Below are 53,704 nucleotides of genomic sequence, written 5' to 3'. Positions count from 1 at the left end.
CAGGTTCGATTGTCACGAACCGGTGCGACGCAGATGTTCATCGGCCTTTACGCACCGTCCGGCATGGCCTTGCATGAGGAGGCGTTCGACTCGCGTCCAGGCGAATCGATGACCCGGGCGCTGGCCTGGGGTGTCGGACGCGCCAGGAGGGTGGCAAGCGACCCGGCATTGCAGTCCGGTGGGCGCGCCAGCAAGCCCGCAGTCGTAGCAGTCTGCGGGGGGCGTTGAGTGGTCCACGCGCATGGGGAGCGTCACCGTCTTTGGGCAGACGGTGACGTCCCGTCACGCAGGTCAGTACAACAGCACATTCACCGTGGCGATCACGGTGACCAGAAACAGCACGCCCGCCGCTATTTGTAGCAGCGTCCCGACCACGCGACCGATCCAGGCCCTGAGGGTGCCTTCAATGGCCGGAGCAGGCGGCACGTGCGCTTCACCGCTTGGCAGGGTACTCAGACGCTCGGTGCCTCCGGTAAGCCTGCTGCCGATCTTGCTCATCAGCAACGCCAGGATGAACGCGACCACGCAACCGATCAGGCCATGGCTTTGGATGGTCTGGTAGAGGCTTAGCAGCAGAAACCAGCATTGACGCAGAAACTCAGCCATGGCGGCCACGTTTGTCGGCATACGGTGGGTTTCGGTTTGCCTTGGGTCAGGGCGCCTTTCTGCCGATGACCCTGCAACAACAAACGCGATGTTTAACCCAGAATAGCTATTACTTTGGTATGTGCCAGTTTTCAGACAGTGGCCAATCGGGGACTGTAATTGACTGATGTCGTTACAGATATCCAATTAACCAGTCCAGCGGTAATTCCCAGGGCAAGAAAGCGGATGCACCAAGCAACCTCGAAGGGTAGAGTGCCTTGCACCAGTTTTTTCAAGCGAGCAGCTCCGATGTCCTGCGCCTTTACCTTCATTCAGTCTCCCGTTGGGACCCTCACGCTGGTTGCCCGAGGCGATTGCCTGGCTGCGGTGTTGTGGGAGCAGGAGCGGGAAAACCGTGTGCGTCTGGGCGCACTGCACCGGGACGATGGACATCCGACGCTACGGGAGACAGCTCGGCAGTTAGGCGAGTACTTTGCCGGCAGCCGCCAGGGTTTCGAGCTGCCGCTTGATTTTGTCGGCACGGACTTCCAGCGCCAGGTCTGGGCCGCGCTGCTGACCATCCCCTTCGGGCAGACCCGCAGCTACAGCGATATTGCCCGGCAGATCGGCAACCCAAGCGCCGTGCGGGCAGTGGGAGCGGCCAACGGACGCAACCCGATTTCGATCATCGCTCCGTGCCACCGGGTGATCGGCGCATCTGGCGGTCTGACCGGCTTCGCCGGTGGGCTGCAGGCCAAACAGTACCTGTTGGCCCTTGAAGGACGAGAGAGCCTCGCGTTGGATCTTTGAGCCCGTTCAACTCATCCAGAGCACGATCAGGCAACCAATCACCGCCGCCGCCGTCCCGACCACCAGGCTGTACTGCCGATGAGCACGCCGCGCGTAGGGTTGTGTTTCTCGCAGGAACTCGCCAGGTGTAGGAGCGTCCGGTCGGTGGCGTAGTCCTTCGGCCATCTCGGCCACTCGGCCATGAATCAACAGACCGACCAGGTAATGAGTGCAGGCATAGCAGGCCAGCGCCGTGGCTAAGTACTTCATGGCGCCAGCGCGCCCAAGGTTATGGCTTGGGCAGTCATCGACGTGGTGTCCAGCAGCACCAGCCCCTGGGCGTGTTCATCCAATGCTGCCAAGAGATTCCCTTGGGGGTCCCAGGCGGCGGAATGGCCGGCGCCGACGAAGGTATCGGCCGGCCCTACACAGTTGGCGAGCAACACCGGCATGCCCAGACGCCGGGCAACGTCCGGGTAATGCCGAAAGCCTTCGTCTATGCCCTTGGTTGTCTTGGCCACGCTGACCATATAGATGTCTGCCCCTGCCGAACGAGCCTGCTCGGCATGCTCGATGAACATCGATTCGTAGCAGATGGCCGGTGCGATGCGCTGGTTGCCCACGGTGAACACCAACGGATGCTCGCCAGCGATGAAGAATGGCAGCTCATCATCGTGCAGGCGCTGTTTGGCATAGAAGTGGGGCGGGGCGCCAGGGCGCAGGATGGGCATGCCAATGCAAATCCCGGTGGGGGCCAGCAACGGTAGACCGACGGCTACCGCGATGCCATGGCGGTCACAAAGCGCTTGCAGCGGATCGAGCAGGGAAGTGTCCGATGGTTGCGCCAATTGTTGGGCCAGGGTGGGTTCATAGCCGCTCAAGGACAGCTCGGGGAATACCACCAACTCCGCCCCGCGTGCGACTGCCTGTTCGACGCAGTAGCGGTGACGCTCCAGATTGCCCGGCAGGTCGCCCTTGCCGGAGGCCAGTTGTACAGCACACAGTTTCATGGCGATTCCATCCATGGAGAAAGCGGGAAGGCTGAGAATACTATCGGCCAGCCCGCCCAGGCCACCCCGCGCTGAAGTGATTCAGGAGGCCGGGTGCGGGGCGAAGCGCTGACGGAACCAGTCGGTGAGCATGGCTTTTTCCGCATACAGGCGATCGCTGCTACTGGCCTGGCGGCCGGGGCGGCTGAGGTACATCTTGTCGCTGACGCGCTCCTGGGCGTGTTTTTCCGGTTGCCCGGGCTGGACGAGGGTGTAGCTCAGGTCGATGCTGGGCCAGGTGATCTCGCGCATGAAGCGCACATCGTAGGCCCGGCTGTGCCACGGCTCGAAGCGCCCGGCCAGGTCGATGTCGCGCACATCGATGCGCAGTTGCTGCCCAGGTTGCAGATAGCGCTGGCCGAGCCTGTGCAGATGCTCGGTGAGGGTCTTGATGACGTACGCATCAGCGCCCCGTTCGTAGCCATGGCTATCGAGGCTGGCATCGCGGAACTGCTCGGGATGATCGAAATGCACGTCCACCTGCGCGGTTGGTGTGCCTTGTGCCATGCTGTTGGAGGCCAGCAGCATCAAGACATAGGAGAGGGTGGTACGCATGATGCACCTCTACGGGCACGGACGGATCGCCTCTCTATTTTACGCCTGCCGCTGGGACAACAGCAGAGGGTGGAAGCAATGAGCCGTTTTCGGCGGGTGAGTGCCAATAACCGTGGCCGCGATCTGGCCGTGGGCGACATCCATGGTCATTTCGAGCGGTTGCAGCGATGCCTGGACGAGGTGGGATTCGATCCTGAGGTGGATCGGCTGTTCAGCGTGGGCGATCTGGTGGACCGGGGGCCGGCCAGCGAGCAGGCGCTGGACTGGTTGGCGCAACCCTGGTTCCACGCGGTACAGGGCAACCATGAGGCGCTCGCCATCGCCCACCTGCGCGGTGGCAGAGTCGATCTGGAGATGTACCGCTCTGCAGGCGGGGGCTGGTTTCTCGACCTTCCTCGTGCCGAACAACAACGCTACGTCGAAGGCTTCGCGCAGATGCCATTGGCGATCGAGGTGCAGACGTCGCTTGGGCTGATCGGCCTCTTGCATGCCGATAGTCCATTTCCCGAATGGTCGACGCTCAAGGCTTTTCTAGAGGCTATGGACGATCCTGAAGTCCGAGAAGTCTGCCAATGGTCGCGTCGACGCCTGCGTGAGGGCGACACCGAGCCGGTCGGTGGCTTGCGCGCCTTGCTGGTCGGCCATACCCCAGTGCTGCGGGTCAAGCAGTTGGGCAACGTCTGGCACCTGGACACCGGCGGCTGGGCCAGCGGCTTTTTCAGTGTGGTGGACCTCAGGACGCTGAGCGTGATCAACCCCAGGCCAGGCGCATGAGCACCGCGCTGGCCAGCAGAATCAACAGCACACCGGAAGCACGCTCCAGCCACGGCAAGACTTGGGCGAAGCGCCGCAGCACCCGGCGATTGCCGATGGCCACCGCCACCAGCAGGTCCCAGCCCAGCACGATTGTGAACATCCACACACCATAGACGAGCTTCCAGCCCGCGCTGCTAGCTGCGAGCATGCTTGCCAGGCTTGCATAGAACAGAGCGTTCTTCGGGTTGAGGATGCCCGAGGTGAAGCCCATTCCCAGGTTCTGTACCCAGCCGTGACCAATACCTACCTCGGCCGATTGCAGGTCGCTGCGCCCGGCATGGCGCAGGAACAGCCCGCCGATATACAGCAAGTAGGCACAGCCGGCCAGTTGCAACGCGATGAACAGCGCGCTGCCCTCCTGCAGAATGGAGACGCCGGTAAAGGCTATGGCGATGAATACGCCGTTGGCCAGGGCGATCCCCAGGCAAGCACCGCTCGCGGTGCGCCAGCCGGCGGTGGCCGAGGCGCGAGCGACGAGGAAGAAATCGGGACCAGGGGAGAGCAGGGCCAGGAAGTGGGCTGCGGCGACGACGAGAAATTGCTCCATGGGTAGGCTTCTGTGGCAAGGAAAGCCGCAGTCTGTCGTCCCAAGCCTTGGGCGGTATTGAAGATAATTGCACGGCGTGTGCTCCAGCGCGCGGAGCGGGTGGGTAGGTTTACCCGCGTGCCCCGACGCCATGTCGATATTGTCCGGGGGTCATGCCCGCGTGCGCCTTGAACACCCGCTGGAAGTGGCTCTGGTCGGCAAAGCCCAGGCGATAAGCCACCTGCGCAAGGTCCTGGCCTTGGCCGAGCAACCCCCGCGCCCGGTTGACCCGCTCATTGAGCAGGTAGGCGTGTGGTGTGAGCCCCGTCGCGGCGCGGAACGCCCGGATCAACTGGTATCGCCCCAACCCGACGTGCCCGGCCAGATGCTCCAGGCTGATTTCGGCCAGCTCGCACGTCTGCAGCATGGCAATCAGCTCGCGCAGGGCTGGGGCGCTCAAGGCAGGGGGCGGGGCAGCATCCAGCGTCGCATGCGCTGCAAAGTCGTGGTCACCGATGAAGGCCACCAACGCGGCTTCCTTCTGCGAGGGTGCCGCGTCGGAAAACAACAATGCATTGAGCTGGCAGAACTGCCGATACACTTCAGCCGAACGCGTGATTCGCGCAGGCGCTCCAGGCTCGGCAGCGCTAACGCCTGACTCCAGTCGCAGGCGTCCCAGCCACTGCGCATCCACATGCACCATCTGATAGCTCCAGGCCTGGCCTGACTCGGGGTTGCAGGCATGCACCCGCTGCGCCGGGACCAGTACCAAGGTGCCGGGCGTCAGGCGCGCCTGGCCGTCGCCCGCGCCGGTGAACCAGCTGAGGCCGGCATCTACCGCACCGATGGAGAACGTCGGATGGCTATGGGCCTTGTAGCAGGCGCGGCTATGGCAGGCGCGCCGGCTTTCCACGAAGGGCAGGGCCGGGTCGCGCCAGATTTCGCTGTTCGAGAGGGTCATGCAGGGCCTGCTTCGCCGAGTGCCGGAGCACGCAGTCTAAACTGCTGGCCACTGTTCCGGCCATTCACTGCGCCACTGTACTTGACGCAATGCACACCCGGCGCGAGGCTGCCGAGGTCCCGAAGGAGAAGAAAAATGGACCTGTCGAGCTTGCTGCTGTTCATCCCCGCCTGTTTCGCCCTGAACATGGCGCCTGGCCCCAACAACCTGTTGTCGCTGCACAACGCCAGCCGCTATGGCCTGCGCACCGCCTGCATGGCCGGCATCGGCCGGTTGCTCGCCTTCAGCGGCATGATCGCCCTGGCTGCCATGGGCTTGGCGGTGGTGTTGCACACCAGCGAATACCTGTTCCTGATCATCAAGGTGCTGGGCGCAGCGTACCTGTTCTACATCGCCTGGCAGCTGTGGCGGGCGCCGGTGGGTGAGGCGGTCGTGGCGAGTGACCATCCACGGGGTACCTGGCGCCTGGCCCGTCAGGAGTTCTGGGTGGCAGCGGGCAACCCGAAAGCCATCCTGATCTTCACCGCATTCCTGCCGCAGTTCGTCTCGGTGGGCAGTGCCATGCCGGTCGCCGAGCAATTCCTCTGGCTGGGCGTTATGTTCCTGCTGCTGGAATGGGCGGCCATCGCGATCTATGCGGGCCTTGGGGCGTACATGCAGCGCTGGTTCGAGCGCCCAGGGCCGCGCCGGGTGTTCAACCGGGTCAGTGCGTCGTTGTTGGGGTGTGCGGGGTTGGGGCTTTTGGCGGCGCGGCGCTGAGGTCAGTCGCGATAGAACGTCTGCACCAGGTGATACCCAAACTTGGTCTTGATCGGCCCATGTACCACGCGCAGGGCCTTCTTGAAGATCACTTGGTCGATGGCGCCTACCAACTGGCCTGGGCGGACTTCGCCCAGGTCGCCCCCGCGTTTGCCCGAGGGGCAGGTGGAGAATTTCTTGGCCAGCACGTCGAAGGCTTCGCCCTTGGCGATCCGTTGCTTGAGCTGTTCGGCTTCGGCAGCGGTCTTGACCAGGATGTGGCGGGCTTGGGCTTTCATGGGACACCTGTGCTTCGGGCAAAAAAGGGCGCCATTATGCCTGATCGCGCAGCTCTGCGCGGTCTCGGAATTGCGCCAGGGCTTCGGGGTTGGCCAGGGCGTCGGTGTTCTTCACCGGCAGGCCATGGACCACGTTGCGGATCGCCAGCTCCACCAGCTTGCCGCTGATGGTGCGCGGGATGTCGGTGACCTGAACGATCACGGCTGGAACATGACGGGGCGTGGTGTATTGACGGATCACCTGGCGAATGTGCTGGCGTAGGGCATCGTCCAGTTGCAGCCCCTCGCGCAGGCGCACGAACAGGACTACGCGCACGTCGTTGTGCCAGTCCTGGCCGATGGCGACGCTTTCGACCACTTCCTCGACCTTTTCCACCTGGCGGTAGATTTCCGCCGTGCCGATGCGCACACCGCCGGGATTGAGCACCGCGTCCGAACGGCCATGGATGATCATGCCGCCCTCAGCGTTCTGCTCGGCGTAATCGCCCTGGGCCCAGACGCCGGGGTACTGACTGAAGTAGGCATCGTGGTAGCGGCTGCCGTCGTTGTCACCCCAGAAGCCCACTGGCATGGACGGGAAGTTGCGGGTGCAGACCAGCTCGCCTTTCTCGCCGATCACGGGCTGGCCGTGCTCGTTCCACACCTCCACAGCCATGCCCAGGCCTTTGCACTGGATCTCGCCACGGCGTACCGGCAGCACGGGGTTGCCGAGCACGAAGCACGAGACGATGTCGGTGCCGCCAGACATCGAAGCCAGGCACAGGTCGGGTTTGATCTTGCGGTAAACGTAGTCGTAGCTGTGGGGCGAGAGCGGTGAGCCGGTGGACATGATCAGGCGCAGGCTGTTCAGACGATGGCTTTTGGCAGGCTCGAGGCCTTCCTGCTCCAGGGCGGCCAGGTATTTGGCGCTGGTGCCGAAAGCGTGGATGCGTTCGGCGTCGATCAGGTCGAGCAGACGCTGTGGGCCTGGGTGGAAGGGCGAGCCATCGTACAGCACCAGGGTGGCCCCGACCGCCAGGCCGCTGGCTAGCCAGTTCCACATCATCCACCCGCAAGTGGTGTAGTAGAACAAGACGTCGTCGGCCTTGAGGTCGTTGTGCAGGCCGTGCTCCTTCAGGTGTTGCAGCAGTACGCCGCCGGCGCGGTGGACGATGCACTTGGGCACGCCGGTGGTGCCGCTGGAGTAGAGGATGTACAGCGGGTGGTCGAACGGCAGGGCGGTAAAGCGCGGTTCACCACCGGGTTGGTAGAAGTCGCCCCACAGGCTGACGCGCGGGGCAGTGAATTCTTCGCAGTGGGTGTGTGAGCGGGTGTAGGGCACTACCAACAAGTGTTCGAGCTGGGGCAGTTGGGCGGTGACCTGGTTGATCTTTTCGACTTGGTCGATGGTCTTGCCGGCGTACTGGTAGCCGGCGCAGGCGATCAGAAGCTTTGGGGCGATCTGACCGAAGCGGTCGATGATGCCGTGAAGGCCGAACTCCGGTGACGAACTGGACCAGATCGCGCCGAGGCTGGTGCAGGCGAGCATGGCGACCAAGGTTTCCCAGGTGTTGGGCATCACCGAAGCGATTCGGTCGCCGGCCTGGATGCCCAGGGCCTGCAGGGCTTTCTGCATGCCGGCCACATGGGCCGCCAATTGTGCGTGGCTCAGCACCTGGCGCTGGCCGTCCTCGCGTACGGCGACCACGGCGGGGCGGTCATCGCGCCGCATCAGCAGGTGTTCGGCGTAGTTCAAGGTGGCACCGGGGAACCAGTGCGCATCCGGCATCTGTGGACCTTCGCTGAGGGCCTGGGCGGGCGGGGTGTGCCACTGGACGTGGAAATAGTCGGAAAGGGTCTGCCAGAAAGCCGGGCGTTGCTCGATGCTCCAGCGGTGCAGCGCGGCGTAGTCATTGAGCTGGAGGTTGTAGCGCAGGTTTACTTGGCGGCGGAAGACGTCCATCCGGCTGGCCTGGTTCTGCGCCGTGGAGGGGCGCCAGAGCACATCGTTCATGCCGAAACCTCCCACTTTCGATGGAATCCAGAGCCTGTAGGAGCGGGCGAATCCGCTCCTGCAGGGGCTGCGCCTAAAGTGCCGATGCGCAGCCAAATGGCTTTGGCTTTTACTCCACTTTAGCCTTTTGTACGTCCGGCGATGCCGACCAGATGCGATAACGCACTTCGATGTCCTTGGGCACGTACAGCACGACCGGCAGCTTGCTGTTGTAACGCAGCATGAAGCCTTCACCGACCACCGGCACGAAGGCCTCGGTCTTCTTGCCGTCCGGGCAGGCCATCAGTGTGCTGGCGGGGCCACCGACTTTTTCCAGCCGGTAGTAGCTGTAGCCCCAGCCTTCGAGGTTGTGTTCCTCGAGGCTGCCGGCCAGGCGCTGGCGGTTGCAATCGACGGTGAGGGTCTTGCCGGCGAGGATTTCCAGTTGGTAGGCCGACTCGTCGGTTTGGGCCGGCAGGTGGATGACCTGCCGGGTGAAGCCTTTTTCCGCCTCAGGGTAGGGCGCGACGTCTTTGAGCCCGGCGGCCATCACAGGCGCGGCGGCGGCCAAGGTCAGGGAAAGAATCGCGGTCAGTGGGAATGGGCGCATAGGGCCTCCTTGCAATTGAAAACGAATGCAAGACCGCGCCAGATCCCGGCTGCCCCTCACTGGGCCAGCCAACCGCCATCGACGTTCCAGGCGGCGCCACGGACCTGGCTACCGGCCTCGCTGCACAGGAACAATACCAGCTCTCCCAAGTGCTGGGGCGTTACAAAGGCCACGGAAGGCTGCTTTTCGGCCAAAAGATCGTGCTGCGCTTGCTGAGGGTCGACACCGGCTGCGGCGCGGTCGTCGATCTGTTTCTGCACAAGCGGGGTCAGTACCCAGCCGGGGCAGATGGCGTTGCACGTGACGTTGCTGGTGGCCGTTTCCAGGCCTACGACTTTGGTCAGGCCAACCACTGCGTGCTTGGCAGCCACGTAGGCGGCCTTGCCGGTGGACCCCACCAGGCCGTGCACCGAGGCGATGTTGACGATCCGCCCCCAGCCACGTGCCCGCATGCCCGGCAAGGCAAGCCGGATGCCGTGGAAGACAGCCGAAAGGTTCAGCGCGATGATCTTGTCCCAGGTCTGCACAGGGAACTGCTCCACCGGCGCCACGTGCTGGATGCCGGCGTTGTTGACCAGGATGTCCACGCCGCCGAACTCGCGCTCGGCCAGGGCGAACAGCGCCTCGATCTGGGCCACGTCAGACAGGTCCGCGGGGTGGTGGATCACCTTGACCCCGTGGCGGGCGATTTCGGCGAGTGCCGGGGCCGGGTCGCCGAAGCCATTGAGCAGGATATTCGCCCCAGCGCCGGCCAGCACCTGGGCGATACCCAGGCCAATGCCGCTGGTGGAGCCGGTGACCAGTGCTGTCTTGCCTTTGAGCGTCATGCAGATCTCCTTAGACGATGCCGGTGGCGTAGAAGGTGGCGATGACCACGAAAACTGCCAGGGTCTTGATCAGGGTAATACCGAAAATGTCCTTGTAGGCCTCGCGGTGGGTCAGCCCGGTGACCGCCAGCAAGGTGATCACCGCGCCGTTGTGCGGCAAGGTATCCATGCCGCCGCTGGCCATGGCGGCCACACGGTGCAGGACCTCCAGCGGGATGTTCGCGGCGTGGGCTGCGGCGATGAAACTTTCGCTCATGGCCGCCAGGGCGATGCTCATGCCTCCGGAGGCGGAGCCGGTGATGCCGGCGAGCAAGGTGACGGTCACAGCCTCATTGACCAGGGGATTTGGGATGGCGCGCAGGGCATCGGCCAATACCAGAAAGCCCGGTAGCGAGGCGATCACCGCGCCGAAGCCATACTCCGAGGCGGTATTCATGGCCGCCAACAGCGCACCGCTGACGGCGCTCTTGGTGCCCTCGGCCAAGCGTTGGCGGATGGCGCCGAAGGCGCATACCAGCACCATCAGGATGCCCACCAGCAAGGCCGCCTGCACTGCCCAGATCGCGGTGAGCTTGGCCACATCGCTTTGCACCGGCGCACTCATGCCTGGCAGCTGCAACGTATGCGTGGCGCCATACCAGTGAGGAATCCAGTGGGTGAACACCAGGTTCATCACGCCCACCATCACCAAAGGCGACAACGCCAGCCAAGGGTTGGGCAGGGCCAGGTCGTCGGCGGTTTCCGGTTCGTTGCGCAGGTCATTGCCATAGCCTTCGCCGGCGCGCTGTGCCTTGTTGCGCTGGCGGCGCAGGTAAAGCATGCCGACGCTGAACACGAACAGTGTGCCGATCAGCCCCAGCCAGGGCGCGGCCCAGGCCGTGGTGTTGAAAAAGGTGCTGGGGATGATGTTCTGGATCTGCGGGGTGCCGGGCAGGGCGTCCATGGTGAAAGAGAACGCGCCCAAGGCGATGGTCGCCGGGATCAGGCGTTTGGGAATGTTGCTCTGGCGGAACATCTCGGCCGCGAACGGGTACACCGCGAACACCACCACGAACAACGATACGCCGCCGTAGGTGAGCAGCGCGCACACCAGAACGATCACCAGCATGGCCTGGCGTGTGCCCAGCAAGCCAATGGCGGCGGCGACGATCGAGCGCGAGAAGCCGGAGAGTTCGATCAGCTTGCCGAACACAGCACCGAGCAAGAACACCGGGAAGTACAACTTGATGAAGCCGACCATTTTTTCCATGAACACGCCCGTGAAGGTCGGGGCCACAGCCGCAGGGTCGGTGAGCAGGACAGCGCCGAGGGCGGCAATGGGGGCGAAGAGAATGACGCTGTAGCCGCGATAGGCAGCCAACATCAACAGGGCCAGGGCAGCGAGGGCGATGAGCACAGTCATCGAGGGTGTCTCCAAGTCGTTGTTTTTATGGTTGACCGAGGAGATAGCGGGATTCGTGCCAGATTTGTAACGTATTGATTTGTAAGGGTTTTATCGAATTATTGCCTGCAGGTGTCTCACAATCGAGACTCTGCAGGCGCTGGCGAGGCCTGCAATGGACCGCAAAAACGGTCTTACAACAATGTCTCTAGCTAGAGACTTAGGTCTCTTTATAGAGACTGAACCCCCAAGGCGATCATCTTCTTGTACAGCGTAGACCGCCCCAACCCCAGCGCCTTCGCGGCCTGCGGTACATTCCCGGCGCAACTGGCCAGGGCATCGGCGATCAATTTGCGCTCGAATGCCTCGCACGCCTCCCGATACCTCTGAGGTACTGCACCCGCTGGCGCGACGGGGCTCAACGGCCCCAGCGCCGAGCGCACATCGTCCACTCCCAGGCGCGGCTGATCCGCCAGCAGCGTCGCACGCTCCAGCACATTGCGCAGTTCACGGATATTGCCAGGCCAGGCGTGGCGTGCCAGCAATGCCTGGGCGTCGGGCTCGAGCTCGTACTGAGTGCCAAGCTCGGCCAGGATTGCCTCGCACAGCGCCGGCAGATCGCCCAGGCGTTCGCGCAGGGGCGGTACCTCGATGGGCAGCACGTTGAGCCGGTAGTACAGGTCGGCGCGAAACGCGCCGCTGGCCATGGCCGCCTGCAGATCGATGGAGGTGGCGGCAATGATGCGTACATCGCTGCGCAGCATCTGGTTTGAGCCGACCGGTTCGTATTCCTTCTCCTGCAATACCCGCAGCAGCTTGCTTTGCAGGGCCAATGGCATATCGCCGATCTCGTCGAGAAACAGCGTACCACCCTCGGCCAATTGCAGCTTGCCGCTGCGCCCCTTGCGGTCGGCCCCGGTGAAGGCGCCAGGAGCGGTGCCGAAGAATTCGGCCTCCAGCAGCGTTTCGGGAATGGCCGCGCTGTTGACGCTGACGAACGCCTTGTGCGCCCGGGCCGAGGCAGCATGGATGGCATGGGCCAGCAGCTCCTTGCCGGTGCCGGTTTCGCCCAGTAGCAATACCGGGGAATCGCTGCCTGCACCACGGCGCGCCCTGCGCTTGGCCTCCAGGCTCGCGGCGCTGGTGCCGACGAACTGGGCGAAGCTGTACTTGGCCTGGCGTGCGCGCAGTTGCGAGCGGGTCGAGGCCAGTTCCTGCTGCATGCTCGCGTAGCGCTTGAGCAGCGGGGAGAGGCTGCGCAGTTCATCGAACAGGGCAAAGCCGATGGCGCCGATCAGCTCGTCGCGATCGTCATGGATGGGCAGGCGCATCACCACCAGCGGCTCGTTGGGTGTGTCGAGCATGTCCAGCAGGATCGGCCGGCCATTGCTTACCACATCGCGCATCAGGCTGCCCGGGATCACCGCCTCGCAGGGCTGGCCAATGGCGCTGGCCGCATCGGGCAGGCCGAAACGCCGGGCGTAGCGCTCATTCATCCAGACGATCCGTGCCTGGCGATCGACGATCACCGTGCCTTCGCTGGACTGCTCGATGATCTCGAACAGCGAGCGGATCGCCAGTTGCCGAACCTGGGGATAGTCCTTGAGGCTGTCGCTTTCTTGCATGGGCTGGGCCTTTGAAATGCAGTGGCGGTGATTATGACGACTGTCGGCCAGACTGGCGAAGACCCATCGACCGCTAGGCCCGTGGATCGAACGCCTCACGCAGTGCATCGCCAATGAACACCAGCAACGATAGGATCAACGCCAGGGCAAAGAATGCGGTAAAGCCCAGCCAAGGCGCCTCCAGATGCTGCTTGCCCTGGGTCACCAGTTCCCCCAGCGAAGCGCTGCCCGCCGGCATGCCGAAGCCAAGAAAATCCAAGGCGGTGAGGGTGGTGATAGCCCCGGTGAGCATGAACGGCACGTAGGTGAGCGTGGCCGTCATCGCGTTGGGCAGAATATGCCTGAGCATCACTTGCCCGTCCGACAGCCCCAGGGCACGCGCGGCTTTGACGTACTCCAGGTTGCGCCCGCGCAGGAATTCGGCGCGTACCACATCCACCAAGGTCAGCCAGGAAAACAGCGCCATGATCCCCAGGAGCCACCAGAAGTCCGGCTCGACAAAGCCACTGAGGATGATCAACAGGTACAGCACCGGCAAACCCGACCAGACCTCCAGCAAACGCTGGCCCAACAAATCCACCCAGCCACCGTAGTACCCCTGCACGGCCCCAGCGGCAATGCCGATCAGTACGCTGAGCACGGTCAAGGCGAAGGCGAACAACAGCGATACCCGTGTGCCGTACAGCACCCTGGCGAGCACATCGCGCCCTTGATCGTCGGTGCCGAGCCAGTTGCTGGTGCTGGGCGGGCTGGGGGTAGGCACCTGCAGGTCGTAGTTGGGCGTGTCGGCACTGAAAGGGATCGGCGCGAACAGCATCCAGCCGCCCTGTCCTGCGATCAACTGGCGTACGTAAGCGCTGCGGTAATCGGGCTGGAACGGCAACTGGCCACCGAACTGTTGCTCGGTGTAACGCTTGAGTGCCGGCGTGTACAGCTCGCCTTTGTAGACGAGCAGCAGCGGTTTGTCGTTGGCCACCAGTTCCGCGCCCAGGCTGAGCACCAGGATAGCGGCGAACAGCCACAGCGAGCACCAACCCAGGCGATTGCGCCGGAAACAGCGCCAACGACGAAGCGCGACGGGCGAAAACATCAGCGGCCCCTTGCATCGAAATCGATGCGCGGGTCGAGCACGGTATAGCTCAGGTCACCGATCAAGCGAATCAACAGCCCTGCCAGGGTGAAGATGAACAGGGTGCCGAACACCACCGGATAATCCCGCGAGACCGCGGCCTCATAGCTCAGTCGGCCCAGGCCATCGAGGGAGAAGATCACCTCGATCAGCAAGGAGCCGGCGAAGAACACCGTGATCAACGCCTGGGGCAGCCCGGCCAGCACCAGCAGCATGGCGTTGCGCAGTACATGCCCGTACAGCACCCGGCGCTCGCTCAGGCCCTTGGCCCGCGCGGTGATCACGTACTGGCGGGAGATCTCGTCGAGAAAGGCATTCTTGGTCAGCAAAGTGAGGGTGGCGAAGCCGCCGATCACCAACGCCCCGACCGGCAGCACCAAGTGCCAGAAATAGTCGGCGACCTTGCCCAGCAGGCTGAGCTGGTCGAAGTTCTCCGAGACCAGCCCGCGCACCGGGAACCAGTTCAGCGAGGTGCCACCGGCGAACAGCACGATCAACAGCAAGGCGAACAGGAACGAGGGCAGGGCATAACCGATGACGATCAGCGCGCTGCTCCAGGCATCGAAGCGGCTACCGTGGCGCACGGCCTTGCGGATACCCAGCGGTATCGACACCAGGTAAGTGATCAAGGTGGCCCACAGGCCGAGCGAGACCGTCACTGGTAGTTTGTCGAGAATCAGGTCGGTGACCTTGGCGCCGCGGAAGAAGCTTTGGCCGAAGTCCAGTCGAGCGTATTGGCCCAGCATCAGCCACAGGCGTTCGGGGGCCGACTTGTCGAAGCCATACTGGCGCTTGATCTCTTCGATGAGTTTGGGGTCCAGGCCGCGGCTTGCGCGGGACTCGCCATGCACAGTCTCGACCCGCGCCCCCGGCGTGCCGCCACCGATACCTTGCAGACGCGCCACGGCCTGTTCCACCGGCCCGCCGGGGGCGGCCTGGACGATCACGAAGTTGACCAGCAGGATCGCCAGCAAAGTCGGGATGATCAGCAACAGGCGACGCAGGATATAGGCTGTCATGGGCTGGCCTTCTGGCGCTCGGCCATCTGTGCGTTGGTCAGCGGCGTCGGGCTGATCTCCCACCAAGTATCCAGGCCTTCATCGTAGGCCGGCTGGACCTTGGGCAGGCCGAAGCGGTTCCACCAGACGGTCGAACTGCCCGGTGGGTAGTAGTTGGGAATCCAGTAGTAGTTCCATTGCAGCACCCGGTCCAGAGCATGGGCGTGGCGCAGCATGTCGGGCTGGGTGTCGGCCCGCACGAGGCCGTCGAGCAGGGTATCGACGGCCGGGTCGCGCAGCACCATGAAATTGTTCGACCCGGGGTCTTCGGCCGAGGCCGAGCCGAAGTAGTTGTACAACTCGCTGCCCGGGGAGAGCGTGACCGGATAGCCGGTGACGATCATGTCGTAGTCGCGGGCCATCAGGCGGTTGACGTACTGGGCGGAGTCGACATTGCGGATGTTCAGGGTGATGCCGATCTGCGCCAGGTTGCGTTTCCAGGGCAGCAGCAGGCGTTCGAGCCCCGACTGGCCATTGAGAAAGGTGAAGCTCAGCGGCTCACCGTTGGCGTTCACCAACCGATCACCGTCGGGGCGCCAGCCGGCGGCCTCGAGCAGGGCCAGGGCCTGCAGCTGTTGGGGGCGGATGATGCCCGAACCGTCGGTCACCGGCGCGCTATAGACCTGGCTGAAGACTTCATCGGGGATTTGGCCGCGCAACGGTTCGAGCAGTTTCAGTTCCTGGGCGTCGGGCAAGGCGCGGGCGGCCAGCGGGGTATTGGAGAACACGCTTTGCTGACGGATGTACAGGTTGCGCATCATCTGCCGGTTGCTCCATTCGAAGTCCCAGAGCATGGCCAGTGCCTGGCGCACGCGCCGATCCTGGAACATCGGCTGCTTCAGGTTGAACACGAAGCCCTGGGCCGTCTGAGGCTTGGACGGGCCGAGGTGGGCGCGTTGCAGGCGCCCATCGTCCAGCGCGTCACCCTTGTAGCCCAAGGTGAAGGCCGTGGCGGAGAACTCGCGGTTGTAGTCGAACCCGCCGCCGCGCAACACCTGGCGGGCGACTTCTGTGTCGCCGAAATACTCGATGCGGATGCTTTGGAAATTGTAGCGGCCTCGACTGGCCGGCAGGCTGGCGGCCCACCAGGTGGGGTCGCGCTCGAACGTGATGCTGCGGCCATTGTCGATCCGGCCGATGCGGTAGGGCCCGCTGCCGACGGGTCTGTCGAAGCCGGCGCCGTTGGCGAAATCGCGGTGCTGCCAGTCGTGCTCGGGCAGCACCGGGAGGGTGGCGAGGTCCAGGGCCAAGGTGCGGCCATGGGGTTGTTTGAAATCGAAACGCACCTGCCGCGGACCCTCGATCGTGAGCTGGGTGACCTCGGCGAACTGGGTGCGATAGCGCAGACTGCCTTTGTTCATCAGCAGGTCGAAGGTAAAGCGCACGTCCTCGGCGCGCACCGGCTTGCCATCGGCGAACGTCGCGCGCGGGTCGATCTCAACGCGCAGCCAGGCGTCCTCTGGGCCACGCTCCATGCGCCGAGCAATCAAACCATAGACGGTGTAGGGCTCATCGAATGAGCGCTGCGCCAGAGGCGCATACAACCAGCCATCGACTTCGCTGACACCGATGCCTTTATCGATGTACGGCAGGACATGGTCGAACTGCCCGATCTCCAGGGCTGAACGCCGCAGGCTGCCACCCTTGGGGGCATCGGGGTTGACGTAGTCGAAGTGGCGGAAGGATTCGGGATAACGCGGGGCCTCACCGTAGGCAGTGAGTGCGTGGGTGGGGGCGGCGTGGGCTGCGAGGGCCGTGCACAGCAAGAGCAGACCCCACATGCACTGTGGGAGCAGGCTTGCCCGCGAAGGCGTCCGTGCTGGCAACCCGGTTGCCGACGGGACGACGTTCGCGGGCAAGCCCGCGCCCACAGAGGACATCACCGGGACCGCAGGCTCAGTCCTGACGGCTGGTCACTTCGAGCAGGTGGTAGCCGAACTGGGTCTTGACCGGGCCTTGCACGGTGTTGACCGGGGCGCTGAAGACGACGGTGTCGAATTCCTTGACCATCTGGCCTGGGCCGAAGGAGCCCAGGTCGCCGCCTTGGCGGCTGGATGGGCAAGTGGAGTTGGCCTTGGCGACTTCGGCGAAGTCGGCACCAGCTTCGATCTGTGCTTTGAGTTCGTTGCACTTCTCGAGGCTGCTGACCAGGATGTGGCGGGCGGTGGCACGGGCCATGGGGTACTACTCCTTGGGTGAAAAAAACAAGCCTAGCGCACTTGTTCGGCAAATGTCTCGCCAGGCTTGGTGTACCGGTCACAAACGCTCGGCCGCCCGGCGCAGCAGCGCCTCGGTGGCGTCCCAGCCCAGGCAGCCATCGGTGATCGACACGCCGTACTTGAGCGGGCCCTTGCCCAGCGTCTGGCAGCCATCGAACAGGTGGCCTTCGAGCATCATGCCGATGATCGCCCGGTCACCTTGCAGGCGCTGCTCCAGCACCTCCTCGAATACCGCGGGCTGGCGGGCCGGGTCCTTGCCGCTGTTGGCGTGGCTGCAATCGACCAGGACACGCCCGGTCAGGCCGGCCTTGGACAGGCCCTGGCGTGCCTGGGCAATGCTCGAGGCATCGTAGTTCGGGCCCTGGTGGCCGCCGCGCAGCACCAGGTGGGTGTCAGGGTTGCCCAAGGTTTCGATGATCGCCGGGTAGCCTTGGGCATCCATGCCGAAATGGCGGTGCGGGTGGGCGGCGCTGCGCATGGCGTCGCAGGCGATGCCGACGCCCCCGTCGGTGCCATTCTTGAAGCCCACGGGCAGTGCCAGGCCGCTGACCATTTCGCGGTGGATCTGCGATTCGGTGGTACGCGCGCCGATGGCGGCCCAGCTGAGCAGGTCGTCGAAGTAGCCGGCGGCCATCGGTTGCAGCAACTCGGTGGCGATCGGCAGGCCGCGCTCGATCATGTTCAGCATCAGCCCGCGAGACAGCGCGAGGCCGCCATGCATGTCATCGCTGCCGTCCAGGTGCGGATCGTAGGCCAGGCCTTTCCAGCCGACCGTGGTACGGGGTTTTTCGACGTAGGCGCGCATCACCAGCAGCAGTTTGTCATCGACTTCGCGGCTCAGGGCGGCCAGGCGGTCGGCGTATTCCAGGGCCGAACGTGGATCATGGATCGAGCATGGGCCGACGATCACCAGCAGGCGCGGGTCGAGGCCGTCGAGGATGGCGCGCACGGCTTGGCGATGTTGCTGGACTTGCTGGGTCAGGGCAGTGCTCAGCGGCATTTGCTGCTTGAGCAGGTGCGGTGAGGGCAGACGTTGGCTGACGGCGGTGTTGGCAGCCTGGGGTTGGGTCAGGGGCAGGGCGAGGTTCGACGATTGCATGGCGTTTTTCCCTGGGCGGACGGCGGGTTCAGGCCCGCGTGGTCGGCCCTATCGAGGTGTTCGACAGATATTCGGTTTATGACTGCGTGCAGCATTGCCACCAGTGGACGACCGAACGGAGGCGGCAGGCTGGCCCGAACGGGATTGGCTAAATCGCCAGGCGTAGGTGTCGGCGTAGTAATAAGCGATGGTGTTCATGTCTGTTTCCTCAATGTGAATCGGTGTTTTCTAGAAGCCTGAAACGCAAAACCCCCGGTCGGGGGGCCGACCGGGGGTTTGAGTATTCTCGTGTTCGGCGGCCCCTCGAAGGTGGGCGCCGTGTGGGTATCAGCGGCGCCTAGTGGCTAAACCAATACCCAAAATAAAAGCTGGCAACGGCCTGGCAGACAGCAACGGCCAGCACTGGGCGCGCGGTGCGACCGGTGAGGTTGGCGTGGTTGCGGATGCTGTGGGTCATGTTGCTCTCCAATGAATGAGCCCGAGCTTACTGCACCTCAAACAGGATGTTCAATGACTAAATGCTATGGCTCCGATCATTTTTGCAGCCCATCCAAGGCTCGGTCAGCAAGCGGAGCTGGCGAAGCCTGCGATGGGCCGCATCCCTCGATGAAACTCAAAGGGCGTAATGCTTGAGTTCCCGCGCAATCAGCATTCTCTGGATCTCGCTCGACCCCTCGTAGATCTGCGTGATCCGCGCATCACGGTAGTAACGCTCAACCGGATAGTCCTCCAGATAGCCGTAGCCGCCATGCACCTGGATGGCCATGGAGCACACGCGCTCGGCCATTTCCGAGGCGAACAGCTTGGCCTGGGAGGCTTCGGACAGACACGGCTTGCCGGCACTGCGCAGGCGTGCGGCATGCAGGATCAACAGGCGCGTAGCGTTGATCTGCACCTGCATGTCCGCCAGCAGGTTGGCGATGCTCTGGTGTTCGTTGATCGGCTTGCCGAACTGAATGCGGTCGCGCGAATAGACCAGGGCCGCTTCGAATGCCGCCCGGGCGATACCCAGCGCCTGCGCTGCGATGCCGATGCGTCCGCCCTCGAGATTGGACAATGCGATGGCCAGGCCCTTGCCCCGTTCGCCCAGGATGTTGGCGGCGGGGATACGGCAATTGTCGAGGGTCACCGCGCAGGTATCGGAGGCGCGGATCCCCATCTTGTGCTCGCTGCGGTCCACCTTGAAACCCGGGTTGTCGGTCGGCACCAGGAAGGCCGACAGGCCTTTCTTGCCAGCCTCAGGGTCGGTCACGGCAAAGACGATGGCCAGCCCTGCGCGGCGGGCATTGCTGACGAACTGCTTGGCGCCGTTGATGACCCAATGGCCGTCGACCAGCTCCGCGCGGGTGCGCAGGTTGTGGGCTTCGGAACCGGCCTGGGGCTCGGTGAGGCAGAAGCAGCCGATCACCTCGCCGCTGGCCAGGCGCGGCAGCCAGGCCTGTTGCTGTTCGGGCGTGCCATAGGCCAGCAGCGGGCCACAGCCAACCGAGTTGTGGATGCTCATCATCGCGCCGGTGGCGCCGTCACCAGCGGCGATCTCTTCCACGGCCAGGGCATAGGCCACGTAGTCGGTATAGCTACCACCGAAGTCTTCCGGCACGACCATGCCGAGCAGGCCCAGCTCGCCCATCTTGCGCACCACGGCATCGTCGATCCAGGCGGCCTTTTCCCAGGCCTGGGCATTGGGCGCGATTTCGCCACGGGCAAAATCCCGGGCCATGTCGCGGATCATGATCTGCTCTTCGCTCAGTTCCAGGTCTTGCATCTGTGTACTCCCCGGCTCACAGGCCTTCGAAGAATTGGTTCACCCGCTTGGGATCGAGCCCGGTGAGGGTCGGCGGGTTCCAGCGTGGCTGCTTGTCCTTGTCGATGATCAGGGCGCGCACGCCCTCGATGATGTCGCCGTACTCGAACCACTGACGGTCTAGGTGCAGCTCCATTGCAAAGCATTCCTCCAGGCTCAGGTGGCGGCCGCGACGCAGCATCTCCAATGTAACGGCCATGGCCAGGGGCGAGCGGCTTTCCAGCTGATCGGCGGTGGCCAAGGCCCATTGGTGGCTGTCGCCGATGCTCACGGTGCGCAGTTGCTCGAGCATGCTGGGCACGTCGGGCAGGGCGAAGAAATGGTCGATCACAGGGCGCAAACGGGCCAGCGGGGCATCGTCGAGTGTCTGGGTACCGAGCTTGGCCAGCAGGCCCTGGAGGTCCTTGAGGGGGTGGTCGCCGAATGTCAGTTTGTCCAGGCCCGCGTCCAGGGCGGCGATCTTGTCGCTCTCCAGGAACCAGTCGGCCAGGCCACAGTACAGCGCGTCGGCGGCCTGGATCTGTGCGCCGCTCACGCCCAGGTAGGTGCCCAGCTCGCCGGGTACGCGCGAAAGGAAGTAACTGCCGCCGACATCGGGGAAATAACCGATGGCCACTTCCGGCATGCCCAGGCGGCTGCGCTCGGTGACGACGCGCATGTCGGCGCCTTGGGCCAGGCCCATGCCTCCGCCGAGGGTGAAGCCGTCCATCAGAACCAGCACCGGCTTGCGGTAGTGGTGGATGCTCAGGTCGAGGGCATATTCCTCGACGAAGAAGTCTTGATACAGGCTGCTGCCGGCCTTGTAGCTGTCGTGCAGCGAGCGGATGTCGCCGCCGGCGCAGAAGCCCTTGGGCCCTTCGCCGCGCAGCACCACGGCATGGACCTGGGGATCGGCCGCCCATTGGTCCAGGTGATGCTGCAGGCTGCGCACCATGTCGAGGGTGAGGGCGTTGAGGCCGGCAGGGCGGTTGAGCGTCAGATGGCCGATGTGATTGCGGATTTCGGCCAGGACATGGGCCTCGGAATGAGCGTGCGCGGTCATGATCGCGGTCTCCCTGCTTTGTTATTGATTTTCCAAGTGAAGTCTGGAAGTTGCGCTGGAGGATCGCAGGATCCTGTCATGCGAATATGCCATGCACAATTGGTAAATCTGCAGTGGGTTTCTGCATTTTTACCTGATGCGCTGCTTCCAGAGGCGTTTCTCCACAGCAAGCAGGGCCGTCTCAGTCGCCGGTCGCTTGCTTCGGGGTGTTGCCTGCAACCTCGGTTTGCGGCCGTGTGCGGCTGACCCACCAGCCGAACACGGCGGCGGTGAAGAACATGATCAGGCTATAGAGTGCTGCAGGCACGGCCATGGTCGGGTTGTTGAGCAGCGACGGGCTCAAGGCCAGCGCGATGGCCAGGGTACCGTTATGGATGCCGATTTCCATGCCGATCGCGATCGCCTGACGCCGTGGAATGTTCAGCAGACGCGGGACCCAGTAGCCCACGCCGAGGCTCAGCAGGTTGAACAGCAGCGCCGCGCCACCGACCACCGGCGCGTACTGGACGACGGTCTGCCAGTCCTTGGCCAAGGCCAGCGCGATGGTGAAGGCCAGAAACAGCGCTGCCACCAGTTTCATGGGTTTTTCCATCCGGGCGGCGAATGTGGGCGCGGCGCGGCGGATCAGCATGCCCAAGGCGACCGGCAGCAGGACAATGGCGAACACCTGCATGACTTTGGCAAATTGCAGGGGAATGGCCTGGTCCGAGGCCATGAACCAGGCCAGCGACAGATTCACCAGCAGCGGCATGGTCAGGATGGCGATCAGCGAGTTGACCGCCGTGAGGGTGATGTTCAATGCCACATCGCCGTGGGCCAGATGACTGAACAGGTTGGCCGTGGTCCCGCCCGGGGAGGCGGCCAGCAGCATCAGGCCTACCGCCAGGGCCGACTCGAGGCCAAAACCATTGGCGATCAGAAAACACACCAGCGGCAGCAGCACGATCTGGCAGGCCAGGCCGATGATCACAGGTCTTGGGTATTTCACCACCCGGGTGAAATCGGCCAGGGTCAACGACAACCCCAGACCCAGCATGATGATCCCCAGGGCGATGGGCAGGATAGCGGTGAGCAACGGCGAGGCGGTCATGGCGGCATTCCTTTGGCAAGTTCAAAGGAGTCTAGCCGCAAGTTGGCGACAGCCCGATTGCAGGCCAAACGGCGATCACCGAGGCGATTTGCCGCTTGAAGCTTGCCTGCCGCCCCTCTAGCATGCCCGTTTTTACCGAGGATTAGCCCCCTATGCCGTTCCAGCAAGGTCTGCTCGCCAAACCCGTGCCGGCCCACGCCCGTCACCTGTTCTTCTCCCTGCACTCGGTCGAGGCGCTGCCCGCCGTGCTGGACGCCTTGCTGCCGCAAGTCGATGGGCAGAGCTTGATCCTTGGTGTGGGTACCCCCTTGGTCAAGGCGCTGGGCCGCGACGTACCGGGCCTGCGTGCCTTCCCGCAGTTGGATGCCGTGGTCGAGAACCCCAGCACCCAGCACGCCCTGTGGTTGTGGTTGCGCGGCGCGGAGCGAGGCGAGCTGTTCCTGCAGGCCCAGGCGTTGGAGCAGACGTTGGCCCCGGCGCTGCGCCTGGTCGATAGCGTCGACGGTTTCCTGCACCGCGGTGGCCATGACCTGAGCGGCTATGAAGACGGCACCGAGAACCCGGTGGATGACGACGCCGTCGAGGCTGCCATCGTCGCCAGCGAGCAGCCGGGTCTTGCCGGCTCCAGCTTTGCTGCGTTCCAGCTGTGGAAGCACGACCTGAACTACTTCAAGTCGCTGCCCCAGCAAGAGCAGGACAACATCATTGGCCGTCGCATGAGCGACAACGAAGAGCTGGATGACGCCCCCGCATCGGCCCACGTCAAACGCACCGCCCAGGAAAGCTTCGCCCCCGAAGCGTTCGTCGTGCGTCGCTCGGTGGCCTGGGCGGACGAGCGTGGCGCCGGCCTTGCCTTCGTGGCCCTGGGCCATTCGCTGGATGCCTTCGAGGTGCAGCTGCGACGCATGAGCGGGCTGGAGGATGGCATCATCGATGGCCTGTACCGCTTCAGCCGTCCGCTGACCGGTGGCTACTACTGGTGCCCGCCGATGGGCGAGGCGGGGCTGGATCTGAGCCTGTTGCTGCAGGCCTGACGGCAATGGCCGCCGGCGAAGCCCGGCGGCCTTTCGTTACGCGCATCCTCCATCGGTGAATTGCGCCTCTTCGCACTCTCTAGCGGCTTCCCCCTGCACAGAAACAAGCTTGGCGCGCCAAATAAGCGCTCGCCGCTTATTTAATGCCACCGGTCTGGCAAGTGTCCTAATAAAGCGAATCCCCTTAAGTGGCCGTACTCCCACGTAATGTACGGCCCGGCGCCGTGCATCCCTTCAGCCACAAAAGGTGAAAGACCATGGCTAACAAAGAGACCAGCAAAAGCGGCAGCCAGGGCGGATCGAAAAACCCAGGCAACTTCGCTAACGACCGGGAGAAAGCCTCCGAAGCCGGCCGCAAAGGCGGGCAGCAATCCGGCGGTGGCCGGTCGAGCGACTCCAGCCGCAAGGGCGGCCGCTCGTAAGCAAGGCAACGCAGTGCCGGGCCTGCCTGGCACTGCGATCAACTGGCCAGGAGGACACGCCATGCGAATAGCTCCAATGCTTTGCCTGTTGGGCGGCCTGACGCTGCTCGGCGGCTGTTTCGATCGCGACGACGACCACCCGGCGAAGGATGCTGACCCCAGCAAGCCTTCGTTGCAAATGCAACAACCTGACAAGTCGGCCACCGAGCCTGCTCCCCAATCGCAACCGATGCCATCCCAGGATCCAGACAATTGATCGCGAGGAGTAAGGCATGAGGGTGATGACCTGCGAGACCACCGTCCCGGTGATGCCGGCCCCGAGCCAGAGCCTGGAGCGGCGCTACCAGGCCTTGTTGGCGGGGCGATGCACCGATGGCCAGCAGTGGCTGGAAGACCAACTCGATCGCGCCGACGCGCTGTCGGATGATCTGCCTGCTTCTCCTGCGCAGCTGGACCACTGGTCCGCCTGCCGTGCCGCCAGCGTGGCCGAGCAGTATGCGCTGTATCTTCAGGCACGGCGTCAAGGGGGGCCGCGCCGATACTTTGCCAATCGATCCCAGGCTTTGTGGTTTTTGCAACAGGTTGCGCCAACCAAGGCTGTCGACGGTGCTTGGCTGCAGGGTGTCCTGCATCATTGGCATGACCCGCGCTACCACGGCCTCATTCGTACCTACCTCGAAGAACTCGGCGAGGGCGACCCGCGTTGCAATCACGTGCTGATCTACCAGCGGCTGCTCAGTCGTGTGGGGTGTCAGGAGCTGTTGCCCTTGCCCTCGGCGCGTTATCTGCAGGGCGCTTTGCAATTGGCTTTGGGACAGCACTTCGATGCCTTCCTGCCTGAGGTGATCGGCTACAACCTGGGCTACGAGCAACCCCCATTGCACCTGTTGATCACCACCCATGAACTGGCGGAATTGGGCATCGATGGCCACTATTTTCAGCTGCATGTGACCATCGACAATGCCGCCAGCGGTCATGCCCGCAAGGCGATCCATGCGCTACGCCAACTCTGGCCGGGGCAAGAGGGTGAGGCGTTCTACCGACGCGTCCGGCGTGGCTATCGCCTGAACGACCTGGACACCGACACGCCCAGCCTGATCGCCAGCTTCGACCTGGAGGGCGAACTGCTCGCTGCCTTGGAGCGCAAGCGCCTGTTCGGTCAGCGCATGCATTCAGACCATTGCCGGTTGCAGGGGCGCACCCTCAACCAGTGGCTGAGCGCTCCGGGCGCCATGCCGGGCTTGCTCAAAGCGTTCGAGCAGCACGGTTGGGTGCGCCGCGGCGAAGATCCAGCCAACAGCCGCTTGTGGAAATTGATCGAGGGGCCTGACGCGGCCATGTTCGGCGTGTTCAGCGCCTACGAGAAGCAACTGTGGCACGACTGGATCGCCCAGCACTGGGAAGGCAACGCTGTGCGTCGCGTACTGCCAGGCAGTTGGCAGCTCGACTTCGCTCCGGATGATGCGTCGCTCGACCAGGCGCCGGTGCAAGACCTGATTGCGCGCATGTCCGGCAATGGCCACGCCTCGCCCGAGGGGCTGCGCGCCACCCGCGCCTACATCCAGGCCACTGGCCTTGCCCAGGAGGAGCCCTACTGATGCAACTGAACCCGGAACAGGTCCAGGCCGATCAAGCCCTGCTGCAACTGGGGCGGCGCCTGCGCGCGGACGGTTATCGCTTCACCTGCGTGACCCCTGCAACCCATGCCCGCAACAACGCCCGTGAAGGCAGCGAGCGGGCCCGCACGCTGCGCGACGTCTTCGGTTGGAGCCGGCCATTTGCGCCTGGGTTGATCTCGGCCGATGAGTTGCAGCAGTTGCAGGCGGCCCAAGTGTTGACGGGCGAGGGTGATCTGCTGCGCAGCACCGTGCGCTGGTCGAGCCTGGACGACTTGCTGCTGGTGCATTCGGCGTTTCCCACCGACGCCAGTGATGCGGTGTTCTTCGGCCCGGACAGCTACCGCTTCGCCCAGGTCATTCATGACCACCTACAGCGCACCCCGAAACCCGTGCAACATGCCGTGGACATCGGCTGCGGCACCGGCGTCGGCGCCTTGCTCATCGCCCGTGCCGCGCAGCATGCGCAGGTCAGCGCGGTGGACATCAACCCGCTGGCCTTGCGCTACACCGCCATCAACGCGGCGCTGGCCGGTGTGGGCAATCTCTCGGTGGAGCCGAGCGACCTACTCGACGGTATCAGCGGCACATTCGACCTGATCGTGGCCAACCCGCCTTATATGCTCGATGCCAGCGAACGCGTGTATCGCCATGGTGGCGGGGCGCTGGGCGCGCAGTTGTCCTTGCGCATCGTCGAACAGGCATGTGAGCGCCTCAGTCCAGCAGGCACTTTGCTGCTCTATACGGGGGTGGCCATCGTCGAGGGACGCGATGCCTTGCTCGAAGCCATCCGCCTGCGCCTGGCAGGGCCGCAATGGAGCTGGGTATACCGGGAAGTGGATCCGGACGTGTTCGGCGAACAATTGCTGGAACCGGGCTACGAACGGGTCGAGCGCATCGCCGCGGTGGCCCTGACCGTGACACGCAATGGGTGAGGGCGTGCAGCAGCCTTTGAGTTTTGGCATCGAGGAGGAATACCTGCTGGTGGAACTGCGCAGCGCGCGGGTGCTGGCCACCCCTTCGCTAGCGGTGGCCAGGCGCTGCCGAGAAGTCATGGGCAAGTATTTTGCCGAGGAGATGTTTCGCAGCCAGATCGAAGTCGCCTCGCCGGTGTTCACCCACCTGCACGAGGCGCAGGGCTTTCTGCTCGACAGCCGGCAGCGCCTTGGCAAGGCATTGGCCCAGGAAGGTGTTGGCCTTTACTGCGCCGCCAGCCATCCCAGCGCCCAGTGGTTGCGCCAGCGCGCCCGGACCACACCGCACTATCGCCAAGTGTTCGATGACTACCAGCACGTGGCCCGGCGCAGCCTGTTGTCCGGGCTGCATGTTCATGTGGGCGTGCCCCCCGGGTGCGATCGGATTCAGTTGATCAATCGCTTGCTGTACTGGCTGCCGCTGTTTCTGGTGCTGAGCACTTCATCGCCCTTGTGGGGCGGCCAGGATACCGGCTTCATGAGCTATCGACGGGTGATCTGCGCCGAGTGGCCGCACATGGAGCTGCCGGAGCCATTGGCGGATTGGGAGGCGTACCAGCGCTACCGGGCTTTGCTGGAGCGTACCGGTGCTTTGGCAAAGGAAGGGGACTTCTGGTGGGCGATTCGCCCGTCGCGGCGGTTTCCCACGGTGGAGTTGCGCATCTGCGACGCCTGTCCACGGCTGGAGGATGTGCTGTGTATCGCTGGCCTGTTCCGTCACCTGGTACAAGGCCTGGCGGTGGACCACTACGACGCCACGCCGGTCAACCGTGAAGTGCGCTGGATCACCCAGGAAAACTATTGGCGGGCCAAGCGCCATGGTCGGCACGGGCAGTTCATTGGCGTCCACGATCAGGCGCAGGTGACTGCCGAGGGCTGGCTGGCCCAGCTGCTGGCGCAGTTCCCGGCGGACACGCTGGATGCCCAGCGTGCAGCGCTTGAGGCCCAGCGCATCCTGCGCGAAGGCACCAGCGCCGACCGCCAGCTCCATTGCCTGGAGCAGGCCCGAAGTGGCGGGCGCGATGTGCGCCAGGCCCTGCATGCGGTGGTCGATCAGGTGTTGGCAGAAGGTGCCCAGCAGAGCGCTTCGAACCCCGTTGGCGGGTAAACCTGCGAAGAAGACGGTGGATGTCTAAGCAAACGCCAGAGATCTGGCTTATTGCTCTTTGATGATCGAGATCTTGCCGTTGCGTTCGACAATGGCGTAGCGGATCTGCTCTACCGTCTCGATACCCTGGCTGTCGCGCGCCGATTCGAGGACATCATCCTCGGTCAGGCGGGCCTTGCGCATTCGCCCATGCAAAAAACGCCCGTGCTCGACCACCAGCGTGGCATGGCCATCCAGCACCCGGGCCAGGCGCCTGGAATTGAGCTTGGCCAGTGACAGCCCGACGTCCAGCACGATCAAGGTGGCGATCACCAGCATGGCATTGATGAAGGAAAAGTCTTCGCCCAACAAGGCCTGCTGGGTCGCTTCGCCGATGATCATCAACAAGACGAAATCGAAGGTGGTCAGGTCGCTCAGGGAGCGGCGACCGGCGATGCGAAACAGCAGCATCAAGGCAAGGTACATGCCGGCGGCGCGCAGAATCGAGTCCATGGCTGCCCCCTAGGGATAGATGAAACTGGAAAAGTGCACCACGCTGTCCGGCCCCAGGCTCACACGGCCTTCCAGAGTCCCAGGCGTGTCGGCGCGCAGGGTCAGATACAACGTCGCGGTGCCATCGGTGCCGGTCTCCAGCTGCAGCGCAAGCCCCTGGCCCTCGGACCGGGAGCGCAACGGTTGGGGCTGCAGGGTCTCGAGGCTCGCTTCGCGAAACAGCTCTCCATCCAGCAGGACCTGTACCTGCCCGTTGTGCGGGCCACGTACCGTGATCTTCAGGTGTTCCGTCACGCCGCTGCGGCTCAAGCGCGCGTATTGCACCTGCACACGTCCGTCGGCGCTGCTGGCTTGGCCCTGGCTCAACGGGCCACGGCCAAACAGCCCCGCCAGGGCCAGCAGCATCACCAAGGACAACACGTACCAGCCGACCCGCTCGAAGCGCCAGACCCGCTGCTGCATGGCGATGTTTTCCTCGACCGGCTGGTGGCGTGAGCGCTGTTCATCCTCGGTCATGGTCAAGACTCCGCTCAGGCGCGTTCGCCGCGCAACCAGCGTTCGTGATAGTGCAGTAGCCGCGTCAGGCCATATAGCGCGCCCTGGCGCAACACTTCGGTGCGATCGCCGAAAAAGCGCTGGCTGCGGGTGAACACAGCAATCGATTCATCCTGAAACGCCCAGGCAAAGCACAAGGTGCCTGGTGCGATACCGTCGGTGCCGTCCGGGCCGGCCACGCCGGTGGTGGCGATGGCCACGTTGGCAGTACTGTCCTTGAGCGCGCCGAGGGCCATTTCCCAGGCCACGGCCTCGCTGGTCAGGCCGTAGCGTTCGATGGTCACCGGGCTCACCCCAAGCAGCCGTTGCTTGGCCTTGGGTGAATAGACCACGTAGCCGCTTTCCAGCGATTCGCCCACGCCGGGATGTTCCGCTAGCAACGCGACCATGCGCCCGGCGGTGCAGGATTCGGCGGTGGTCAGCACCAGGGCGTGTCGTTTCAGGTAATCCAATACGTGCTGCACAGGGTCTTCGCGCATCGGGGTTGCCTCGTTGGGGCCTTTTGCGATGGACGCCGGCCTCGGGCAAATGGTTCAGACCGTTGCGCCTTACCACCCGTCGGTGCGTATGACGGGCCGAACAAACCTTCGATCCTGACGCCGCCTCGAAAGCTTTAGTGACCCATCGATTGGCCAAGTGAGGAGGCGCACCATGCCCAACAAACCCCGCGACCAGTTCAGCATGCAGAACCCGCTGACTCAGTATCCGCACCCTCCATTCCCCGACCAGACCCAGGCCCCACCGGGGCTGGATGCGAGCATGCAGCCCAAGCCCGACCACGGCGAGGACACCTACAAAGGCTTCGGCCGCCTGGCCGGACGCAAGGCGCTGATCACCGGTGCCGACTCTGGGATCGGCCGCGCCGTGGCGATCGCCTTTGCCCGCGAGGGAGCTGATATCGCACTCAATTACATGCCCATCGAGCAGGCCGACGCACGCGAAGTGATCAAGCTGATCGAGGCCGAAGGGCGCAAGGCCATCGCTCTGCCGGGCGATCTGAAAGACCAGCGTTTCTGCAGCGAACTGGTCGATCAGGCCCACGAGCAGTTGGGCGGCCTGGACATCCTGGTCAACGTCGCCGGCAAGCAGGAGGCCCGCAAGGACATCAGCCAGATCAGCCACGAGCAGTTCGATCACACGCTCAAGACCAATGTCTATGCGTTGTTCTGGCTGTGCCAGGCAGCGGTGCCGTTGATGCCGGCCGGCGCGACCATCATCAACACCGCCTCGATCCAGTCCTACCAGCCGTCGGCCACCTTGCTGGACTACGCCACCACCAAGGCCGCCATCGTGGCCTTCACCAAGGCTTTGGCCAAGCAGGTCATCGAGCGTGGCATCCGGGTCAATGCCGTCGCCCCTGGGCCGATCTGGACCGTGTTGCAACCCAGCGGTGGCCAGCCCCCGGAGAAAATCCCAGAGTTCGGCTCGCAGACCCCGATGAAGCGCCCCGGCCAGCCAGCGGAGTGCGCGCCGCTGTATGTGCTGCTGGCTTCCCAGGAGTCGAGCTACATCACAGGTGAGGTGTTCGGTGTCACTGGCGGCAACCCGCTTCCATGAGCCGGCGCGAGTAAACCTTCCCGGCGCCGTGCAGTCCCTGAAAGTAAGGGCCCTGTAGGTGCTCAGGGCCAAGGAGGTGGCTGATGAGCTTCATCTGCCTGTTGCGCGGCTGCCAGTGGGGCGCCGTCCTGACCTGTGAATTCCCCGGGCTGCAGTGCCAATGCTGCGAGCGTTGTGGCGCGTTGCGCTACTGCCGGCCCGGTCAACCGTTTGAACCTGGAACCTAGGAGCTAAGCCATGGCCCGGGCAATCTGGAAAGGCGCGATCAGTTTCGGTCTGGTGCACATCCCGGTCAGCCTCAACACGGCGGTGCGCACCGAGCGCGTCGACTTCGACTGGCTGGACAAACGCAGCATGGAGCCGGTGGGCTACAAGCGCGTGAACAAGGTCACCGGCAAGGAAATCGACAAGGAACACATCGTCAAGGGCGTGGAATACGAAAAAGGCCGTTATGTGATCATCAGCGAGGAGGAAATCCGTAACGCCCGTCCCGAGGCGACCCAGACGATCGACATCTTCTCGTTCGTCGATGCCTCCGACATCCCGTTGCAACACTTCGACACCCCGTACTACCTGAGCCCCGACCGGCGCGGCGGTAAGGTCTACGCCCTGTTGCGCGAGACCCTGGAGAGCACCGGCAAAGTGGCCTTGGCCACCGTGGTGCTGCATACCCGTCAGCACCTGGCACTGCTGCGGCCGCTGGACGAGGCACTGGTGATGATTACCTTGCGCTGGCCTGAAGAGGTCCGTGGCCTGGAGACCTTGGAACTGGACAAAAGTGTCACCGATGCCAAGGTCGACAAGCGCGAGCTGGACATGGCCAAGCGCCTGGTCGAAGACATGAGCGGGCCGTGGACGCCTGAGAACTATCACGATGCGTTTCGCCAGACCATCCTGGACCTGGTCGAGGAAAAAGCCGCCAAGGGCAAGATCAGCGTGGTGGAGAAGGGCGAAGGCGCGGCGGTGCAGAAGGGGGCCGATATCGTCGACCTTACCGAACTGCTCAAGCGCAGCCTCGGTGGTGGCAAGAAAGCCGCACCGGAGAAAAAACCGGCCAAGCGTTCGCGCAAGGCCTCCTGAACGAGGGCCGCATCGCGGTCCATCGCAGGCTACGCCAGCGCCCACGACAGCTGAGTTCGCGCACCTTCGTGGCGAGGCCTGAGATGGTGCGCGAAGTGGCCCTCGTCATCCTGGGACCGAACCCTCCAGGCTCGCCAGGTAATCCCCAAACCCTTCTCGGGCCCTGCTATCGCGCCGGCTGCTGGTGGCCACGCTATGTCGGGCCGTCCAGACGATCTGCGCGCCGCTGGCCTCCAGCGCCCGCACCAGTTGTACATCCTCATGGGCGGGCAACGGCGCGAACCCGCCTGCGCGCTCATATGCTTGGGCACATACACCCAGGTTGGCGCCATGGACATGCCGGTGGTCCTCCCTGGCTTCGTAGCGGCTGCGGTAGTGCTGACGCAAGGCTGCGCTTTGCCATGGCTGCCAGCGCTCGACGTGCACGGTGCCGCACACTGCATCGGCTGAGAATTGCAGTTGAGACAGTAGCCAGTGCGCCGGTACCCGGCTGTCGGCATCGGTGAAGGCTAGCCATTGCGCGCCACGTTCGAGCATCCATGCCGCGCCCGTGCGGCGGGCGATGCCGACGTTGCCCGCATCCACCGCCAGGGTTGCCACACCATGGCGGAACGCAATCGCGGCACTGGCGTCGTTGCAACGGTCGAGCACCACCAGTATCTGCACCGTGCGGCCAGTGCGTTCGGCCTCGAGGGCGGCGCGTTTCACCGCGCGCAGGCAATGCCCCAGGCGCCGCGCCTCGTTGTGGGCGGGGATGACTACGCCGATCATGGGCAGGTCTCGTCCAGGTCCACCACGCTGGGCTGGCACGACCAATATTCGAGCAGAAAATCCGCCTCTTCATGACGCAACACTGGGTACAGCGGCAGGTGACGGGCGATCAGTTCGTGCACTTCGCGACCATCCTGCGGGCAGCCGACGATCGGGTGGCGCCAATGGCAGGCGAGCAAGCCGCCGTCATGGCTGAGGCTGGCCATCGATTGTTCGATTACCTGCAGCCAGTCGGTCGGGTCCAGGTAATAGCCGATCTCGCTCAGGACGATCAGGTCGAACTGGCCGCCGGGCCAATCGCCCGGCAGGCGGCCTTGTTCGACCTGAACGTGGGTGGCAGTCGCCAGGCGTTCGCGTGCAAGGCTCACGGCCGTGGCGTCGATGTCCTGGCACAGGAGCGTGGCGCAACGCTCAGCCAGCAGAATGCTCAGCTCGCCGTTTGCGCAGGCGGGCTCGAAGATGCGCCGATAACACTGTTGCGGCAGGCTGGCGAGCACCAGCTCGCGCTTGCGCCGCTCGTACCAGCGGGTGCGGAAGGCCCAAGGGTCGTCGCTGGTGGCGTACAGGTCGGCGAAATACTGCGCATCGAGGCTCATGGCGACTCCGTTTCCATTCAAAGCAGAACCAGTTCAAAAGGCTGCAACAGGCACTCCAGCAAGGTGGGCTTCAATACTGGCGCTCGTTCGCCGTCAGGCTGCAGTTGGCTCAGGTGCGCGGACAGCGCTTGGCGCTTGCGGGCCAGGCGGGTTTCATCCAGTGCGATGCGGTGAGCACGCGGCCAAGGCAGGCTAGGATCGTCTGCGCGTGCCCAATGCCACGCCCAGATAGGCACCTCGGCCAGTTGTACCTTGCGGGCTTGGCAGGCCTGGGCGGCAGCGCGACCGACCGCTTCGTGATCGGCATGCCCGTCACCGCGCCAAGTCGTCAACAGCAGGTCGTCGGCCTTGAGCAGCTGGCTAAGGTGATTGACCAGAAAGGCTTCGTCGCGGGGCACTGCACCGTCCTTCAGGTGCAGGCGCTGCCAGTCCAGCTGTGCAAGATCAAGGCCCAGCAGCTGCAGAGCCTGACGGCTTTCCAGCGGCCGATGCCGGCGCAGGCGGTGCTCGGTCCACTGGCTGGAGCCGGGGTGACTGGCCTCGCCGTCGGTGACGGAGATCAACAGCAAGTCGTGCTCGCGCCCGGCGAAACCTGCGAGCAGGCCACCGGCCATTAGGATTTCGTCGTCCGGGTGAGGGGCCACCAGTACCAGGCGTCGCCCGGGTGGGCACAGTTGATCGGGCGCGATCCACGTGGCCCGGGCCAGATGCGCGGCCTGTTGCCACTGACGCCAGGGTGTGCCGCTGCTGTTACTGATCGGGTCGTCGGTCATAGCTGCCATGCTCCGGCCGGCACCTGGGCCAGTTGTTGCCCGAGCGCTGCCAGGTCCCGTTCGGCATGGCTCTGGCGCAGGTACACCGGCAGGTCGGCGCTCAACCGGGCGAAGTGGCTGCTGCGGCAAAAGGGTGTGGCACCCAATGCTCGGCCTACATGGTGGATGACCTGCTCGACCGCGTGCTCGACCTGGGCGCGGGTGCGGCGCACCTCGAAGCTGGCGTCGGCGGTCGGCTGCCGGTCGATCCATCCGGCGCATTCGCGCAGCGCAGCGCGAGCACCGTATAGCGCGGCATCCACCGCACCCAGGTGTGCCTGGGCGTGGGCGTCCGGTGTCGGCTTGCGGCAATGCTCGCGCAGGTAATCCGCCAAGGCCTCGGCTGCGCCGTACCAGCAGGCGGCGATTCCCGCGCCGCCGTGCCAGAACCCAGGACGCTGGAGGTATTGCCCGGGGCGGCCCACGGCAATCCCCGGTGCATCGTCGAACCTGATCTCCACGCTGGTCGTGGTGGCCATGCCCACGGCTTGCCATTGTTCCACCTGGATACGCTGGTTGGGATGGGCCAGTTCGATCGCTACCAGCTGCGGTTGGCCGTCATCACCCCAGGCCGTGATCAGTGCCCGGTCGATCTGCAACGCACCGGAACACCAGGCTTTACATCCACCCAGTCGTACCTGATCGTCATGACGGGCGAGGATGCGGGCCCGGGCATCCGGCGGCTCTGCGGCCCACACGCCCCAGACGCCGTCGCCGACCAGGTGCGGCGCACCACATTCGGCGAGGATCGCCAGGGCATCGGTGTGCCCTTCGTAGAGCTTGGCCAGGGCCAGGTCGCAGCCGGCAATGCGGGCGAGGGTCTGCCAGCGCTGTAGCGTGTGTCCTTGACCGGGCAGTGGCAGCAGGTCGAGATGATCGGCCTGCAAGGCCTGCATCAGCACAGGCAACTGGGTATCGAGGTTCAACGCTTGGGGGCGTTCGGTGAACGTGCGCAGCAGGCGGTCGAGGTTGGTCAGGTCGAAATCCTGGACGATGCTCATGTACTGGGCTCCCCCGTGGTGTTCTTCTTCCAGCCGCGCAGGTTCATGGCGCACAGGCAGAACTGCAGCACGATCAAGGCCCAGGCCTGTACTTGCCAACCCCAGATCACCCACAGCACATTGCTGCTGATGAAGCAGCAGAAGCCCGCCCGGCGTCGACGTGGCTGACGGGAACCGATGCACCAGGCGGCCAGCACGGTCAGCAGCATGGCGGGCCATTGCAGAAGGTCGAGCAGTACCGCCATCAGTTCAGCCCCATCTGCTTGCGCATGCGAGCGGTGATCGACTGGCGTGTCTTGGCAAGATCCGCCCAAGGGTCGTCGACTTCCGCCAGACGCTCGGCCAGGTTGCCGATGTGCCATTGGTTGGCGCCCTTGAGCTGGGGTAACTCCTCGCGCCAGATCGGTACAGACACCGGCAGGCCCTCGCGGGCGCGCAGGGAATAAGCGCTGACCGTGGTCGCGCCTTTGCCGTTGCGCAGGTAGTCGATGAAGATGCGCCCGACCCGGTTCTTGGGGCCGGACACTGCGCTCAGGCGCTCGGGGAAGAGCCGGGCCAGGTATTGGACGATGGCGTGGCTGAAGTCTTTCACCTCATCCCAGCCTGCGCGGCGCGTCAGCGGCACCACCAGGTGCATGCCTTTGCCACCGCTGGTCTTGAGAAACACTTTCAGCCCCAGTTCGTCGAGCAGGGTGAGGGTCAGTTGCGTGGCTTCCAGCATGGCCTTCCAAGGCAGCGCCGGGTCCGGGTCCAGGTCGAGGACGAAGCGATCGGGTTTGTCGAAGTCCTTGTCGGTGCCGTTCCAGGTGTGCAGTTCGAGCATGTTCATCTGCACCGCCCCCAGAAGGCTTTCGGCACTGTTGAGGATCATTGCCGCCTGGCCAGCCTGGGCCTTGCTGTAGCTCACCACGTCTGGAATGTGCAGTTGCCCGGCGTTTTTCTGGAAGAACAGCTCGCCGCCCAGGCCCTCTGGGGCACGCACAAGGGCTACGGGGCGATCCTTGAGCTGCGGCAGGATCCACGGCGCGACCTGGGCGTAGTATTCGGCGACCTGGCGCTTGGTCACGCCGCTGCTGGCATCGATCACCCGGTCCGGATGGGTCAGGCGCAGGTCACCGAGCGTGGTCTCGGGTGAGGGCTTGGCGACGCGGGTCTTGGGCATGGCGCGCTCCAGGTCGATGGCGGTGGCGGGTTTGTCATCGCGCAGGCCATGGAACACCGAGTGGCGCACCACGCCGTCACGGGTCATCTGGGCATAGGCGACCTCGGCCAGCAGCTGGGGTTTGAGCCAGTGCACTCCGCGGGCATCGGCACCGGTCGGCGGCTTGGCCAGGGCGGGCTTGTCCACCTCCAGCGGCTTGAGTCGGGCGTGGATGCTGTCCAGTGTGGTGGTGCTAAAGCCGGTGCCGACCTTGCCGGCGTAACGCAACTGGCCGCTGTCGTTGTCGTGCAGGGCAAGCAGCAGCGCGCCAAAGCCGTTGCGACTGCCCTTGGGCTCGGTATAGCCGACAATCACGAACTCCTGGCGTTGCTTGCACTTGAGCTTGATCCAGTCGCTGCTGCGCCGGCCGCTATAGGGGCTGTCGGCGCGCTTGCCGATCAGGCCTTCGAGCTCCAGGCGACAGGCGCTGTCGAGCAGCGAGTCGACGGGCTGGTCGAAGTCGGCCGAATATTTCACCTGCTCCGACTCACGGCCCTCCAGCAATTGCCGCAAGGTCTCGCGTCGATCCTGCAACGGCACTTGGCGCAGGTCCTGGCCGTCGAGAAAGGGCAGGTCGAACACGTAATAGGTGATGCGCTCGTCATGCTCGGTATCGAAGGCGTTCTGAAGGGCCTGGAAGTCGGCCAGGCCGTTTTCCCCGGCGACCACCACCTCGCCATCGAGCCAGGCGGACTTGAGCTTTAGATCGCGCAGGGCCTGCACCTGGTGCGGCATCTTCGCGCGCCAATCGTGGCCATTGCGGGTGAACAGGCGCACGTCCGACCCCTCGATACGGGCGAGGATGCGGTAGCCGTCGAACTTGACCTCGTAGCGCCAGTCGCCGACCGGCGGAGCATCCACCAGCGTCGCCAGTTGCGGTTGCAGATGCTCGGGCAACTCGGCTTTCTTGGCGTTGGCTACCCGTGTTCGGGGGCTGGCCGCGCGCTTGGCTGGCGTTGCCTGGGCCTTGGCCCGACGCGGCAGCAATGTGCGCTCGCTGAGCACGCTGTCGGGCTGGGCTTCGACGATGCTGTAGTCGCTTTCGCTGCGGGCTTGGTCGTCGTCGGACTTGACCAGCATCCACTGCTCCTTCTTGCCGGCCAGGTGGGTGCGGAACAGGTTCCAGACCCCGGCGAGCTTCTCGCCTTGCAGGCGGAAACGCAGCTTGCCCTTGGCATAGGCACTGCGAGGATCACCCTCCGGCTCCCAGACACCCCGGTCCCAGACGATCACATCGCCGGCCCCGTAGTGCCCTTCGGGGATATGACCTTCGAAATCGGCGTAGTCGAGCGGGTGGTCCTCCACATGGATGGCCAGGCGCCGAACCTTTGGGTCCAGCGAGGGGCCCTTGGGAATGGCCCAGCTCTTGAGGGTGCCGTCCAGCTCCAGGCGAAAGTCATAGTGCAGATGGCTGGCGTCGTGTTTCTGGATGCAGTACTGCAAGGCATGCGCCGGCCTGCCTCGGCGTCGGGTGCCGGCCGGCTCGGGCGTGGCGTTGAAGTCGCGCTTGCGCTGGTACTCCTGCAGGGGCTTGGCCATGGCGGGCTCCGGGAGGTTCGCGGGTCTCTAGATGTGGGAGGGAGCGTTACGCTTGAGAGTTCAGATTTTTTACCGCGGCTGCGCCGCCGGGCAGAAAGTCTGAATCATTGTCCAGCCCCGGCAGTCGATCGCATGAACCCACCTGACGGAGAGCCCAGATGCCCCAGCCAGACGATCCGAAAACCAGGACCCCGGTTGAAATCGACGATACCGAGGACCGGATGGGCAGTGTGCGTGAGCTGGATTTCAGCGACCGCCAAGACGAGCGCGAAGGCCGCGCGGGGGACGAGCGCCCGGCCCAAGAAGTCGCCCAGGAATACCCACCAGAACGCGTGGCCGAAAGCGGCATGACCGGCGGCGAAGCCCTGAGCGACAGCCTCCATGAAGACAACGTCACCCTCGACGACCTGAGCCCGGACACGCTCTACGACCAGACCGGCGCCCGTGACCCGCACGAACCCGGTGCCGGCGGCCCGGCAGACAAGACCCTGCGCAGAGTGCAAGAGCACGAGATCGGTGGCGGCATTGGCCTGGACGAGGCCGAACTGGCCCGCTCCGCACCCCTGGATGGCGAGCCGTGGACCGACGAGGTTTCGCCGACCGATGAAGACGATGAAAGGAGCTGACCATGACCGAGCAACGTTGTGCCTGTAATCATTGTTCCTGCACCGTGGATGCCAATGCGATCCTGCAGGATGACAAAGCCTACTGCTGCGAAGCCTGCGCCACCGGTCACCGCAATGGCGAGCCATGCCGCATGGCCGATTGCAACTGTGCCGAGATGGTCCAGCCCAAAGAAACCAACGTGGATAACGCGCTGGACGAAACCTTCCCGGCCAGCGATCCGATCTCGCCTTGACCGTCGTGGGGGCCGCCAGGCGGCCCCCTTGCTCAGGCCGCCCGCCGCAACGCGTCGATCAGCTCAGCCTTGCGCATGGTCGAGCGCCCCGGGATGTGCTGCTTGCGCGCTCGGTCCATCAGTTCGGTCTTGGTCATGTCTTCCAACTGCTGCCCAGGCCGAGGCACGCCACGGCGCGTTGCCGCAGCGCGTTTGGCCGACGATTCACGGGACTTTTGCTTGGCCTGAGGGCTTTTCTTCTGGCCGGAGCCGCCCTTGCGCTCCCCACCGCCCGACTGTTTGTTGACCGTGGCCCAGGCGCGGGACTCGGCTTCGTCCTTGGACACGCCCTTGGCTTCGTAGCTTTCCTCGATGTGCTCGGCCTTGCGTTTCTGTTTGTCGGTGTATTTGTCTTTGTCTCCACGTGGCATGGCGGTTATCTCCCTGGTGTTGGAAATCGCTGTCGACTACTACGGCTGAACGCTCGCCAAGCCCCGTCGTTCCTCGGTTTCGACCGACGGTCAATGGGTTTGCCAGATCCCGTCATTGCGTTCGCAGTCGGCGCGTGCCTGGCCCAGGCTCGGTGTGTCGTAGTAGTAGGTGATCACTCGGGCGTCCTTGGGCAGGGCCGGGCGTGTCGAAGGTTGGTCGCGCCCGGCAGCGTTGGGGTTTGCCAGCGACTCTTGAGTCAGCGGCGCGATGCAACTACCGACGCTGCCATCGGCGCAGCGGGCGACGGAGCGCTTCTGGGTACTGAGCATGTCCTTGCTCTCGTTGCTGCACGACCAGGCGATAGCTTCGGCGGGCATGTTGCTGTAGCTGTAGCAGGTGTGCCGCTCCACAGGCTTTACCGCGTCGCTGGAGGAGCGGGTGAGCACGTCGCAGGCCTCGGCCAGCGCCTGGGTGCTGGCCAGGCTGGCGAGCATCAACAGCACAAAGGGAAAACGCATCGGACACCTCCCGGCCCGGGGGCCTTCGTCAGGTCTTGCGCAAGGCGGCCTTGCCACGTTGGCGCAGGGTCTTGGCGCGTTTTTCCAGCACCAGGTAGATGACCAACGCCACCAACAAGGGAATCAGGTAGTAAAGGGTGCGATAGCCCAGCAGTGCGGCCACCAGGCTGCCTTGGCCGAGCTGGCCATGCAGCAGCGCGAGGAACACCGCCTCCAGCACACCGAGCCCGGCGGGAATGTGCGCGACCACCCCAGCCACGCAACTGATCAGCAGAATGCCAAGGATCGATGGGTAGAACAGGTCATGGGGTAGCAGCCAGTAAATCAGTGCCGCCATCAACGCCCAGTTGCTCATGCCCAAGGCCACCTGGCACAGCGCCAGGCGCAGGGAGGGCAGGGTCAGCTCGTGGCCACGCAGGCTCCAAGTGCGGCGTTTGGCGAAGCCGCAGGCCAGCAAGTAGCCCAGCGCCAGAGCCAGCAAGGCGATGCCGATCAGTTGTAGCCCGGTGGCGCCTACCGCCCAGTTTTCCGGGAGCTTGACCAGGCGCAGGGCGAACACGCTGCCGGCCAGCAGCATGTAGCCGACCCAGTTGGTCAGCAGGCCCAAGGTGAGGATTCGGGTAATGGTCGGTGTGTCCAGGCCCAGCCGGCTGTACAGCCGATAGCGCAGCGCCACGCCGCCGACCCAGGTAGTGAAATTGAGGTTGAAGGCGTAGCACACGAACGCCACCGGCAACACCTGGCGCGCCGGCAGGTGGTGCCCGGTGTAGGCGCGGCCCAGCAGGTCATAGCTGGCGAACGCCAGGTAGCTGGTGAACGCCAGCACCAGGCCCACGGCCAAAGTGCCGGGTTTGTAGGCCAACAGCGACTGACGCACTTCGTTCCAGTCCAGGTTGCGCGCAAGGCTGTAGAGCAGCACGGGTATCAGGACGACGAACAACAGGGTCAGCAGGCGCTTGCCCCAGGTGTGCCAGGCTTTGCGTTCCATCAGGTGTTGCCCTCGTGATAGGTGCCTGAAGCCTGCGCGCCCGGTGTCACCGATTGCAGTTTCTGGCGGTGGGCAGGGAACCAGCCGGCAATCTTCGGGAAACGCCGGATCACGTGGAAGCACAGGAAGATCAGCGGTGCCCGCCACCAATAGCCTCGCACCATGCGCTCCAACGTCACCGCCTTGCAGTGCTGATGGGCCAGTTCGTCAAGGTGCTGGTAAAGCCGCTGGTTGAAGGTGCGGTCGCGGATCAGCAGGTTCGCTTCCAAGTTGAACGACAGGCTCAGCGGATCGAGGTTGCTCGAACCCACCGTGGCCCACTGGTCGTCGACCAGCGCGACCTTGCCATGCAGCGGGCGCTGGCAGTACTCGTGGATCTTCACGCCGTCGCGCAGCAGGTAGTTGTACAGCAGGCGCGACAAGGCCCGGACCCAACGCATGTCAGGCTGACCCTGCAGGATCAGCCTGACCTCGACGCCACGCCGGGCGGCATTGCGCAGCTCGCGCATCAAGCGGTAACCGGGGAAGAAATAGGCATTGGCCACCACGATACGCTGACGCGCCAGACGAAAGCCTTCGAGGTAGTAGGCCTCGATGTCGTTGCGGTGGCGGCCATTGTCGCGCTCCACCAGCACGGCGCTGGCCGGACCGCAAGGGTCGGTGACAGGCCGTACCTGGCTCGGTGGTTCCAGCACCGGGGACAACAAACGACGACTCGACGCATGCACCTGGGCGACCACCGGGCCTGTGACCTCCACGGCGTAATCCTGCTTGGCCATGGGGCCGAAGTCGCCCAGGTGATCGGCGCTGTAGTTGATGCCGCCGATGAACGCCCGCTCACCGTCGATCACGACGATCTTGCGGTGCAGGCGGCGGAACAGGTTGGTGCGCATGCCCGCCAGGCGCGGCTGTGGGTCAAAGGCATGAAAGCGGACACCGGCTTCGGTCATCGCCGAGATGAAGGCGTCCGGCAGGTCGGCCGTGCCGTAGCCATCGGCGGCGATTTCCACGCGAACACCGCGCCGGGCGGCATCGATCAGCACTTGCTGAAGCCGTTGGCCGACCTTGTCGTCATAGATGATGAAGGTCTCCAGCAGGATCTCTTCCCGGGCCTGGGTCATGGCCTGGAACACCCGTTCGTAGTAGGCCTCGCCGTTGATCAGCAGCTCGACCTGGTTGCCATCCACCCAAGGCCGCTTCATAGGCTGATCTGCGCGGCGAGTGGGGCGTGGTCGGAGAGATGCGACCACGGGTATTTGGACAACACCTGGGCTTTGCTCGAGGTGGCGTTGCGCAAGTAGATGCGGTCCAGGCGCAGCAATGGCAGGCGCGCCGGGAAGCTGCGGGCGGGTGTACCGAACGCCTCCACCAGGCGCTGCGAGAGCAGCGCATCGGCCTTGCGCCGCCAGTCGTTGAAATCCCCGGCAACGATCACCGGGGCGTCAGGCGGCAGGCTGTCGAGCAGCTCCAGCAGCAGGCGTACCTGGTTCTGCCGATGGGCCTCGCGCAGCCCCAGGTGCACGCACACCGCATGCACCTCTTCGTGTCCGGGCACTTCCAGCTGGCAATGCAGCAGGCCGCGTTGTTCGTTGCCGGCAATGGAGACGTCGAGGTTGTGGTAGCGGGTAATGGGGAATTTGGACAACAACGCGTTGCCGTGGTCGCCATGGGGGTAAACCGCGTTGCGACCATAGGCGAACTGCGGCCACATGCTGTCGGCGAGGAATTCATATTGCGGCGTCACCGGCCAGGCGGGGTGTCGCTCGGCGTGGTGCTGATGACTGCCGTGGACTTCCTGGAGAAACACCAGGTCGGCACCGGTGGCGCGCACCGCCTCGCGCAGTTCGGGCAGGATGAAGCGCCGGTTGAACAGGGTAAAGCCTTTGTGCACGTTGATCGTCAGCACGTTCAGCTGGCGCACGGCAGTGACCTTGTCGATGATGCAGCGGGGAGCAGGCATGGTCTTGTTCACAGTTCGACCTCCGGTTCCACCCCGGGCTCGGTCACCAGCTCGCCGGCAAGGCCGAGCTTTTCCAGCAGCCGCCGGGCGTCGTAGGGGGCATGGACTTTCTGGTCATTGTCGAAATAGCAGTAGATGTCCCGCGAGGCTCGCTTGTGCGGCGCGCGCTGGACGATCAACTCGGCGTCATTGGGCTGGCCACCCTGGCTCCAAGCCAGGATGCGTGTCTTCCAGCGCCGCAAGGCTCGGGCGGTATAGCCGCTGCTGTAGAGCTCCACGTCCCCGTGCAGGCGCATGTAGACGAAATCGGCGGTGACATCCTCGGCATAGGGCCACTTGCCGGCGCTGTCGGCCACCACCAGCGCCACGTTGTGGGCGCGCAGCAATTCGACGAAACCTTCGCAGAGAAAACTCGGGTGACGGATCTCCACCGCGTGGCGCAGCGGTGCATTGCCGTCGATATCGGTGCCGCCGTTGTCGCGCAGGCGTTCGGCGCAGTGTTTGGCACAGGCACGGGCTGCGGCGCGATCGTGGGGCAACTGTTGGAAAAATTCGGCAAAACGTGCTTCGTCGTACTTCATGCTCGCAGGGAACTGCCAAAGCACCGGGCCGAGCTTGTCGCCCAGCAACAATGGGCCTGATGCGAAGAAGTTGGCCAGCGGCTCTTCGATCTCCTTGAGCCTGCGTACATGGGTGATGTAGCGCGGCGCCTTGACCGAAAAGACGAAGTCATCAGGTGTCTCGTCGCGCCAGTTGCAATAGCGCTCGGGCGTTTGCAGGGCATAGAACGAGCCATTGATCTCGATGCTGTTGACCGCACGCGAGGCGAACGCCAGTTCGTCGTCCTGACGTAGGCCTTTGGGGTAGAAGTCCTTGCGCCATGGGCCATAGCGCCAGCCGGAAATACCGATACGGATATCGCTCACGGTGCCTTCCTTCGCTCAGGGTGGTTTTGCGCGACGTGTGCCGCATCACTCTTGATGTGCGACCGGCAAGCCCTGGCGAGGGTTCAGGATGTTTGACGAGTGGCGCACGCTAGCTCAGCAAAGGGTGCAGGGCGCGGAATCCTTCGGCTTCTTCGACCAGCCAGTCATGCACGGCGCGTGCGCCTGGCTGGCTCAGCCCGCCAGGCGGGTAATGGAGCATGTAGCGCTTGTGGTTGGCGATCGGCACGCCGAAGGGCACGATCAGTGCGCCCCGCTCCAGCTCGTCGTTGAGCAGGGTGCGCCGGGCAATGGCCACACCGACGCCGGCGATGGCGGCCTCGATGGTCAAGTGGTTGCGATTGAAGGTGTGTCCACGTCGCACATCCAGGCTGCCGGCGCCGATGCCTTCGAGGTAGAACTCCCATTCGGCATATTCCGAGCTGCCACGCCAGGCGGTGATGTCGTGCAGTAACGGGTAGTGCACAAGGTCTGCCGGGCCATGCAGCGGCGGGCGGCCACGCAGCAGGGCGGGGGAGCAGACCGGAAAGATCTGCTCGTCGAGCAGGGGTGTCGAGAGCATGCCGGGGTAGCTGCCATCGTTGAGGTCGATGGCCAGGTCGAAATCCTCTGGGTTCAGGGCTTGGTTGCTGTCCTCGGCCACCAGGCGCAATTCGATGTCCGGGTAGCGCTGCTGGAAGCGGGGCAGGCGAGGGGTGAGCCATTTGGCCAGGAACGAGGGGATCGAACGCAGGCGTAGGGTGCCGCGGATTTCGCCGGCGTCCAGGCGCAGCAGTTCGGCCTCGATGTTGCCATAGGCCTCGGCCACGGTCTGCGCCAGGCGCTGGCCTTCAGCGCTCAGCTCCACGCCCCGAGCCCGACGCAGGAACAACCGATAGCCCAGGCGCTCTTCCAGTTGGCGCATCTGCTGGCTCACCGCACCGGGGGTGATGTGCAACTCCTGCGCGCAGCGGGTGAACGACAGATGCCGTGCCGCGCAGGAGAACACATGCAGCCAGACGAACATCTGGCCATTGAGTTGTCGCTTCATCGTTTAGCCTTGCTAAAGCCTTGCTTAGGAACTTTCGTTGGTCATTACCCGACGGACGAGTCAGTATCACGCAATATCGTAGTCTCGTTCAATTTTCTCGGAGGGGCGGTCGACGGCTAAACGGCCCGTCACGCCCAGGTATTAGCATGGCTATCAGTGTTTTCGACCTCTTCAAAATCGGCATTGGCCCGTCCAGTTCCCACACCGTGGGCCCGATGCGCGCGGCGGCGACTTTCGCCCAGGCGCTTCGCGAACGGGGTGTGCTGACGCAGGTGACGCGGGTCGAGGTGCGGCTGTATGGCTCGCTGTCGGCGACGGGCGTCGGCCATGCCACCGACCGCGCCTGCTTGCTCGGATTGATGGGCCAATGGCCAGATCGCATCGATCCGCAGAGCATCGAGCCGCGCATCGCACAGGTGTTGCAGGAGCAGTGTCTGATACTCGATGGCAGCCATCCCGTAGCGTTCGAGTATGCCCGGGACCTGCTGCTGCTCGACGAGAGCCTGCCTTACCACCCTAATGCCATGAGTCTGGAGGCGTTCACCGAACAGGGCAGCCTGTTCTCCCAGACCTATTACTCCGTCGGCGGTGGCTTCATCGTCGAACAGGCCGAAATCGATGCGCCCCAAGGCGATACCGACTTGGTCAAATTGCCCTATGAATTCAACAGCGCGGCTGAGCTGCTGGCCCTGTGCAAGGCCCACCAACTCAGCGTTGGCCAGCTGATGATGGCCAACGAGTGCGTCTGGCGGCCTGAGGCCGAAGTCCGGGAGGGGCTGCTGAAGATCTGGGCAGCGATGGGCGAATGCGTGAACAACGGCCTGCGCAACGAAGGCATCCTGCCAGGCGGGCTGCAGGTCAAGCGCCGGGCAGCCAAACTGCACCGCAGCCTGCAGGAGCTGGGCAAGCCCAATGTCATCGGCTCGACCTTGAGCGCCATGGAGTGGGTCAACCTATATGCCCTGGCGGTCAATGAAGAAAACGCCGCAGGCGGGCGCATGGTCACCGCGCCCACCAACGGCGCGGCGGGGATCATTCCGGCGGTTCTGCACTACTACATGAAATTCAACCCAGGCGCCTGCGATGACGATGTGGTCGCGTTCCTGCTGGCGGCCGCGGCGGTGGGCATCCTGTGCAAGAAGAACGCGTCGATTTCCGGCGCGGAAGTCGGCTGCCAGGGCGAGGTCGGATCAGCCTGCTCCATGGCGGCAGCGGGCCTGGCCGAAGTGCTGGGCGCTACGCCCGCGCAACTGGAGAACGCCGCCGAAATCGCACTGGAGCACAACCTGGGGCTGACCTGCGACCCGGTCGGTGGCCTGGTCCAGGTACCGTGCATCGAGCGCAACGCCATTGCCGCAGTCAAGGCGATCAACGCGGTACAGATGGCCCTGCGTGGCGACGGCGAGCACTTCATCTCCCTGGACCGGGTGATCCGCACACTGCGTGACACCGGCGCTGACATGCATGCCAACTACAAGGAAACCTCCCGCGGCGGGCTGGCCGTGGCGTTTGTCGAGTGCTGAGGCAGACCCTGCATCCAGCTTTGTTCGCGGGTAAACCCGCCGCCACAGGGATTGCGCAAGTCTAGAAAGCGGCGCAATCCCGGTGAGCCTAGCTTTACCTGCGACTGTTCGCTCTCCCAGATACGGGCTTATTTGAGCAATACCCGGCGCTTGGTCAGCTCCCCGTCGTCCCCGCCCGGCCAGTGCAGCTCCACCAACACCTCGGTCTGGCTACCGTCCAACGAGGGCCGCACCTGAAGCATGGCGAAGTTCTTCGAGCCGGCCATGGCGTACCAGCGCTCGCAGACGATGTCCTTGACGCCGGGCATGCTGCCGCCTGCGCTGATCGCGAGCTTCAGCACGCCAGGGGCCGGCATGCGAGAGATGGCACTGGAGGTGACCTGGAACACCTTGGCAGCCGGATAGCGCTTGTGCAGCAAGCGGAACACCGCCGCGCAATGTACATCGCCGCTAAGGAACACCACCGGCTTTGCGCTGTTGCCCAAGGCCTCGAACACCGCATCCAGCAAGCGTTTGCGTTCGCCCTGGTTGCTTTCATGGTCCCATTCGTCCATGCAATCGTCCTTGAACGATCCGATGTCGGCGTAGTTGGTCACGGCGTTGCGCCAGTGCATGACCGGCACCGGTGACACCACGAACACTGCGTCGGCTTTTTGCACCGGTGCGCTCTTGAGCCAGGTGGCAAAGCGCGCCATCTGCTCGCTGCCAAGCAACTTGCAGGGGTCTTTGGCCTCGATGTCGTGATGGCCGCGCATGTCCAGCACATAGAACGCCGACTTGCCTTGCTCGAAGGCATAGTCCCACTGGCAGGCGTCGGGATTGTCCAAGTCGATCGGCGTGGGTGGGTTGTGGCTGTGCTCGTACTCGTAGTACACCCGGCAAGCGGCGCGCCACATGAGATCCACCAGCATTTGGTTGGTCGTGGTGTTGTTGCTGCGCTCGAACAGCAGCGAGATGCGCTTGCGCCGTTCGACTTTGGTCAGCGAGCCCCAGCCGTCCATGATTTCGTGATCGTCCCAGATCATGTACTGGGGCAGGCGTTCATAGATCTCCCGCTGGGCCGGCACGTTCCAGTAGACCCGGTAGAACCAGCGGTAAAGGTTGCATAGGTAGCGCTCGATGCCCGCCTTGTCGTAACCCTTGCCTTTGCCCTTGCTGTACGCCTGCAGCAGTTCGTCCTTGTTGTCCTTGAGCCATTCCCAGATATCCAGGAAGCCGTTCTTCTTGTTGGTGTCCACGTACACCTGGTCGCCACCGCCGATGACGAAGCTGGCGCGCTGGTCGGCCAGTTGCTGATGCATCAGCGGCCAGGCACCGGCACTGCCGTCGGCACTGATCGGGTCGTGGCAGCTATAGAACCCGAAGGTGAGGGTGTCGGACGCCTTCGGAGGGGTCACGAAGAAGCGCGGCCGATCGCCGCCGATCTCGGTGCGCCGACCGATCTTGCCGGCGTCGGTTTCGTCGCTGATCAACGCGTAGTAATAGGTAGTGCCGGGCTTGAGGCCAGTGACATCGAAGACGCCGGTGACATCGGTGTCGAAGTTCAGCGTCTTGGCCTGCAGATAAACAGGCGTGACGCCTTGGTCTTTGAAATACCGAGGGACGGGCAACTCGCCCAGGCGGACCATGTCGCCGCGCATCGGCTCGGTGGTGACCGCCAGGTACCAAGTGCCTGGCCGGTACAGGCGTACCCACAGGCGGGTACTGCTGGGTGTGGTGGCGCCGATCAGGGCGGCGCTCGAAAGTTTGGGGTATTTGCTTTCGTTGGAGGTGGGGTCAAGCAGGGGCATGGATCCATCCTGGGTTCTCACGGTGTTACCGGCCAGTAAAGCCGAGTTTTGCCGTTTCGCTCGTTCCGGAACTGGCCGGTGTCATGCCAATGTTCAATGCCAACCCCCCACGTCATGGGCAAGCCCACAAATCGGGTGCAAGTCGCCCAGGCCTGCACCTGATCTGCGGGGCTCTAGAGGGCGGTCAACCCAGCACTTCCCGCAACCGGTACCACAGCATCCCCAGGGCCAGCAGCGGCGAGCGCAGGGCCTTGCCGCCGGGGAAGGTCAGGTGGGGCACGGCGCTGAACACATCAAGGCCCTGGCTGTGGCCCACGGCGATGGATTCGGCTAGCAGTTTGGCGGTCCAGTGGGTGACGTTCAGGCCATGGCCGGAATATCCCTGGGCGTAGTAAACGTTGGGATGCTGGTTCAACCTGCCGACCTGAGGAAAGCGGTTGGCGGTGATGCCGATCATGCCGCCCCACTGGTAATCGATGCGCACCTCGCCCAGTTGCGGAAATATCTTGAGCACCTTGGGCCGCATGTAGGCCGCGATGTCCTTGGGATCGCGGCCGGAGTAGTGGCAGGCGCCGCCGAACAGCAGGCGGCGGTCGGCCGTGAGGCGGTAGTAGTCCAGGCCGACCTTCTGGTCGCACAGCGCCATGTTCTGCGGGATCAGCGCCTTGGCGACGTGCTCGGGCAGGGGTTCGGTGGCGACCACGTAACTGCCGGCCGGCAGCACCTTGCCGCTCAGGCGCGGTTCCAGCTCGTCCAGGTGCGCATTACAGCCGAGCACCAGGCTGTTGGCGCGTACCTTGCCGCGCGCGCAGTGCAGGGTCACGGTGGGTCCGTGCTCGATGCGCTGCACTGGGCTCTGCTCGAAAATGCGCACGCCCAGTTGCTCGGCCGCGCGGGCTTCGCCTTGGACCAGGTCAAGCGGATGCAGGTGACCCGAGCCCATGTCCACCAGGCCGCCGGCGTACTGGTCGCTGGCGACCACCTCGCGGATTCGCTCGGGGCCGACCAGGCGGGTTTCGTGGCGGTAGCCCAGCGCGGCCAGATCGTCTTGCTCGTCCTTGAAGGCGGCGAACTGCGCGGCGGTGTTGGCCAGTTCGCAGAAGCCCCAGCGTAGGTCGCACTCGATGCCGTAGCGGGCAATGCGATCGGCCACCAGCTCCACCGAATCGATGCCGGCCTGCTTGAGGTAGCGCACGCCATCCTGACCGACGAAGCGGGCGAAGCCGCTGACGTCATGGCCAATGCCGCGGATCAATTGCCCGCCGTTGCGCCCGCTGGCGCCCCAGCCGATGCGCCGGGCTTCGAGCAGGATCACCGAAAGGCCACGCTCGGCGAGCTCCAGCGCAGTGTTGACCCCCGTCAGGCCGCCGCCGACCACGCAGACATCTGCGCTCAGCTCGCCTTCGAGCGTGGGGTAGGGCGTCGAGCTGCGTGCGGTGGCAGCGTAGTAGGACGCGGTGTGTTGGGTAGTAGGCATGGCTCGTGCTCGGCTCAGCGGTTGGACTTGATCTTGCTCCAGGAGCGGGTCATGACGCGCATGATCTTGGGGCTCGGGGTGCTGGAGACATACAGCTTGTCCAGCACGTCCTGGGACGGATAGATCTCGGGGTTGTGGACCAGGGAGGCGTCCATGTAGGCCTTGGCGTCCGGGTTGGCGTTGGCGTAGCCGACGGTGGCGCTGACCTTGGCGATCACTTGCGGGTCGAGCAGGTAGTTGATGAAGGCCAGGGCCTGCTCGGGGTTGCTGCTGTCCTTGGGGATGGCCAGCAGGTCGAACCACAAGTTGCTGCCTTCTTTGGGAATGCTGTAGGCGATCTTCACGCCATTGTTGGCCTCCACCGCGCGGCTGGCGGCCTGGAACACGTCGCCCGAGTAGCCGAAGGCCACGCAGACATCGCCGTTGGCCAGGTCCGAGACGTACTTGGAGGAGTGGAAGTAGGTGACATAAGGGCGCAGCTGCATCAGGCGCGCTTCGGCCTTGGCATAGTCGGCGGCGCTTTCGCTACGGGGGTCCATGCCCAGGTAGTTGAGCACGGCTGGAAAGAGTTCGTCAGGCGAGTCCATGAAGGCCACGCCGCACTGCTTGAGCTTCTTGAGGTTCTCCGGCTCGAACAGCACCGCCCAGGAATCGACCTTGTCGATGCCCAGCACTGCCTTGACCTTCTCGACGTTGTAGCCGATGCCGTTGGTGCCCCACAGGTAGGGCACCGCGTAACGGTTGCCCGGGTCGTTCTGCTCCAGTTGCTTGAGCAGCACGGGATCCAGGTGTTTCCAGTTCGGCAGTTTGTCGCGCTCCAGCGGCATGAAGGCGCCGGCCTGGGCCTGGCGCGCCAGGAAATGGTTGGAAGGCACGACCACGTCGTAGCCGGTGCGTCCGGCCAGCAGCTTGCCTTCGAGGGTTTCGTTGGAATCGAACACGTCATAGACCACCTTGATGCCACTGCTGGCCTGGAAGTCGGCCAGGGTAGTGTCACCGATGTAGTCGGTCCAGTTGTATACGCTGACGCTCGGCTGGGCCTGGGCGGTGGCGCCGAACACCAGGGCGAATGCAGCGGGAATCAGGGTTTGCAAATGACGCATGTCGACACCTCGTTGGTCTTGTTCTTTGAATGCGGTGTAACAAAGGTTTCACTGCCCAAGGGCAGCACGTAGTCCCGTGGGCGCGGGGGCACCCGTGAATGCGATGGCACACACACCGGTGCCTTCGCAGGTGACCCCGTGCCCACGGACGTGACAGGAATCAGACGCTCAGCAGCAGGAACTCACGCTCCCAGGAGCTGATCACACGCTTGAAGTTCTCGTGCTCGGCGCGCTTGACCGCCACATAGCCCTGGACGAACTGACGTCCCAGGTATTCGTGCAGGGTCTGACAGTCTTCCATGTGCTGCAGGGCATCTTCGATGGTGATCGGCAGGCGTAGGTTGCGCCGCTCGTAGGCGCGGCCTTGCACCGGCGCGCTCGGCTCGATCTTCTCGACCATGCCCAGGTAACCGCACAGCAAGCTCGCGGCGATCGCCAGGTACGGGTTGGCATCGGCACCCGGCAGGCGGTTTTCCACACGCATGGCCTCGGGGCTGGAGGTCGGTACGCGCAGGCCTGCGGTGCGGTTTTCCTCGCCCCACTCGACGTTCACCGGTGCCGAGGTGTCCGGCAGGAAGCGGCGGAACGAGTTGACGTTCGGCGCGAACATCGGCAGCACCTTGGGGATGTACTTCTGCAGGCCGCCGATGTGGTGCAGGAACAGCTCGCTCATGCTGCCGTCTTCATTGGCGAAGATCGGCTTGCCGGTGGCGATGTCGACCACGCTCTGGTGCAGGTGCATGGCGCTACCCGGCTCGTCGGTGATCGGCTTGGCCATGAACGTGGCAGTGACGTTGTGCTTGAGCGCGGCCTCACGCATGGTGCGCTTGAACACGGTGATCTGGTCGGCCAGATCCAGTGCGTCGCCGTGACGGAAGTTGATTTCCATCTGCGCCGGGCCGTCTTCGTGGATCAACGTGTCCAGGTCCAGGCCCTGGATTTCGCACCAGTCGTAGACGTCTTCGAACAGCGGATCGAATTCGTTGGCCGCGTCGATGGAGAACGACTGGCGGCCGCTTTCGGCACGCCCCGAACGCCCCAGTGGGACTTGCAGCGGCAGGTCCGGGTCTTCGCAGCGCTGAGTCAGGTAGAACTCCATTTCAGGTGCCACGATCGGCTGCCAGCCCTTGTCGGCGTACAGCTTCAGGACCTTTTTGAGCACGTTGCGCGGCGACAGCTCGATCGGGTTGCCGTGCTTGTCGAAGGTGTCGTGAATGACGATAGCAGTCGGCTCGATGGCCCACGGAATCTGGTACACCGCCGAAGGGTCGGGGCGGCAAACCATGTCGATGTCGGCCGCATCGAGCAGGTCGTAGTAGATGTCGTCATCGACGTAGTCGCCAGTGACCGTCTGCAGCAGCACGCTCTCCGGCAGGCGCATACCGCGCTCGTGGAGGAACTTGGCAGTCGGCGCGATCTTGCCGCGGGCGATGCCGGTCAGGTCGCTGATCACACATTCGACTTCGGTGATCCGGTGTTCTTTCAGCCAGGTGGACAGCTGATCGAAGGGGGCGTTCATACAGACCTCTTGGTTGGGTTTTATGGGCGAGTCCGCGTTGGAATCTTCCCAGGCGACGCGCTGAGGACTATCTTGGTCGCAGCCCCCAGGGGTGATCTATCCATTTTCTTCGGCAACAAATGCACCAAAAGAGTGCATAAGGGACGCGCGCGTGACAACGCCCAATGCCTTGCAGGTCCAGGCTTTCCACACCAACGATGTGACCGAACAGGTGCGCGCGACCCCTGGCTGGCAGCAGCAATACCGGCAAATGTCCCCAGGGCATTTCAACGGCCAGTTGCGCTGCCTGGGGCTCGATGGCGTGGAGGTCTACGAAGAACGCCTCAATACTCGAGTGGAGCAGTTCTTCCGCGCTCCGAGCGGGTCGCTGGCGTTCTGCTTCGACCGCAGCGAGAACAGCCTGTACCTGCTCAACGAGGACAGCCGCAACATCTGGATCACCCCCGAGAACTACCAAGAGGTGGCCGTTGTGTTCGACCAGGCGTTCATGGCCCGTCACGGCCTGGATGTGAAACGCCTCGACGGGCTGTTCATGGTGCCGCTGGGCAGCGGCCAGAACGCGCTGTTCGGCAGTTGGCTGAGCGCCACCCTCACGCGACTGGCCGATGCCGACAGCCCGCTCGAAGGCCAGGCTTTGGCCGAGCAACTGCTCGAAGACTGTCTGTTCATCCTCGACAATGCCTGCCAGCGCCTGCAAGGCGACGCCCTGGGCAGACGCGACGAGGAGCGGGCGATCATGCGCCGGGTCAGCGAATGGGCCGCCGACTGCCCGGAAGAAACCCTCAATCTGATGGAACTGGCCCAAGTGGCCGGGGTTTCCCTGCGCCAGTTGCAGCAGGCCTTCAAGGCCTTCACCGACATGCCGCCGGGGCAGTGGCTGCGCCTGCGCAGGCTCAATGGCGCGCGGCGCGACCTGCTGCGTCATGGGGCCGGGGGTGTCACCGTGGCCGAGGTGGCCATGCGCTGGTCATTCTGGCACCTGGGGCGGTTTTCCGAGAGTTATCGGCAGCTGTTTCAGGAGCTGCCGAGCGAAACCCTCAAGCGCGGGCGCGGGTAGTTTCCGTCAGTCGCCATTCTTTGCCGTGGCAGGTGTCTGCAGCCGGCGGGTTTCCTCTTCGATGAAGCTCAGCAATGCGGTGACTTCGGTGTCGCCCAGGCGCAGGTTGGGCATCGCCAGGCCTTTGTATTGTGTGTACAGCAGCATGGCCAGCGGCTCTTTCTCGGCCAGCATCTGATCGGGTTCCTTCAACCAGCGCACCAGCCAGCGAGGATCGCGTTGGCGGGTCACGCCCAGCAGGTCCGGGCCGATGCCGCCCGCGCCGTTGGGGCCGGCATCGCCAAGGCTGTGGCAGGAAGAGCAGCGGGTCCTGAAGATCTGCTCGCCACTGCTGGGCGTGCGAATGTCGACGGCTTCGGCGACGGCAGGTGTGTCGGCCTGCTTCCAGTTTTGCAGGCTCTTGCCCAGGCGATCGGCGAGGATGTACGGGCTTTCGAAGGGGGAGGCCTTCATCCAGCGGCCGGTGGCCTGGTTGCCGATGATCAGGCTTAGGTTGTGGTCCTTGGAGCGGCCATTTTCCAAGCCTTCGATGAACAGCCCAAGGCTGCGGCGCAGCAGTTCGATGTCGTCGGGCTCGCCGGTCAACAGGGTCCAGCCTGGGCCGATGCCGAACTTATCGGCGTAGCGCTTGAGGGTGGCCGGCGTGTCGTTGTAGGGGTCGATGCTGATCGAGTAGAAGAAGATGTCCTTGCCGACTCGGTCGCCGAGCAGCTTCTGCACCTGCCGAAGCCGCGCGGTTTCCAGGGGGCATGAGTCAGTACAGCCGGTGAAAATGAAGTTGATTGCCACAACCTTGCCCTCGATAAGGTCGTCGAAAAAGCGCACTGGCCGACCGTCCTGGTCGAGCAGGCGGATGTTGGGGAAGTAGTCCCGGCCCCAGGGCGTGGTTTCAACCACGTCCTGGGTGGCCTGGGGCGGCCAGTAGGGCATGCAGACCACCAACAGCAGCATCAGGTGAGCACGCGTGAGACGCCGAAACCAGCCCATGGTCGTGCTCCTGTCTCAGCGAATGGTGAGCGGTGCGGTGATGCTTTGCCCAAGCGCCGAACGCACAGTCACTGTAGGCGGCGAGGCAGGGCCTGCGCCGACGGTGGTGACCGACAGCCGCCAGCGTGCGCCGGTGGTGGTCGCTGTCAACGTCGCAAGGCCCAGGTCCAGCGTGCCGTTGGTGGTCGCCACGGTCACCCGGATGCTGTTGCCGGTGGCTTGGGAAGTGGTCCCGGACACCTCCCAGGTCCAGCGGTTGTTGCTGCGTACCTGCGCCGTGGCGCTGGTGACCTGCAGCTCGTCCGCCGCCGCATCGGCGGTCACCGCGACACTGACCATGGCCGGCGTTAGCGACACCGCGCCCAGCGTATCCCGTGCGGCATAGGTGAAGCTGGCGGTGAAGGGGGCTGCGACCGTCTGGGGTGGCGTGTAGGTCACCTGGGTGCCGTTGCTGCTGACGGTGCCCTTGCCAGAGTCAGGCTGGGCAAGGTCGACCACCGTCAGCGGCAGGTTGCGCTCAGGGTCGGTGTCGTTGGCCAGCACATTCACCGTCACTGGCGTGCCGGCCGTGGTCGACGCGGCGTCGGGCATGGCCACCGGCGGCTT

At 64.2% G+C, this 53,704-nt stretch carries 58 protein-coding genes and 1 pseudogene (2 of these 59 cut by a window edge); 17 read left to right on the top strand and 42 right to left on the bottom strand.

Features of this window, described 5'->3' with window-relative positions; translation table 11 throughout:
* Positions 1 to 228: the 3' portion of a hypothetical protein gene (locus tag J5X93_RS14160; RefSeq protein ID WP_052352471.1), read on the top strand. 99 nt of this gene lie to the left of the window's left edge; only the last 228 of its 327 coding nucleotides appear in the window; its start codon lies off the left edge, out of view; its stop codon occupies positions 226 to 228.
* A gap of 63 nt (positions 229 to 291) precedes the next feature.
* On the opposite strand, the gene J5X93_RS14155 is transcribed toward J5X93_RS14160, so the two are convergent.
* Positions 292 to 606: a hypothetical protein gene (locus tag J5X93_RS14155; protein ID WP_182943169.1), complete on the bottom strand. Its 315-nt coding sequence runs from the start codon at positions 604 to 606 to the stop codon at positions 292 to 294.
* Positions 607 to 894: 288 nt separating this feature from the next.
* Between J5X93_RS14155 and J5X93_RS14150 the strand changes: the two genes are divergently transcribed.
* Positions 895 to 1,395 carry a methylated-DNA--[protein]-cysteine S-methyltransferase gene (locus J5X93_RS14150; RefSeq protein ID WP_043211889.1) on the top strand — a complete coding sequence of 167 codons (501 nt, stop codon included), beginning with the start codon at positions 895 to 897 and terminating at the stop codon, positions 1,393 to 1,395.
* Between the two features lie 6 nt (positions 1,396 to 1,401).
* Here J5X93_RS14150 and J5X93_RS14145 read toward each other — a convergent pair whose 3' ends face one another.
* From J5X93_RS14145 to J5X93_RS14135, 3 genes are all read right to left on the bottom strand, one after another.
* Positions 1,402 to 1,644 carry a hypothetical protein gene (locus J5X93_RS14145; protein WP_080642107.1) on the bottom strand — a complete coding sequence of 81 codons (243 nt, stop codon included), beginning with the start codon at positions 1,642 to 1,644 and terminating at the stop codon, positions 1,402 to 1,404.
* Positions 1,641 to 2,384, bottom strand: a complete 744-nt coding sequence (locus tag J5X93_RS14140; protein ID WP_102082065.1) for a carbon-nitrogen hydrolase family protein — start codon at positions 2,382 to 2,384, stop codon at positions 1,641 to 1,643. The genes J5X93_RS14145 and J5X93_RS14140 overlap by 4 nt, the downstream gene beginning before the upstream one ends.
* An 81-nt stretch (positions 2,385 to 2,465) precedes the next feature.
* The gene (locus tag J5X93_RS14135; protein ID WP_182943171.1) at positions 2,466 to 2,978 is read right to left on the bottom strand and encodes a DUF3016 domain-containing protein; all 513 of its coding nucleotides are present in this window, start codon (positions 2,976 to 2,978) and stop codon (positions 2,466 to 2,468) included.
* 78 nt (positions 2,979 to 3,056) lie between these two features.
* Here J5X93_RS14135 and J5X93_RS14130 point away from each other — a divergent pair, with 78 nt between their 5' ends.
* On the top strand, positions 3,057 to 3,752 hold the full coding sequence (locus tag J5X93_RS14130) for a metallophosphoesterase (protein ID WP_043211895.1): 696 nt from the start codon (positions 3,057 to 3,059) through the stop codon (positions 3,750 to 3,752).
* Here J5X93_RS14130 and J5X93_RS14125 read toward each other — a convergent pair.
* Both J5X93_RS14125 and J5X93_RS14120 read right to left on the bottom strand, forming a co-directional pair.
* Entirely contained in the window at positions 3,730 to 4,341 is a 612-nt protein-coding gene (locus tag J5X93_RS14125; RefSeq protein ID WP_182943173.1) for a LysE family translocator, read from the bottom strand. The genes J5X93_RS14130 and J5X93_RS14125 overlap by 23 nt on opposite strands.
* 109 nt (positions 4,342 to 4,450) lie before the next feature.
* Positions 4,451 to 5,281, bottom strand: a complete 831-nt coding sequence (locus J5X93_RS14120) for an AraC family transcriptional regulator (RefSeq protein ID WP_102082063.1) — start codon at positions 5,279 to 5,281, stop codon at positions 4,451 to 4,453.
* Positions 5,282 to 5,416: 135 nt separating this feature from the next.
* On the opposite strand from J5X93_RS14120, the gene J5X93_RS14115 reads away from it, so the two are divergent.
* Entirely contained in the window at positions 5,417 to 6,040 is a 624-nt protein-coding gene (locus tag J5X93_RS14115) for a LysE family translocator (RefSeq protein ID WP_043211899.1), read from the top strand.
* A gap of 2 nt (positions 6,041 to 6,042) precedes the next feature.
* Here J5X93_RS14115 and J5X93_RS14110 read toward each other — a convergent pair whose 3' ends face one another.
* The 14 genes from J5X93_RS14110 to J5X93_RS14045 form a co-directional block, all read right to left on the bottom strand.
* Positions 6,043 to 6,318: a peptidylprolyl isomerase gene (locus tag J5X93_RS14110; RefSeq protein ID WP_043211902.1), complete on the bottom strand. Its 276-nt coding sequence runs from the start codon at positions 6,316 to 6,318 to the stop codon at positions 6,043 to 6,045.
* Positions 6,319 to 6,352: 34 nt separating this feature from the next.
* Complete coding sequence (locus J5X93_RS14105; RefSeq protein ID WP_182943175.1) at positions 6,353 to 8,311, bottom strand: acetoacetate--CoA ligase; 1,959 nt, start codon at positions 8,309 to 8,311, stop codon at positions 6,353 to 6,355.
* A gap of 109 nt (positions 8,312 to 8,420) precedes the next feature.
* Positions 8,421 to 8,900, bottom strand: a complete 480-nt coding sequence (gene eco, locus J5X93_RS14100; RefSeq protein WP_043211906.1) for a serine protease inhibitor ecotin — start codon at positions 8,898 to 8,900, stop codon at positions 8,421 to 8,423.
* 56 nt (positions 8,901 to 8,956) lie between these two features.
* Complete coding sequence (hbdH, locus tag J5X93_RS14095) at positions 8,957 to 9,727, bottom strand: 3-hydroxybutyrate dehydrogenase (protein ID WP_090342933.1); 771 nt, start codon at positions 9,725 to 9,727, stop codon at positions 8,957 to 8,959.
* A gap of 10 nt (positions 9,728 to 9,737) precedes the next feature.
* A complete protein-coding gene (locus tag J5X93_RS14090) occupies positions 9,738 to 11,129 on the bottom strand; it encodes a GntP family permease (RefSeq protein ID WP_070573453.1) in 1,392 nt (463 codons plus the stop codon).
* Positions 11,130 to 11,338: 209 nt separating this feature from the next.
* A complete protein-coding gene (locus J5X93_RS14085) occupies positions 11,339 to 12,733 on the bottom strand; it encodes a sigma-54 interaction domain-containing protein (RefSeq protein WP_182943177.1) in 1,395 nt (464 codons plus the stop codon).
* A 73-nt stretch (positions 12,734 to 12,806) separates the two neighbouring features.
* Positions 12,807 to 13,823: an ABC transporter permease gene (locus tag J5X93_RS14080; protein WP_043214529.1), complete on the bottom strand. Its 1,017-nt coding sequence runs from the start codon at positions 13,821 to 13,823 to the stop codon at positions 12,807 to 12,809.
* Positions 13,823 to 14,881: a microcin C ABC transporter permease YejB gene (locus tag J5X93_RS14075; RefSeq protein WP_090342928.1), complete on the bottom strand. Its 1,059-nt coding sequence runs from the start codon at positions 14,879 to 14,881 to the stop codon at positions 13,823 to 13,825. Before J5X93_RS14075 ends, J5X93_RS14080 begins: the two co-directional genes overlap by 1 nt.
* On the bottom strand, positions 14,878 to 16,800 hold the full coding sequence (locus tag J5X93_RS14070; RefSeq protein WP_182943179.1) for an extracellular solute-binding protein: 1,923 nt from the start codon (positions 16,798 to 16,800) through the stop codon (positions 14,878 to 14,880). Before J5X93_RS14070 ends, J5X93_RS14075 begins: the two co-directional genes overlap by 4 nt.
* A gap of 16 nt (positions 16,801 to 16,816) precedes the next feature.
* A complete protein-coding gene (locus J5X93_RS14065; protein ID WP_043214523.1) occupies positions 16,817 to 17,098 on the bottom strand; it encodes a peptidylprolyl isomerase in 282 nt (93 codons plus the stop codon).
* 78 nt (positions 17,099 to 17,176) lie between these two features.
* A complete protein-coding gene (locus tag J5X93_RS14060; RefSeq protein WP_043214521.1) occupies positions 17,177 to 18,238 on the bottom strand; it encodes a 3-deoxy-7-phosphoheptulonate synthase in 1,062 nt (353 codons plus the stop codon).
* Between the two features lie 613 nt (positions 18,239 to 18,851).
* Complete coding sequence (locus J5X93_RS14055) at positions 18,852 to 20,003, bottom strand: acyl-CoA dehydrogenase family protein (RefSeq protein WP_043214520.1); 1,152 nt, start codon at positions 20,001 to 20,003, stop codon at positions 18,852 to 18,854.
* A gap of 16 nt (positions 20,004 to 20,019) precedes the next feature.
* Entirely contained in the window at positions 20,020 to 21,084 is a 1,065-nt protein-coding gene (locus J5X93_RS14050; protein WP_090342922.1) for an enoyl-CoA hydratase/isomerase family protein, read from the bottom strand.
* Positions 21,085 to 21,265: 181 nt separating this feature from the next.
* Positions 21,266 to 22,174: a bile acid:sodium symporter family protein gene (locus J5X93_RS14045; protein ID WP_090342920.1), complete on the bottom strand. Its 909-nt coding sequence runs from the start codon at positions 22,172 to 22,174 to the stop codon at positions 21,266 to 21,268.
* 152 nt (positions 22,175 to 22,326) lie between these two features.
* Between J5X93_RS14045 and J5X93_RS14040 the strand changes: the two genes are divergently transcribed.
* From J5X93_RS14040 to J5X93_RS14015, 6 genes and pseudogenes are all read left to right on the top strand, one after another.
* Positions 22,327 to 23,208, top strand: a complete 882-nt coding sequence (locus J5X93_RS14040; protein WP_043214515.1) for a Dyp-type peroxidase — start codon at positions 22,327 to 22,329, stop codon at positions 23,206 to 23,208.
* Between the two features lie 302 nt (positions 23,209 to 23,510).
* Positions 23,511 to 23,630: pseudogene (locus tag J5X93_RS14035) on the top strand (KGG domain-containing protein); the annotation flags it as partial.
* A 61-nt stretch (positions 23,631 to 23,691) separates the two neighbouring features.
* Positions 23,692 to 23,886 (top strand): hypothetical protein, encoded by a 195-nt coding sequence (locus tag J5X93_RS14030; protein WP_043214511.1) that lies wholly within the window; start codon positions 23,692 to 23,694, stop codon positions 23,884 to 23,886.
* Positions 23,887 to 23,902: 16 nt separating this feature from the next.
* Entirely contained in the window at positions 23,903 to 25,228 is a 1,326-nt protein-coding gene (locus tag J5X93_RS14025) for an iron-containing redox enzyme family protein (RefSeq protein WP_182943181.1), read from the top strand.
* The gene (locus J5X93_RS14020; protein ID WP_043214506.1) at positions 25,228 to 26,181 is read left to right on the top strand and encodes a methyltransferase; all 954 of its coding nucleotides are present in this window, start codon (positions 25,228 to 25,230) and stop codon (positions 26,179 to 26,181) included. Before J5X93_RS14025 ends, J5X93_RS14020 begins: the two co-directional genes overlap by 1 nt.
* 4 nt (positions 26,182 to 26,185) lie before the next feature.
* Positions 26,186 to 27,328, top strand: a complete 1,143-nt coding sequence (locus J5X93_RS14015; RefSeq protein ID WP_182943183.1) for a carboxylate-amine ligase — start codon at positions 26,186 to 26,188, stop codon at positions 27,326 to 27,328.
* Between the two features lie 48 nt (positions 27,329 to 27,376).
* Here the strand turns inward: J5X93_RS14015 and J5X93_RS14010 are convergent, their stop codons facing one another.
* From J5X93_RS14010 to J5X93_RS14000, 3 genes are read right to left on the bottom strand one after another with little or no spacing between them, the layout of a single operon-like run.
* Positions 27,377 to 27,820, bottom strand: a complete 444-nt coding sequence (locus J5X93_RS14010; RefSeq protein WP_043214504.1) for a DUF421 domain-containing protein — start codon at positions 27,818 to 27,820, stop codon at positions 27,377 to 27,379.
* 9 nt (positions 27,821 to 27,829) lie between these two features.
* Entirely contained in the window at positions 27,830 to 28,336 is a 507-nt protein-coding gene (locus tag J5X93_RS14005; RefSeq protein WP_182943186.1) for a hypothetical protein, read from the bottom strand.
* A 14-nt stretch (positions 28,337 to 28,350) separates the two neighbouring features.
* Positions 28,351 to 28,854: a CinA family protein gene (locus J5X93_RS14000; RefSeq protein WP_043214498.1), complete on the bottom strand. Its 504-nt coding sequence runs from the start codon at positions 28,852 to 28,854 to the stop codon at positions 28,351 to 28,353.
* Between the two features lie 172 nt (positions 28,855 to 29,026).
* On the opposite strand from J5X93_RS14000, the gene J5X93_RS13995 reads away from it, so the two are divergent.
* From J5X93_RS13995 to ku, 3 genes are all read left to right on the top strand, one after another.
* Positions 29,027 to 29,932, top strand: coding sequence for an SDR family oxidoreductase (locus J5X93_RS13995; RefSeq protein WP_182815158.1), 906 nt, complete (start codon positions 29,027 to 29,029; stop codon positions 29,930 to 29,932).
* A gap of 83 nt (positions 29,933 to 30,015) precedes the next feature.
* Positions 30,016 to 30,159, top strand: coding sequence for a PSPA7_2676 family Cys-rich small protein (locus tag J5X93_RS28315; RefSeq protein WP_279614947.1), 144 nt, complete (start codon positions 30,016 to 30,018; stop codon positions 30,157 to 30,159).
* Between the two features lie 10 nt (positions 30,160 to 30,169).
* Positions 30,170 to 31,012: a non-homologous end joining protein Ku gene (ku, locus tag J5X93_RS13990; RefSeq protein ID WP_043214494.1), complete on the top strand. Its 843-nt coding sequence runs from the start codon at positions 30,170 to 30,172 to the stop codon at positions 31,010 to 31,012.
* A 105-nt stretch (positions 31,013 to 31,117) separates the two neighbouring features.
* Here ku and J5X93_RS13985 read toward each other — a convergent pair whose 3' ends face one another.
* The 6 genes from J5X93_RS13985 to ligD are packed head-to-tail and all read right to left on the bottom strand — an operon-like array spanning position 31,118 to position 36,932.
* Positions 31,118 to 31,783, bottom strand: a complete 666-nt coding sequence (locus J5X93_RS13985) for a glycosyltransferase family 2 protein (RefSeq protein WP_090342908.1) — start codon at positions 31,781 to 31,783, stop codon at positions 31,118 to 31,120.
* Positions 31,780 to 32,379 (bottom strand): class I SAM-dependent methyltransferase, encoded by a 600-nt coding sequence (locus J5X93_RS13980; RefSeq protein ID WP_182815156.1) that lies wholly within the window; start codon positions 32,377 to 32,379, stop codon positions 31,780 to 31,782. Before J5X93_RS13980 ends, J5X93_RS13985 begins: the two co-directional genes overlap by 4 nt.
* Before the next feature lie 17 nt (positions 32,380 to 32,396).
* Complete coding sequence (locus tag J5X93_RS13975) at positions 32,397 to 33,152, bottom strand: PIG-L deacetylase family protein (RefSeq protein ID WP_043214491.1); 756 nt, start codon at positions 33,150 to 33,152, stop codon at positions 32,397 to 32,399.
* Positions 33,149 to 34,192: an acyl-CoA dehydrogenase family protein gene (locus J5X93_RS13970; RefSeq protein WP_043214489.1), complete on the bottom strand. Its 1,044-nt coding sequence runs from the start codon at positions 34,190 to 34,192 to the stop codon at positions 33,149 to 33,151. Before J5X93_RS13970 ends, J5X93_RS13975 begins: the two co-directional genes overlap by 4 nt.
* Entirely contained in the window at positions 34,189 to 34,437 is a 249-nt protein-coding gene (locus J5X93_RS13965; protein ID WP_043214486.1) for a hypothetical protein, read from the bottom strand. Before J5X93_RS13965 ends, J5X93_RS13970 begins: the two co-directional genes overlap by 4 nt.
* A complete protein-coding gene (gene ligD / locus J5X93_RS13960) occupies positions 34,437 to 36,932 on the bottom strand; it encodes a DNA ligase D (RefSeq protein ID WP_182943188.1) in 2,496 nt (831 codons plus the stop codon). The genes J5X93_RS13965 and ligD overlap by 1 nt, the downstream gene beginning before the upstream one ends.
* 158 nt (positions 36,933 to 37,090) lie before the next feature.
* Between ligD and J5X93_RS13955 the strand changes: the two genes are divergently transcribed.
* Together J5X93_RS13955 and J5X93_RS13950 are read left to right on the top strand one after the other, a co-directional pair.
* Positions 37,091 to 37,558, top strand: a complete 468-nt coding sequence (locus tag J5X93_RS13955) for a hypothetical protein (RefSeq protein WP_043210599.1) — start codon at positions 37,091 to 37,093, stop codon at positions 37,556 to 37,558.
* A 2-nt stretch (positions 37,559 to 37,560) separates the two neighbouring features.
* Positions 37,561 to 37,791, top strand: coding sequence for a metallothionein (locus J5X93_RS13950; RefSeq protein ID WP_043210595.1), 231 nt, complete (start codon positions 37,561 to 37,563; stop codon positions 37,789 to 37,791).
* 32 nt (positions 37,792 to 37,823) lie between these two features.
* On the opposite strand, the gene J5X93_RS13945 is transcribed toward J5X93_RS13950, so the two are convergent.
* From J5X93_RS13945 to J5X93_RS13915, 7 genes are all read right to left on the bottom strand, one after another.
* Positions 37,824 to 38,201 (bottom strand): Rho termination factor N-terminal domain-containing protein, encoded by a 378-nt coding sequence (locus J5X93_RS13945; protein WP_043210592.1) that lies wholly within the window; start codon positions 38,199 to 38,201, stop codon positions 37,824 to 37,826.
* A 90-nt stretch (positions 38,202 to 38,291) separates the two neighbouring features.
* Positions 38,292 to 38,720, bottom strand: a complete 429-nt coding sequence (locus J5X93_RS13940; RefSeq protein WP_043210590.1) for a hypothetical protein — start codon at positions 38,718 to 38,720, stop codon at positions 38,292 to 38,294.
* Between the two features lie 28 nt (positions 38,721 to 38,748).
* Positions 38,749 to 39,708 carry a lysylphosphatidylglycerol synthase domain-containing protein gene (locus J5X93_RS13935; RefSeq protein ID WP_090342902.1) on the bottom strand — a complete coding sequence of 320 codons (960 nt, stop codon included), beginning with the start codon at positions 39,706 to 39,708 and terminating at the stop codon, positions 38,749 to 38,751.
* The gene (gene clsB / locus J5X93_RS13930; RefSeq protein ID WP_043210587.1) at positions 39,708 to 40,910 is read right to left on the bottom strand and encodes a cardiolipin synthase ClsB; all 1,203 of its coding nucleotides are present in this window, start codon (positions 40,908 to 40,910) and stop codon (positions 39,708 to 39,710) included. Before clsB ends, J5X93_RS13935 begins: the two co-directional genes overlap by 1 nt.
* Positions 40,907 to 41,680, bottom strand: coding sequence for an endonuclease/exonuclease/phosphatase family protein (locus J5X93_RS13925; protein ID WP_043210585.1), 774 nt, complete (start codon positions 41,678 to 41,680; stop codon positions 40,907 to 40,909). The genes clsB and J5X93_RS13925 overlap by 4 nt, the downstream gene beginning before the upstream one ends.
* A complete protein-coding gene (locus J5X93_RS13920) occupies positions 41,677 to 42,594 on the bottom strand; it encodes a DUF72 domain-containing protein (protein WP_182943192.1) in 918 nt (305 codons plus the stop codon). The genes J5X93_RS13925 and J5X93_RS13920 overlap by 4 nt, the downstream gene beginning before the upstream one ends.
* A gap of 109 nt (positions 42,595 to 42,703) precedes the next feature.
* Positions 42,704 to 43,642: a LysR substrate-binding domain-containing protein gene (locus J5X93_RS13915; RefSeq protein ID WP_043210581.1), complete on the bottom strand. Its 939-nt coding sequence runs from the start codon at positions 43,640 to 43,642 to the stop codon at positions 42,704 to 42,706.
* A gap of 146 nt (positions 43,643 to 43,788) precedes the next feature.
* On the opposite strand from J5X93_RS13915, the gene J5X93_RS13910 reads away from it, so the two are divergent.
* Positions 43,789 to 45,165 (top strand): L-serine ammonia-lyase, encoded by a 1,377-nt coding sequence (locus J5X93_RS13910; RefSeq protein ID WP_182943194.1) that lies wholly within the window; start codon positions 43,789 to 43,791, stop codon positions 45,163 to 45,165.
* A 128-nt stretch (positions 45,166 to 45,293) separates the two neighbouring features.
* On the opposite strand, the gene J5X93_RS13905 is transcribed toward J5X93_RS13910, so the two are convergent.
* The 4 genes from J5X93_RS13905 to J5X93_RS13890 all read right to left on the bottom strand — a co-directional run bounded on the left by J5X93_RS13905 (position 45,294) and on the right by J5X93_RS13890 (position 51,054).
* The gene (locus J5X93_RS13905; RefSeq protein WP_090342896.1) at positions 45,294 to 46,955 is read right to left on the bottom strand and encodes an alkaline phosphatase D family protein; all 1,662 of its coding nucleotides are present in this window, start codon (positions 46,953 to 46,955) and stop codon (positions 45,294 to 45,296) included.
* Between the two features lie 184 nt (positions 46,956 to 47,139).
* Complete coding sequence (locus J5X93_RS13900) at positions 47,140 to 48,432, bottom strand: NAD(P)/FAD-dependent oxidoreductase (protein WP_182943196.1); 1,293 nt, start codon at positions 48,430 to 48,432, stop codon at positions 47,140 to 47,142.
* Between the two features lie 14 nt (positions 48,433 to 48,446).
* Entirely contained in the window at positions 48,447 to 49,535 is a 1,089-nt protein-coding gene (locus J5X93_RS13895; RefSeq protein WP_102082054.1) for a polyamine ABC transporter substrate-binding protein, read from the bottom strand.
* A 160-nt stretch (positions 49,536 to 49,695) separates the two neighbouring features.
* Positions 49,696 to 51,054, bottom strand: coding sequence for a glutamine synthetase family protein (locus tag J5X93_RS13890; RefSeq protein ID WP_043210572.1), 1,359 nt, complete (start codon positions 51,052 to 51,054; stop codon positions 49,696 to 49,698).
* 151 nt (positions 51,055 to 51,205) lie between these two features.
* Between J5X93_RS13890 and J5X93_RS13885 the strand changes: the two genes are divergently transcribed.
* Positions 51,206 to 52,111: a helix-turn-helix domain-containing protein gene (locus J5X93_RS13885; RefSeq protein ID WP_043210571.1), complete on the top strand. Its 906-nt coding sequence runs from the start codon at positions 51,206 to 51,208 to the stop codon at positions 52,109 to 52,111.
* A gap of 6 nt (positions 52,112 to 52,117) precedes the next feature.
* Here J5X93_RS13885 and J5X93_RS13880 read toward each other — a convergent pair whose 3' ends face one another.
* A complete protein-coding gene (locus J5X93_RS13880) occupies positions 52,118 to 53,098 on the bottom strand; it encodes an SCO family protein (RefSeq protein ID WP_414628449.1) in 981 nt (326 codons plus the stop codon).
* A 15-nt stretch (positions 53,099 to 53,113) separates the two neighbouring features.
* A protein-coding gene (locus tag J5X93_RS13875) for an Ig-like domain-containing protein (RefSeq protein WP_414628453.1) crosses the window boundary here: on the bottom strand, positions 53,114 to 53,704 show its end. Its footprint extends 2,748 nt past the window's final position; 591 of the gene's 3,339 nt are visible here — the last part of the coding sequence; its start codon lies beyond the right edge, outside the window; the stop codon is at positions 53,114 to 53,116.

The organism is Pseudomonas sp. BYT-1, assembly GCF_023611805.1.
Classification (GTDB): domain Bacteria; phylum Pseudomonadota; class Gammaproteobacteria; order Pseudomonadales; family Pseudomonadaceae; genus Aquipseudomonas; species Aquipseudomonas guariconensis.
This window is presented reverse-complemented; position numbering and strand designations above follow the sequence as displayed.

Excerpts from the sequence above, each read along its gene's own strand:
- J5X93_RS13955 (WP_043210599.1), top strand. The coding sequence starts at position 37,091 with ATGCCCCAGCCAGACGATCCGAAAACCAGGACCCCGGTTGAAATCGAC.
- J5X93_RS14105 (WP_182943175.1), bottom strand. The coding sequence starts at position 8,311 with ATGAACGATGTGCTCTGGCGCCCCTCCACGGCGCAGAACCAGGCCAGC.
- J5X93_RS13910 (WP_182943194.1), top strand. The coding sequence starts at position 43,789 with ATGGCTATCAGTGTTTTCGACCTCTTCAAAATCGGCATTGGCCCGTCC.
- J5X93_RS14005 (WP_182943186.1), bottom strand. The coding sequence starts at position 28,336 with ATGACCGAGGATGAACAGCGCTCACGCCACCAGCCGGTCGAGGAAAAC.
- J5X93_RS13890 (WP_043210572.1), bottom strand. The coding sequence starts at position 51,054 with ATGAACGCCCCCTTCGATCAGCTGTCCACCTGGCTGAAAGAACACCGG.
- J5X93_RS13945 (WP_043210592.1), bottom strand. The coding sequence starts at position 38,201 with ATGCCACGTGGAGACAAAGACAAATACACCGACAAACAGAAACGCAAG.
- J5X93_RS28315 (WP_279614947.1), top strand. The coding sequence starts at position 30,016 with ATGAGCTTCATCTGCCTGTTGCGCGGCTGCCAGTGGGGCGCCGTCCTG.
- J5X93_RS13985 (WP_090342908.1), bottom strand. The coding sequence starts at position 31,783 with ATGATCGGCGTAGTCATCCCCGCCCACAACGAGGCGCGGCGCCTGGGG.
- hbdH (WP_090342933.1), bottom strand. The coding sequence starts at position 9,727 with ATGACGCTCAAAGGCAAGACAGCACTGGTCACCGGCTCCACCAGCGGC.
- J5X93_RS14065 (WP_043214523.1), bottom strand. The coding sequence starts at position 17,098 with ATGGCCCGTGCCACCGCCCGCCACATCCTGGTCAGCAGCCTCGAGAAG.
- J5X93_RS13970 (WP_043214489.1), bottom strand. The coding sequence starts at position 34,192 with ATGAGCATCGTCCAGGATTTCGACCTGACCAACCTCGACCGCCTGCTG.
- J5X93_RS14140 (WP_102082065.1), bottom strand. The coding sequence starts at position 2,384 with ATGAAACTGTGTGCTGTACAACTGGCCTCCGGCAAGGGCGACCTGCCG.
- J5X93_RS13965 (WP_043214486.1), bottom strand. The coding sequence starts at position 34,437 with ATGGCGGTACTGCTCGACCTTCTGCAATGGCCCGCCATGCTGCTGACC.
- clsB (WP_043210587.1), bottom strand. The coding sequence starts at position 40,910 with ATGAAGCGGCCTTGGGTGGATGGCAACCAGGTCGAGCTGCTGATCAAC.
- J5X93_RS13995 (WP_182815158.1), top strand. The coding sequence starts at position 29,027 with ATGCCCAACAAACCCCGCGACCAGTTCAGCATGCAGAACCCGCTGACT.
- J5X93_RS14125 (WP_182943173.1), bottom strand. The coding sequence starts at position 4,341 with ATGGAGCAATTTCTCGTCGTCGCCGCAGCCCACTTCCTGGCCCTGCTC.
- J5X93_RS14085 (WP_182943177.1), bottom strand. The coding sequence starts at position 12,733 with ATGCAAGAAAGCGACAGCCTCAAGGACTATCCCCAGGTTCGGCAACTG.
- J5X93_RS14040 (WP_043214515.1), top strand. The coding sequence starts at position 22,327 with ATGCCGTTCCAGCAAGGTCTGCTCGCCAAACCCGTGCCGGCCCACGCC.
- J5X93_RS13905 (WP_090342896.1), bottom strand. The coding sequence starts at position 46,955 with ATGCCCCTGCTTGACCCCACCTCCAACGAAAGCAAATACCCCAAACTT.
- J5X93_RS14060 (WP_043214521.1), bottom strand. The coding sequence starts at position 18,238 with ATGCAATCGTCGAACCTCGCCCTGCCCCTGACCCAACCCCAGGCTGCC.
- J5X93_RS14135 (WP_182943171.1), bottom strand. The coding sequence starts at position 2,978 with ATGCGTACCACCCTCTCCTATGTCTTGATGCTGCTGGCCTCCAACAGC.
- J5X93_RS14075 (WP_090342928.1), bottom strand. The coding sequence starts at position 14,881 with ATGACAGCCTATATCCTGCGTCGCCTGTTGCTGATCATCCCGACTTTG.
- J5X93_RS13895 (WP_102082054.1), bottom strand. The coding sequence starts at position 49,535 with ATGCGTCATTTGCAAACCCTGATTCCCGCTGCATTCGCCCTGGTGTTC.
- J5X93_RS13880 (WP_414628449.1), bottom strand. The coding sequence starts at position 53,098 with ATGGGCTGGTTTCGGCGTCTCACGCGTGCTCACCTGATGCTGCTGTTG.
- ligD (WP_182943188.1), bottom strand. The coding sequence starts at position 36,932 with ATGGCCAAGCCCCTGCAGGAGTACCAGCGCAAGCGCGACTTCAACGCC.
- J5X93_RS14045 (WP_090342920.1), bottom strand. The coding sequence starts at position 22,174 with ATGACCGCCTCGCCGTTGCTCACCGCTATCCTGCCCATCGCCCTGGGG.
- J5X93_RS14055 (WP_043214520.1), bottom strand. The coding sequence starts at position 20,003 with ATGCAAGACCTGGAACTGAGCGAAGAGCAGATCATGATCCGCGACATG.
- J5X93_RS14115 (WP_043211899.1), top strand. The coding sequence starts at position 5,417 with ATGGACCTGTCGAGCTTGCTGCTGTTCATCCCCGCCTGTTTCGCCCTG.
- J5X93_RS14145 (WP_080642107.1), bottom strand. The coding sequence starts at position 1,644 with ATGAAGTACTTAGCCACGGCGCTGGCCTGCTATGCCTGCACTCATTAC.
- J5X93_RS14150 (WP_043211889.1), top strand. The coding sequence starts at position 895 with ATGTCCTGCGCCTTTACCTTCATTCAGTCTCCCGTTGGGACCCTCACG.
- J5X93_RS13935 (WP_090342902.1), bottom strand. The coding sequence starts at position 39,708 with ATGGAACGCAAAGCCTGGCACACCTGGGGCAAGCGCCTGCTGACCCTG.
- J5X93_RS13980 (WP_182815156.1), bottom strand. The coding sequence starts at position 32,379 with ATGAGCCTCGATGCGCAGTATTTCGCCGACCTGTACGCCACCAGCGAC.
- J5X93_RS14000 (WP_043214498.1), bottom strand. The coding sequence starts at position 28,854 with ATGCGCGAAGACCCTGTGCAGCACGTATTGGATTACCTGAAACGACAC.
- J5X93_RS13900 (WP_182943196.1), bottom strand. The coding sequence starts at position 48,432 with ATGCCTACTACCCAACACACCGCGTCCTACTACGCTGCCACCGCACGC.
- J5X93_RS13915 (WP_043210581.1), bottom strand. The coding sequence starts at position 43,642 with ATGAAGCGACAACTCAATGGCCAGATGTTCGTCTGGCTGCATGTGTTC.
- J5X93_RS14130 (WP_043211895.1), top strand. The coding sequence starts at position 3,057 with ATGAGCCGTTTTCGGCGGGTGAGTGCCAATAACCGTGGCCGCGATCTG.
- J5X93_RS14025 (WP_182943181.1), top strand. The coding sequence starts at position 23,903 with ATGAGGGTGATGACCTGCGAGACCACCGTCCCGGTGATGCCGGCCCCG.
- J5X93_RS14090 (WP_070573453.1), bottom strand. The coding sequence starts at position 11,129 with ATGACTGTGCTCATCGCCCTCGCTGCCCTGGCCCTGTTGATGTTGGCT.
- J5X93_RS14155 (WP_182943169.1), bottom strand. The coding sequence starts at position 606 with ATGGCTGAGTTTCTGCGTCAATGCTGGTTTCTGCTGCTAAGCCTCTAC.
- J5X93_RS14120 (WP_102082063.1), bottom strand. The coding sequence starts at position 5,281 with ATGACCCTCTCGAACAGCGAAATCTGGCGCGACCCGGCCCTGCCCTTC.
- J5X93_RS14080 (WP_043214529.1), bottom strand. The coding sequence starts at position 13,823 with ATGTTTTCGCCCGTCGCGCTTCGTCGTTGGCGCTGTTTCCGGCGCAAT.
- J5X93_RS13975 (WP_043214491.1), bottom strand. The coding sequence starts at position 33,152 with ATGACCGACGACCCGATCAGTAACAGCAGCGGCACACCCTGGCGTCAG.
- J5X93_RS14050 (WP_090342922.1), bottom strand. The coding sequence starts at position 21,084 with ATGACCGCGCACGCTCATTCCGAGGCCCATGTCCTGGCCGAAATCCGC.
- J5X93_RS14010 (WP_043214504.1), bottom strand. The coding sequence starts at position 27,820 with ATGGACTCGATTCTGCGCGCCGCCGGCATGTACCTTGCCTTGATGCTG.
- J5X93_RS14030 (WP_043214511.1), top strand. The coding sequence starts at position 23,692 with ATGCGAATAGCTCCAATGCTTTGCCTGTTGGGCGGCCTGACGCTGCTC.
- J5X93_RS13950 (WP_043210595.1), top strand. The coding sequence starts at position 37,561 with ATGACCGAGCAACGTTGTGCCTGTAATCATTGTTCCTGCACCGTGGAT.
- J5X93_RS14110 (WP_043211902.1), bottom strand. The coding sequence starts at position 6,318 with ATGAAAGCCCAAGCCCGCCACATCCTGGTCAAGACCGCTGCCGAAGCC.
- J5X93_RS14020 (WP_043214506.1), top strand. The coding sequence starts at position 25,228 with ATGCAACTGAACCCGGAACAGGTCCAGGCCGATCAAGCCCTGCTGCAA.
- ku (WP_043214494.1), top strand. The coding sequence starts at position 30,170 with ATGGCCCGGGCAATCTGGAAAGGCGCGATCAGTTTCGGTCTGGTGCAC.
- J5X93_RS14070 (WP_182943179.1), bottom strand. The coding sequence starts at position 16,800 with ATGTCCTCTGTGGGCGCGGGCTTGCCCGCGAACGTCGTCCCGTCGGCA.
- eco (WP_043211906.1), bottom strand. The coding sequence starts at position 8,900 with ATGCGCCCATTCCCACTGACCGCGATTCTTTCCCTGACCTTGGCCGCC.
- J5X93_RS13940 (WP_043210590.1), bottom strand. The coding sequence starts at position 38,720 with ATGCGTTTTCCCTTTGTGCTGTTGATGCTCGCCAGCCTGGCCAGCACC.